Raw genomic sequence first — 57,671 nt, 5'->3', positions numbered from 1 at the left:
AAGCCATACCTGGACGCCCCGGGCAGCGGGATGCATGTGCATGTGAGTCTGTACGACGACGCTGGCAACAACATCCTCGCCGGTCGCGAACAGCGCAACTTGCGCCATGCGGTGGCCGGGTGCCTGGAGCTGCTTCCCCATTGCATGCCGATCTTCGCACCCAACCATAATGCCTACCGCCGCTACGGGGCCATGGTCAACGCTGCCAGCGTTGCGAGCTGGGGCTTCGAAGACCGCGACGCCTGCATTCGCATTCCCGAGTCCGACTCGCGCAACGTGCGTATCGAACACCGGCTCGCCGGCGCCGATGCCAATCCGTACCTGGTGCTGGCGGCCATCCTGACTGGGATGGAGCATGGCCTGGATCGCGGCATCGAACCCATTGCGCCACTGAACGACAACCGCAAGAGCGGTATCGACTTTCCCAAGGATGCCCTGAGCGCAATAGCCGCCATGCGCCACCATCCGGTGGTCAACGAGGGGCTAGGCAGTGAGTTCGTGATGGTCTACTGCGAAAACAAATACCAGGAGCAACTGGATTTTCTCAATGACATCAGTGCTCGCGAATATCGCTGGTTCTTGTAAGTGCCAATAGCCAAGTCATGACGCTGCACCCTCTATTCAACAAGTTTGAATATAACTCCCAACACTGATTTGCCGGAGGATGATATGCCACGTGTGCCCGTTATCGGCATCACAGCATGCACCCGCATGATTGAACAGCATGCGACCCAGATTATCAGCGAGAAGTATGCGCGCGCTGCGGCCAAGGCGGCGTGTGGTTTACCAATCGTGATTCCCAGTCTCGCTGACTTGATGGATACCGCCGACATAATCGACACGGTGGATGGGCTGATCTTTACCGGCTCGCCGTCCAATATCGAACCTTTCCATTACAACGGCCCAGCCAGTGCACCGGGAACTCATCACGACCCTGTGCGCGACGCCACGACTTTACCGCTCATGCGTGCAGCCATCGCGGCAGGCGTTCCGGTACTTGGCATTTGCCGTGGCTTCCAAGAGATGAATGTTGCGCTGGGTGGCACCTTACATCAGAAAGTTCATGAGACGGGTTCATTCATGGACCACCGCGAGGGCAAGGATGAACCCATGGAAAAGCAATATGGCCCGCGCCACACGATGCATATACAGCCAGGCGGCATGATGGACCGCATGGGGTTGCCGGCGATCATCGATGTCAATTCCATACATGGCCAGGGCATAGATGTGTTGGCGCCTGGGTTAAGGGTGGAAGCGCGTGCACCGGATGGCCTGGTGGAAGCGATCTCGGTGGAAGGCAGCAAGGGATTTGCCCTGGCCGTGCAATGGCACCCGGAGTTTCAGGTGCTGGAAAACCCACATTACCTGACGATCTTCCAGTCGTTTGGAAAAGCCTGCCGGCAACGTTCGGTGCTGCGCCAACTGATGTTGAAGTCCGCCTGAAAACTGCCCGATCCCGCATATAGAAAAGTATCCGCGCAGCCCGCCTGCGTATATTGATGGAGAGAAGTCGATGAGTGAAAAGAATTCGCAGACCCTTGCCTGGCAAGCGATGAGTCGTGACCATCACCTGGCACCTTTCAGCGATGTCAAACAACTTGCCGAGAAAGGCCCGCGTATCATTACCTCGGCCAAGGGCGTGTACCTGTGGGACAGCGAAGGCAACAAGATCCTCGATGGCATGGCCGGCCTGTGGTGCGTGGCGGTCGGCTACGGTCGTGACGAGCTGGCCGACGTGGCCTGCCGGCAGATGAAGGAACTGCCGTACTACAACTTGTTCTTCCAGACCGCGCACCCACCCGCGTTGGAACTGGCCAAGGCGATTGCCGACGTGGCCCCGCAAGGCATGAACCATGTGTTCTTCACCGGCTCCGGTTCCGAGGGCAACGACACCGTGTTGCGCATGGTTCGTCACTACTGGGCGATCAAGGGCAAGAAGAGCAAGAAGGTCATCATTGGCCGCATCAACGGTTACCACGGCTCCACCGTGGCCGGTGCGGGGCTGGGCGGCATGAGCGGCATGCACCAGCAGGGCGGCCTGATTCCGGATATCGTGCACATCCCGCAGCCGTACTGGTTTGGCGAAGGCGGCGACATGACCGAGGCCGAATTCGGTGTGTGGGCGGCCGAGCAGCTGGAACAGAAGATTCTTGAGGTTGGCGTGGACAATGTCGCCGCCTTCATCGCTGAGCCGATCCAGGGAGCCGGAGGTGTCATCATTCCGCCGCAGACCTACTGGCCGAAGGTCAAGGAAATTCTGGCCAAGTACGACATCCTGTTCGTCGCCGACGAGGTGATCTGCGGCTTCGGTCGAACCGGCCAGTGGTTCGGTACCGATTACTATGGCCTTGAGCCCGACCTGATGACAATCGCCAAGGGCCTCACCTCTGGCTACATCCCCATGGGCGGTGTGATCGTGCGTGACGAAGTGGCCAAGGTGCTCGGCGAAGGCGGTGACTTCAACCATGGCTTCACTTACTCCGGTCACCCGGTGGCGGCTGCGGTAGGCCTGGAAAACCTGCGTATCCTGCGCGACGAGAAGATCATCGAGCGGGTCCGCGAAGAAACCGCGCCCTACCTGCAAAAGCGCCTGCGCGAGTTGGCCGACCACCCGCTGGTGGGCCAAGTGCGCGGGTTGGGCATGCTCGGTGCGATCGAGCTGGTGAAGGACAAAGCCACTCGGGCGCGCTACGAAGGCCAAGGGGTCGGCATGATCTGCCGCCAGCACTGTTTCGACAATGGCCTGATCATGCGCGCCGTGGGCGATACCATGATCATCGCGCCGCCACTGGTCATCAGCATCGAAGAGATCGACGAACTGGTGGAAAAGGCGCGCAAGTGCCTGGACCTGACCTACCAGGCCATTCAGTGAGGGTAGGGCGTCTCGGTAGGGGCCAAGCGGTTCCCGCCGAGGGGCTCGCTTCACTGCCTTGAAGCAAGCGCGGTGGCGGGCTTGATTTGTGAAGGCATTCCTGTATTTTCCATGCCAATCATTTCTATGTTGCTTAGCCGCGCTTGATCTTGGGTCGTACGTTTACTTCGCACAAACTCGTGAACCCGCCTTCATGTTGTCGAGCCCATTGAAGATCACGGCATGCGATGTTCTTGCGTTCAAGGTTCAAGCATGAAAGTTCACGAAGAAATTGAAGAGCTGGCTGTACTCATTCGCGACTTGCGCAAGTTCAAAGGCCTGACACTGGGCGAGCTGGCTCAACGTATTGGCCGTTCGGTGGGTTTTCTCTCCCAGGTAGAACGGGGCGTGTCGCGTCCAACCGTGGCGGACTTGACGGCGATCAGTGAAACGCTCGGTGTGTCGACGGCGTACTTTTACAACCTGGACAAACCCCGTGGGCTCGATTGGGTAACCCGTCCTGAGGCCCGTCGTACGCTGCATCTGGGCGGTGGTATTACCGATGTGCTGGTCTCGCCCACGATCAACGGGGCTTTTTCCATGCTGGACAGCCACCTCGAACCAGGGGCTAGCAGCGGGGAGGAATACCTGGATGACAGTTCGGAGCAGGGCTGCTTCGTGCTCGAAGGCGAGTTGACGGTCTGGCTGGACGAAGGTGAGCCTGTGACGCTTCGCACCAATGACAGCTTTCAGTTGCAATCCCACGCACGTTTTCGTTACGCCAACCTAACGGACAAACCCACCCGCGTGCTTTGGGTCTTCAATTGAGGCACGCGCAGTGAGACTGTTTTTTCGCCAGCTCGCCGAGGCTCGTGACCTTCTGCAGGGTGCGCTGAAACCACACGCTCGGCGAGCAGAAGACGCGGTACGCCTCCTGATCCCCGAGTAGTTGGTTTTTCGCGGGCAACCTATCCGACCGCTTCCACTTCCAGGAACGCCGCCTCCAGCAGCTGCCGCGTATAGGCATGCTGCGGCGCATGGAAGATTGTCTGCGCATCCCCTTGTTCCACCACATGTCCATGCTTGATCACCATCAACTGGTGACTCAGCGCCTTGACCACCGCCAGGTCATGACTGATGAACAGGTAGGTAAGGTTGTACTTGCTCTGCAGATTGCGCAGCAATTCCACGACCTGCCGTTGTACGGTCCGGTCCAGCGCTGAAGTTGGCTCGTCCAGCAAGATCAGTGCAGGTTTCAACACCAAGGCCCGGGCAATCGCGATCCGCTGACGTTGGCCTCCGGAAAACTCATGGGGATAACGGTGACGGGTCCGCGGATCGAGCCCCACTTCCTCCAGTGCCGCGATAATCGCCGCTTCCTGTTCCTGCGCAGTGCCGATGCGGTGGATACGCAAACCCTCGCCGACGATGTCCGCCACGCACATGCGCGGGCTCAGGCTGCCGAAGGGGTCCTGGAACACCACCTGCATTTCCCGCCGCAGTGGCCTGACTTCCTTCTGGTTCAAGCGCTCCAGGTTCTGCCCGTGGAACCGGATTGCCCCCTGGCTTGAAATCAAGCGCAGGATGGCCAAGCCCAATGTCGATTTACCGGAGCCGGACTCACCCACGATCCCTAGCGTCTGCCCCTGGGGCAGGCTGAAGTTGACGCCATCCACCGCCTTCACATGGTCAACCGTGCGCCGCAGAAGCCCCTTTTTGATCGGGAACCAGACCTTGAGGTCCTTCACCTCCAGTAGCGGCGCGCCCTCCGGGTTATGTGCAGGCAAACCGCTCGGCTCGGCGTTGATCAGCATCTGCGTGTAAGGGTGTTGCGGTGCGCTGAACAGTTGGCTGCAGTCGGCTTGTTCGACGATCTGTCCGCGTTGCATCACGCACACGCGGTGGGCGATGCGCCGCACCAGGTTGAGGTCGTGGCTGATCAACAACAGGGCCATGCCCAGGCGCTTCTGCAGTTTCTTGAGCAGCTCAAGAATCTTCAGCTGAACTGTCACGTCCAGTGCCGTGGTTGGTTCGTCGGCGATCAGCAGTTCAGGCTCGTTGGCCAGGGCCATGGCGATCATCACCCGTTGGCGCTGGCCGCCGGACAGTTCATGGGGCAAGGCCTTCAGACGCTTCTTCGGCTCGGGAATACCGACCATTTCCAGCAGTTCGAGGGTGCGGGCGGTGGCTTGCTTGCCCGTCAGGCCTTTGTGTATCAGCAGGATCTCGTTGATCTGTTTCTCGATGCAGTGCAGCGGGTTCAAGGAGGTCATTGGCTCCTGGAAGATCATCGCGATGCGGTTGCCGCGAATGTGGCGCATGGCCTTTTCGCTTTGATGCAACAGGTCCTTCCCCTCGTAGCGGATGCTGCCGCCGGGGTGGCGTGCGAGGGGGTAGGGCAGCAAGCGCAGGATCGAGTGGGCGGTCACCGATTTGCCCGAACCGCTCTCGCCGACCAGGGCCAGGGTCTCGCCCTTGCGGATGTCGAAACTGATGCCATCGACCACGCGGTTGACCTGCTCGCCGGTGACGAACTCCACCGCAAGGTCACGGACTTCGATCAGGTTGTCTTCGCTCATGTCATTTCCTCGGGTCGAAGGCGTCACGGGCGGACTCGCCGATGAACACCAGCAGGCTCAACATCACCGCCAGTACGGCGAAGGCGCTGATGCCCAGCCAGGGCGCCTGCAGGTTGGATTTGCCCTGGGCCACCAGCTCACCCAGCGAAGGCGCGCCGGGCGGCAGGCCGAAGCCGAGGAAGTCCAGGGCGGTCAGGGTGCCGATGGCGCCAGTGAGGATGAAGGGCATGAAGGTCATGGTCGAAATCATCGCGTTGGGCAGGATGTGCCGGTACATGATCGCGCCATTGCGCATGCCCAGGGCACGGGCGGCGCGCACGTATTCGAGGTTACGCCCGCGCAGGAACTCGGCGCGGACCACGTCCACCAGGCTCATCCAGGAGAACAGCAGCATGATCCCCAGCAGCCACCAGAAATTGGGCTGAACGAAACTTGCCAGGATGATCAGCAAGTACAGCACCGGCAAGCCCGACCAGACCTCCAGGAAGCGCTGTCCGGCCAGGTCGACCCAGCCGCCGTAGTAGCCCTGCAAGGCGCCGGCAATGACGCCGACGATGGAGCTGAGCACGGTCAGCGTCAGGGCGAACAGCACCGAAACGCGGAAACCGTAGATCACTCGGGCCAGCACGTCGCGTCCCTGGTCATCGGTGCCCAGCCAGTTGTCGGCCGAAGGCGGCGCAGGGGCTGGGACCTTTAGGTCGTAGTTGATGCTCTGGTAGCTGAACGGAATCGGCGCCCACAGCACCAGGCTGTCTTTCTTGGCCAACAGCTCGCGGATATACGGGCTCTTGTAGTTGGCCTCCAGCGGGAATTCGCCGCCAAAGGTGGTCTCTGGGTAGCGCTTGAACGCCGGGAAATACCATTGGCCGTCGTAACGCACGGCGATGGGTTTGTCGTTGGCGATCAGTTCGGCACCCAGGCTCAGGCCGAACAGAATGATGAACAGCCACAATGACCACCAGCCCCGGCGGTTGGCCTTGAAGCGCTCGAAGCGCCGACGGTTGAGAGGGGACAGGGCCATGTCAGTGCTCCCGGCTGGCGAAGTCGATGCGTGGATCGACCAGGGTGTAGGTCAGGTCGCCGATCAGTTTCACCACCAGCCCCAGCAGGGTGAAGATGAACAGGGTGCCGAAGACCACCGGGTAATCGCGGTTGATCGCCGCTTCGAAACTCATCAGCCCCAGCCCATCGAGGGAGAAGATCACCTCGATCAGCAGCGAGCCGGTGAAGAAGATTCCGATGAAGGCCGACGGGAAGCCGGCGATCACCAGCAGCATGGCGTTGCGGAACACATGGCCGTACAGCACCCGCGACCGGCTAAGGCCCTTGGCCTTGGCGGTGATCACATACTGTTTGTTGATCTCGTCGAGGAAACTGTTCTTGGTCAGCAGGGTCATGGTGGCGAAGTTGCCGATCACCAGCGCGGTAATCGGCAGTACCAGGTGCCAGAAGTAGTCCAGTATCTTGCCGCTGGTGGACAGCGCGTCGAAGTTGTTCGAGGTCAGGCCCCTGAGCGGGAACCAGTCGAAGTAGCTGCCGCCGGCGAACAGCACGATCAGCAAAATGGCGAACAGGAACGCGGGAATGGCATAGCCGACGATGATCGCCGAGCTGGTCCAGACGTCGAAGTGGCTGCCGTGACGCACTGCCTTGGCGATCCCCAGGGGGATCGACACCAGGTACATGATCAGGGTGCTCCACAGCCCCAGCGAGATCGACACCGGCATCTTCTCTGCAATCAGGTCGATGACCTTGGCGTCGCGGAAGAAGCTTTCCCCAAAATCCAGTTGGGCGTAGTTCTTGATCATGATCCACAACCGTTCCGGCGCCGACTTGTCGAAGCCGTACATCCGCTCGATCTCGGCGACCAGCGCCGGGTCAAGGCCTTGCGCCCCTCGGTAGCTGGAACCGGCCACCGAGACCTCCGCGCCACCGCCGGCGATGCGGCTGGTGGCGCCTTCGAAGCCTTCGAGCTTGGCGATCATTTGTTCCACCGGGCCACCGGGGGCGGCCTGGACGATGATGAAGTTGATGATCAGGATGCCGAACAGCGTTGGAATGATCAGCAGCAGGCGTCGCAGGATGTAGGCCAGCATGTCAGTTGGCCTCATCGGCAGGGGCCGCTGTATCCGGCGTGGCCGGGGCGACTTCGGGCTTGATCCACCAGGTGTCGATGCCCACGTCGTATTTGGGCGACACGTTCGGGTGGCCGACGTTGTTCCAGTAGGCCACGCGCCAGGTCTTGATGTGCCAGTTGGGGATCACGTAGTAGCCCCAGAGCAATACACGGTCCAGTGCCTTGGTATGGTTGATCAGGCTCTGGCGCGAATCGGCGTTGATCAACTGCTCGACCAGTTGGTCGATGGCCGGGTCGCGCAGGCCGATGAAGTTGCGGCTGCCGGGGTTGTCGGCGGCGGCGCTGGTCCAGTACTCGCGTTGCTCGTTGCCGGGCGAGTTGGACTGCGGGAAACCACCGACGATCATGTCGAAGTCGCGCGAGCGCAGGCGGTTGATGTACTGGGAAACGTCGACCCGGCGGATGTTCAGGTCGATGCCCAGGTCGGCCAGGTTGCGCTTGAACGGCAGCAGGATACGCTCGAACTCGGTCTGTGCCAGCAGAAACTCGATGGACACCGGCTTGCCCTGGGCATCGACCATCTTGTCGTCGACGATCTTCCAGCCGGCGTCCTGCAGCAGCTGGTATGCCTTGCGCTGTTGCTCGCGGATCACGCCGCTGGCATCGCTGACCGGGTTGTGGAATGCCTCGGTGAAGACCTGCTCGGGGATCTTGCCGCGCAAAGGGTCGAGAATCTTCAGTTCATCGGCGCTGGGTAGGCCACGGGCGGCCATTTCGGAGTTTTCGAAGTAGCTGCCGGTGCGGGTGTAGGCACCGTTGAACAGCTGTTTGTTGGTCCATTCATAGTCCAGCAGCAGGCTCAGCGCTTCGCGTACGCGTACGTCCTGGAACAGCGGGCGGCGCAGGTTGAAGATAAAGCCTTGCATACCGGTTGGGTTGCCGTTGGGCAGCTCTTCGCGAACCAAGCGACCTTCACGTACCGCCGGTACGTTGTAGGCGGTGGCCCAGTTCTTCGCGCTCATTTCCAGCCAGTAGTCGAATTGCCCGGCCTTGAGCGCTTCCAGGGCCACGGTGTTGTCGCGGAAAGCATCGAAGGTCATGGCGTCGAAGTTGTAGAAACCTCGGTTGATCGGTAGGTCCTTGGCCCAGTAGTCCTTGACCCGCTCGTAGCGAATCGAACGGCCAGCCTTGACCTCGGCCACCTTGTACGGGCCGCTGCCCAGCGGAATTTCCAGGTTGCCGCGGGTGAAGTCGCGGCCCTCGTACCAGTGCTTGGGCAGCACTGGCAGTTGGCCGAGAATCAGCGGCAGCTCACGGTTGTTCCCGTGCTTGAACTTGAACAGCACCCGCAGCGGATCTTCGGCGACCACTTCGGCCACGTCGGCATAGTACTGCCGGTACAGCGGCGCCCCTTGCTTGGTCAGGGCATTGAAGGTGAACACCACATCGTCGGCCCGCATCGGGTGGCCGTCATGGAAGCGGGCTTCGGGGCGCAGGTAGAAGCGCACCCAGCTGTTGTCCGGGGCTTTTTCGATCTTGCCGGCCACCAGGCCATACTCGGTGAACGGCTCGTCCAGGCTCTGGCGCATCAACGTGTCGTAGATGATGCTGATGTTGTCGGCGGCGACCCCTTTGTTGATGAAGGGGTTGAGGCTGTCGAAGCCGCCGAAGCTGGACTGACGGAAGGTACCGCCCTTGGGGGCGTCCGGGTTGACGTAGTCGAAGTGCTTGAAGTCGGCCGGATACTTGGGCGCTTCGTCGTAAAGGGTAAGCGCATGTTGTGGCGCGGCCAATGCCGGTAGGCTCAGGCAGGCGAGCCACAGGCTGCCTGCCAGCCGGCGCAGTCGATGCGTTGGCATCATTGGGCTTTCTCCGAAGTCTTGAGCCACCAGCTGTTCAAGCCCAGTGTATAGGGCGGTGTGGCGACGAAAGCGAACCGGTTGCGGTACGCCAGGCGGTGATTGTCGAGATACCAGTTGGGAATCATGTAGTAATGCCACGAAAGCACACGGTCCAGGGCGCGGGCGGCGGCGACCTGGTCGTCGCGGGTACGGGCGGCGAGCAACGTGTCGAGCAGGTGGTCGACCACCGGGTCCTTGACCCCAGCATAGTTCTTGCTGCCCTTGGTGGTCGCCTGGCTGGAGTGGAAGTACAGCCATTGCTCGAGCCCAGGGCTGAGGGTCTGGTTCAGGGTCATCAGGATCATGTCGAAATCGAACTGGTCCAGGCGCTGTTTGTACTGGGCCCGGTCCACGGTGCGCAGGCGCGCGTCGATACCGATGCTCGCCAGGTTTTCGACATAAGGTTGCAGGATGCGTTCAAGGTTGGGGTTAACCAGCAACAGTTCCATGCGCAACTGCTGGCCTTTGTTGTTCACCAGGCGTTGGCCGTCAAGCTTCCAGCCGGCTTGGGCGAACAGGGCCAGGGCCTGGCGCAGGGTCTGGCGGTTGATACCGCGGCCATCGGTGTGGCTGACCTTGTAGGGCTCGGTGAACAGCTTATCTGGCAACTGGTCGCGGAACGGTGCGAGCAGCAGCCATTCCTTGCCGGTGGGCAGGCCGGTCGCCGCGAACTCGCTGTTGGGGTAGTAACTGGTCGAACGCCGGTAGGCGCTGCTGAACAGGGCGCGGTTGGTCCACTCGAAATCGAGCATCAGGCCCAGGGCCTGACGAACCTGCGCATCGCTGAAGGTGGCGCGGCGGCTGTTCATGAACAGCCCTTGGGTCTGGGTCGGAATGCGGTGGGGTATTTGCGCCTTGATCACATCACCCCGGCGCACCGCCGGAAAGTTGTAGCCGTTCGCCCAGTTCTTGGCCTGGTGCTCGATATAGATGTCGAATTCGCCGGCCTTGAAGGCTTCGAAGGCCACCGTGGCGTCGCGGTAGAACTCGTACTCGACACGGTCGAAGTTGTACTTGCCCCGGTTGACCGCCAGGTCCTTGCCCCAGTAATTCTTCACACGCTCGAACACCAGGCTGCGGCCTGGCTGCACCTGGGTGATGCGGTATGGACCGCTGCCCAGCGGCGGCTCGAAGGTTGTGGCCTTGAAGTCGCGGTTTTGCCAGTAATGCTTAGGCAGCACTGGCATTTCTCCCAAACGCAGGATCAGCAAGGGGTTGCCAGTGCGCTTGAACACGAAGCGGATACGCAGCGGCCCAAGAATATCCACCCGCCGCACTTCCTGCAGATTGGTGCGGTAGATCGGGTGGCCCTCCTTGAGCAGGGTTCGGTAGGAGAACGCAACGTCTGCCGAAGTGATCGGGTGACCGTCGTGGAATCGGGCTTCAGGACGCAGGTTGAATACCACCCAGCTGCGGTCCTCGCTGTATTCCACCGAGCGGGCGATCAGGCCATAGCTGGAGGTCGGTTCATCACCGGATGGGTCGTACTGGCCGGTACCGATCATCAGCGGTTCGTTTAGCTCGCTAATGCCGTATTGCAGGAAGTTCGGTGTGGTGACCGGGCTGGAGCCCTTGAAGGTGTAGGGGTTGAGCGTGTCGAACGTGCCAAATGCCATGGCCCGCAACGTGCCGCCTTTGGGCGCTTGCGGGTTGACCCAGTCGAAATGGGTGAATGTGGCCGGGTACTTGAGCGTGCCGAACTGCGCGTATCCGTGGCTTTCGCTCACCATCGCGACTGCGGGAAAGCTCAAGGCCAGGCTGAGTGACAGCAGGAGGGGACGTATCAATTCGGCATCCGATCCAGAGGCGTTGGGCTTTGGTCGGGCTACAGTAACAGCTTGGCGGGGTTGGAAAAAGGGTGTCTCGGAAGGCCTGTTCGGCTCCCGCCGATTGCCCGCCAATTCATCGAGTCAGCGTTTATCGGTAGGCGCCGACTTGCCGGCGATCACCGGCGAAGCCGGTGCCATGCACCGCGTCGCGTGCCGCACGGGTTAACCCGCGCCCACAAGCTGCCAAGCAACCCGATGCACATCAGTGCGACAGGTAAACCGTCAGGGTCTGCCCTGGCTTGAGGGCATGCCCGCTGCGCGGGTTCCACCGCTTGAGGTGTTTCATCTCGACGTTGAAACGTTTGGCCACCAGGTACAGCGAATCACCTTTGCGCACCTTGTATTGGGTGGAACGCTTCTGCGACGACGCTACACGGTTGCCCGCCGCGCTGGGCGCGTTGCCACCACGCAGGGCCAGTACCTGGCCTGCACGCAGGCGATTGCCCGGGAGTTTGTTCCAGCGCTGGATATCCTTCACTGAAACACGGTTGGCCTTGGCGATGCTGGCCAGGTTGTCGCCACGCTTGACCCGGTAGCTGCGCGCCGCAGGAGCCTTGGCCTCGGCGACCGCAGCCTCGAACACGGCCTTGCGCGGCTGCAGGCTGACCAGTTGTTCTGGCTTGAGGTTGTTCAGGCTGTCGGACAGCAGTTGCGCTTTGGCCGTTGGCACTAGCAGTTGCTTGGGGCCATCGACGGTCATGCGCTTCTTGAACGCCGGGTTTAGCTGGATCAGTTCGTCTTCGTCGATGTTGGCAAAGGCGGCCACCCGTGACAGGTCGAGGCGATCGTTGATCGCCACGGCTTCGAAATAGGGTTCGTTGGCGATGGGGTTCAGGTTCACGCCATAGGCCTCCGGCGTCATCACCACCTGCGACAGGGCCAGTAGCTTGGGCACGTAGTCGCGGGTTTCCTGTGGCAGCGGCAGGTTCCAGTAGTCGGTGGGCAGGCCAAGCCTCTCGTTCCGCTCGATAGCCCGGCTGACCGTGCCTTCACCCGCATTGTAGGCGGCAAGGGCCAGCAGCCAGTCACCGTTGAACATGTCGTGCAGGCGGGTCAGGTAGTCCAGTGCAGCGTTGGTGGACGCGGTGATGTCGCGGCGGCCATCGTAGAAGTTGGTCTGGCGCAGGTTGAAGTGGCGACCGGTGGACGGGATGAACTGCCACAGGCCGACGGCATGGGCGCGGGAGTAGGCCATCGGGTTGTAGGCACTTTCGATGGCAGGCAGCAGCGCCAGCTCCAGCGGCATGTCGCGTTCTTCGAGCCGCTCGACGATGTAGTGCAGGTACAGGCTGCCTCGCTCGCCAGCGCTTTCGAGGAAGGTCGGGTTGCTGGCGAACCACAGGCGCTGCTGCTCGATGCGCGGGTTGACGTCGATGTTGTCCTGCAGGGCGAAGCCCTGGCGCATGCGCTCCCACACATCCTGGGGTGCCTGGTCGGCAGGCTTGACCGCCAGTGGCGAAGGCTTGTGCTTGATCCGAGCCTGGTAGTTGTGCGCGCGAACGCTGTCGGATTCGTCGAGCTGACGGGTGCTCTGGCAACCCACCAAGGTGGCGGCCAGGGCCAGCGCACTGATTTTGGCCAGGCGCGTCAGGGCGACGGAATGAGAGGTTCTGCGGCTACGGGAAGACATCGGCTGGGACAGGTTTCCGGGCGAAAAATTTCGGCGATTCTAGAAACCGGTCCCTCCCGGGTCAACCGTTGACCACGGTTTGCGATATATCTTGAGGTTATCAGAAGGTGTCCTTCCAAGACCTCAAGGCAGCAAAAACAGTGACCTGCGTGGGGTTTGAATGTCCCTTCCATTCGTCTGCTTTTTGTTTAACTAATGTTTCAGCGGTACGCAGGAAGGGGTTGGTGAGCCGCTCCAGGCCGATAGTTGATGGCAAGGTGATGCGATTGTCGGCGCGCAGCCGGGTAACGTCCTCGAAACGCTGCAGAACGTGCGGGTTGGAGGGCTCCACGGCCCTGGCGAAACGCAGGTTGCTCAGGGTGTACTCGTGGGCGCAGTAGACCTCGGTACGCTCGGGCAAGGCCGCCAGGCGGGCGAGGGCCGGTTGCATCTGTTCTGGGGTCCCTTCGAACATGCGGCCGCAGCCGGCGGCGAACAGTGTGTCGCCACTGAACAGCAGCGGGGTTGACGGTTGGTCGCTGAAGTAGGCGATATGCCCGAGGGTATGGCCGGGCACGGCCAGCACCTGGAAGGTCACGCCCAGTACGGTCAGCTGGTCGCCCTCGTCCAGCGCCAGGTCGCGGCACGGAATACGCTCGTGGGCCGGGCCGCAGACACGGGCGTCGGTCAGGCGCTTGAGCCGCTCGACACCGCCAACGTGGTCGTTATGGTGATGGGTGACCAGGATGTCTTCCAGCACCCAGCCTGGGTGACTGGTCAGCCAGGCCTCCACTGGGCCGGCGTCACCAGGATCGACCACCGCGCAACGGCGTTTGGCAGTATCCTGTAACAACCAGATGTAGTTGTCGGAGAAAGCGGGGAGAGCATCGATCTGTATCATGGTGCGGATCCGAATCGCCAAGCGGCACATGAGGGCATCTTAGCCGCGATGGCGCGGTGCGAGAACCTTCGAGGGAGAGCGCAATGACCGACCAAGCCTTTGCCCAGGCCGACCCGGACTGGGTCGAGCTGATCAGCCTGGCCCGTGACTGGTTCAACGGGCCACTCGGGCGACTGATGCTCGAGGAAGAGGACAAACTGCTCGAAGAAGAACTGGGGCGCTTTTTTGGCGGCTTCCTGGTGCACTACGGCCCCTGCGCCGATGCGCCCCCCAGTGCGCCGCAGGTTCAGCGCAACGTTCGCCTCGGCGCGCCGCTGCCGGGTGTGGAGATCGTCTGCGAAGAACAGGCCTGGCCGCTCGGCGAGCACGCCGCCGACGTGGTGGTGCTGCAACATGGCCTGGATTTCTGCCTGTCGCCCCACGGGCTGCTGCGCGAGGCAGCCAGCGCCGTGCGCCCCGGCGGGCACCTGCTGATCGTCGGTATCAACCCCTGGAGCAGTTGGGGCGTGCGTCATCTCTTCAGTCATGGCGCCCTGCGCAAGGCCCGCTGCATCTCGCCGTCGCGAGTGGGCGACTGGCTCAACCTGCTGGGTTTCGCGCTGGAGAAACGCCGCTTCGGGTGCTATCGTCCGCCGCTTGCCTCGCCCGCCTGGCAGCAACGCCTGGCAGGCTGGGAACGGGTGGCCGGGGGCTGGCAGAGCGCCGGTGGCGGGGTGTACCTGCTGGTGGCGCGCAAGATGGTGGTTGGCCTGCGGCCGCTGCGTCAGCAACGCCGCGAACCCATGGGCAAGTTGCTGCCACTGCCGATGGCCAAGGTCAACCGCGAGCGCAACGAGCCCTGACAGGCCCCGCGTGGCCGACACACTGCATTTTAAACGAGTGGTACATGAGCGATAGCGTCGAAATCTACACCGATGGTGCCTGCAAGGGTAATCCTGGCCCTGGTGGCTGGGGCGTCCTGATGATCTACAAGGGCGTCGAGAAAGAGCTGTGGGGCGGCGAGCGCGAAACCACCAACAACCGTATGGAACTGATGGCCGCGATCCAGGGGCTGATGGCGCTCAAGCGCGAATGCGAGGTGGTGCTGACCACCGACTCGCAGTACGTCATGAAGGGCATCAACGAGTGGATGGTCAACTGGAAGAAACGGGGCTGGAAGACAGCTTCCAAGGAACCGGTGAAAAACGCCGACCTTTGGCAGCAGCTCGATGAGCAAGTCAATCGTCACAAGGTGACCTGGAAGTGGGTGCGCGGTCATATCGGCCACCCCGGCAACGAGCGTGCCGACCAATTGGCCAACCGCGGCGTCGACGAAGTGCGCACCCAGGGTTGAGCTGGGGTACAATCCGCCCCTTTGTCATAGATGCAAGTTGGAGCCCTCCGCGTGGAGCAGCAGCAAGATACCAGGCTGGTCATTCTCGATACCGAAACCACCGGCATGCCGGTGAGCGAAGGCCATCGAATCATCGAGATCGGCTGTGTCGAGGTCATCGGCCGGCGCCTGACCGGGCGCCACTTCCACGTCTATCTGCAACCTGATCGCGAGAGTGACGAGGGCGCCATTGGCGTTCACGGTATCACCGATGCCTTCCTCGTCGGCAAGCCGCGTTTTGCCGATGTGGCCGAGGAGTTCTTCGAGTTCATCCAGGGCGCCACGCTGGTCATCCACAACGCGGCGTTCGACGTAGGCTTCATCAACAACGAATTCGCCTTGCTCGGGCAGCACGACCGCGCTGATATCTCCCAGCACTGCACCATCCTTGACACCCTGTTGCTGGCCCGTGCCCGTCATCCAGGGCAGCGCAACAGCCTCGATGCGTTGTGCAAACGCTACGACATCGACAACTCAGGCCGTGAATTGCACGGCGCCTTGCTCGACTCGGAACTGCTGGCTGACGTCTACCTGGCGATGACGGGTGGCCAAACCAGCCTGTCACTGGCAGGCCATGGTGGCGATAACGATCAGCAGGGGCAGGGCGGTGCTGGCAGCGAGATTCGCCGCATTACCGGGCGCGCGCCGGGGCGGGTGATCATGGCCACTGCCGAGGAACTGGAAGCCCATGCCGAGCGGTTGGCGGCAATCGCCAAGTCGGCGGGCGGGCCGGCGATGTGGCAGGCATTGACGGAAACGCCTGCCGGGTAATTCGCTGACCGTACCGGGCTGATTGCCGGCAAGCCGGCGCCTGCAGGGGCTGCCCAGATCCTCAACTACCCTGAACAGCATGACCTGTTCGAAAGGGGGTAGTAGCTGATGTACAAGGACCTCAAGTTCCCCATTCTCATTGTCCACCGGGCAATCAAGGCCGACAGTGTTGCCGGGGAGCGTATACGCGGTATAGCCGAGGAGCTGAGCCAGGACGGTTTCGCCATCCTCGCCGCGGCCGACCATGCCGAGGCCCGTCTGGTTGCCGCCACTCACCACGGACTGGCGTGCATGCTGGTCGCCGCCGAAGGTGTCGGCGAGAATACCCACCTGCTGCAGAACATGGCCGAGTTGATTCGCCTGGCACGCCTGCGTGCCCCGGACCTGCCTATTTTCGCCCTGGGCGAGCAGGTCACGTTGGAGAATGCGCCCGCCGAGGCCATGGGCGAGCTCAACCAACTGCGCGGCATCCTCTACCTGTTCGAAGACACCGTGCCATTCCTGGCACGGCAAGTGGCCCGAGCCGCTCATAATTATCTCGATGGCTTGCTGCCGCCATTCTTCAAAGCCTTGGTCCAGCATACCGCGCAATCGAACTATTCCTGGCACACCCCCGGTCATGGCGGTGGCGTGGCCTACCGCAAAACCCCCGTAGGCTTGGCGTTTCATCAGTTCTTCGGGGAAAACACCCTGCGTTCCGACCTCTCGGTTTCAGTGCCCGAGCTCGGCTCGCTGCTCGATCACACCGGCCCACTGGCAGCTGCGGAGGCCCGCGCCGCCCGCAACTTCGGTGCCGACCACACGTTCTTCGTGATCAATGGTACCTCGACGGCCAACAAGATCGTCTGGCATGCCATGGTTGGCCGTGACGACCTGGTACTGGTAGACCGCAACTGCCACAAGTCGGTAGTGCATGCGATCATCATGACCGGGGCCATCCCCATCTACCTGTGCCCGGAGCGCAACGAGCTGGGCATCATCGGCCCGATCCCGCTCAGTGAGTTCAGTGCCGAGGCCATCCGGGCGAAAATCCAGGCCAACCCTCTTGCGCGCGACCGTGGAGCCCGGATCAAGCTGGCGGTGGTGACCAACTCTACCTACGACGGGCTGTGCTACCACGCCGGGTTGATCAAACAGGCGCTGGGTGCCAGCGTCGAGGTGTTGCATTTCGATGAAGCCTGGTTCGCTTATGCGGCATTTCATGAGTTCTTCGACAATCGCTACGCCATGGGCACTGTCTGTGAGGCGGACAGCCCGCTGGTGTTCAGCACTCACTCGACCCACAAACTGCTCGCCGCTTTCAGCCAGGCATCGATGATCCACGTGCAGGATGGCGCGCAGCGCCAGCTGGACCGCGACCGCTTCAACGAAGCGTTCATGATGCATATTTCCACGTCCCCGCAATACAGCATCCTGGCTTCGCTGGACGTGGCATCGACCATGATGGAGGGCCCCGCCGGACGTTCACTGTTGCAGGAAATGTTCGACGAGGCCCTGAGTTTTCGCCGGGCCCTGGCCAATTTGCGTGAACACATCGCAGCGGATGATTGGTGGTTCAGTATCTGGCAGCCGACGACCGCCGAGGGCATCCACCGCCTGGCGGTACAGGATTGGTTGCTGCAGCCGGGCGCCCAGTGGCATGGTTTTGGTGAAGTGGCGGACGACTATGTGCTGCTGGACCCGCTCAAGGTCACGCTGGTCATGCCAGGGCTCGATGCCGGCGGCGTGCTGGGCGAGCATGGTATTCCCGCAGCGGTGGTCAGCAAGTTCCTCTGGGAGCGGGGGCTGGTGGTGGAGAAGACGGGGTTGTACAGCTTCCTGGTGCTGTTCTCCATGGGGATCACCAAAGGCAAATGGAGCACCTTGCTCACCGAATTGCTCGAGTTCAAACGCCATTACGACGGCAACACGGCATTGAGCGCTTGCCTGCCCAGTGTCGTGGCGGTGGCACCTGTGCGGTACCAGGGCATGGGCCTGAGGGACCTGTGCAACCAACTGCACGATTGCTACCGCGCCAATGCTACCGCCAAGCAGTTCAAGCGTTTGTTCACACGCTTGCCCGAGGTGGTGATGAGCCCGGCCCAGGCCTATGACCGCATGGTGCGCGGCGAGGTGGAAGCGGTGCCGATCGAGGCGCTGCTGGGGCGGGTCGCGGCGGTGATGCTGGTGCCGTATCCGCCGGGTATCGCCCTGATCATGCCGGGCGAACGCTTTACCGAAACCACCCGCTCGATTCTCGATTACCTGGTGTTCGCCCGCGCTTTCGACAGCGGCTTTCCTGGCTTCGTCGCCGATGTGCATGGGCTGCAGCACGAGAACGGCATCTACACGGTGGACTGCATCAAGGAATGCGAATGATCTCGACGCCAGTGCGCGCCAGTTCGAAGCGGTCTTCGCCCAGGTGGTTGACCCGGTCGCCGATGGCCAGGCGATAAGTGGTGATCGGTGCGCCCAGGGTGGTGCCGTCGACCTGGAGCGTGGACTCCTGGAATTCATGCACGGGATAGATACGGCCTTCGGCGTCACGGGCGTGGAACTGACCGACCATTACTGCTGCCATTTGGGTGAAAACCTCTGAATTGCCTGGGAAATGTCTGCAGGCATAGACCGCTCGGGCCCGCAGTAAGTTTTAGCGGCCAAGAAAAAAAACCATGGAACCGAGGAACGGTCATCTATAACTACAACGTCCCATTCCCCAGCAAAGGTTGGAAATCGCCATGAGCCAGGTGTATTCGGTAGCGGTCGTCGTCGGCAGCTTGCGCAAGGATTCGTACAATCGCAAGGTGGCCAGGGCACTTTCGGAGCTGGCGCCGTCCAGCCTTGCCCTGAGGATCGTCGAGATCGCTGACTTGCCGCTGTACAACGAGGATGTCGAGGCCACGGCGCCTGACTCCTGGAAACACTTTCGTGACGAAATTCGTCGCAGCGATGCCGTGCTGTTCGTTACCCCGGAGTACAACCGGTCGGTGCCGGGCTGCCTGAAAAATGCCATCGACGTGGGATCCAGGCCTTACGGGCAAAGCGCATGGGCGGGCAAGCCAACGGCGGTGGTGAGTGTCTCGCCGGGGGCCATCGGTGGCTTCGGTGCCAACCACGCCGTGCGTCAGTCGCTGGTGTTTCTCGACATGCCGTGCATGCAGATGCCAGAAGCCTATATCGGTGGGGCGGCGAGCCTGTTCGATGAAGCTGGCAAGCTCAGTGACAAGACCCGGCCGTTCCTGCAGGGGTTCATCGACAAGTTCGCCTCGTGGGTGAAGTTGAATCGCGCTGTGTAAAGCGGGTCGGACCCCTGTCGTCACGCCGATAGGGGTCGCAACAGCCAGTCAGGAGGCCTGCGGCATTTCACCCTTGGCCAAGCGGCGGTTGATATCGGCAACTACCTCCGGCAGATCGTTGATGGTGTCGATCAGGTAGTGCGGGCGCGACCCTGCGAACATCGAGCGAATACGCTGGCGCTCGCGCTCCAGCTTTTCCACGCTCAATGACTGGTAGCCTTCCCAGGTCAGGCCCAGGGCATTGCCCGAGCACACCAGTGCCACGGTCCACATGCCGGCACGACGGCCTTCGAGAATGCCGGGTACGGTGTCGTCGACCTTGACGCAGGCCGCTACATCGTCGATGCCCAGGGCGATCACGTTGGCCAGTGCCTGGGCCGGCCAAGGACGCCCGTTGGGCGTTTCATCGGTGGCGACGACATGGTCGGCGACATAACCGTTCTGCGCAGCCAGCTCCACCACCTTGTCCATCACCACTTTCGGATAGCCCGAGCAGGAGCCGATCTTCAGGCCATCCTTGCGTAACCCGGTGAGGGTGTCCAGAGCGCCGGGGATCAATGCCGAGTGCACGGCAATCTTCTCGATCTGCAGTGGCATGAAGCGTTCATAGATGGCCGTGACGTCATCGTCGGTGGGCGTGCGGCCAAACACTTTGCGATAGCGCTCGGCGATTTCCGGGACATCGCACAGAGTGCGAATGTGGTCCCACTTGCCCATGCCCATCGGGCCTCGGGCTTCCTCGATGGACACTTGGACGTCGAATTCGGCGAAGGCTTCGACGAAGATCTGGGTCGGGGCGAAGGAGCCGAAGTCGACCACGGTGCCGGCCCAGTCGAGGATGGCGGCTTGCAGCTGGGTGGGGTTGCTGTAGTTCATGTGCGCGAGTTCCTGGGAGTTCGAGGTGATTGGGCGGGTCAGATGTCCAGCACTTCCATTTCCCGCAGCACGTGGGCCACGGCATTGACAGCGGCCTGCATACCGTCTGCTCCGACCACGCCGATGCAGCCGACGCGGAAGGTTTCGACCTGGGTCAGCTTGCCTGGGTAGAGGATGAAACCCTTGGCCTTGACCCGTTCATAGAAGTCCTTGAACTGGTAGCGGGCGTCGTTCGGTGCATGGAAGGTGACGATGATTGGCGCCTGGATCTCGGCCGGAAGGAAACTGCGCAGGCCGATGGCTGCCATGCCATCGAGCAGGGTCTTGCAGTTGTCAGCGTAACGTTGGTGGCGTGCTGGCAGGCCGCCTTCTTCGTTGTACTGCAACAGGGCCTCGTGCAAGGCAGCGACCACATGGGTCGGCGGGGTGAAGCGCCATTGGCCGGTCTTGGCCATGTACTGGTGTTGATCGTGCAAGTCCATGGCCAGGGAATGGGCATTGCCTTCGGCGGCGGCCAGGGCGTTTTTCTCGGCGAACACGAAGCCCATGCCCGGTACCCCTTCAAGGCACTTGCCCGAGGCGGCGATCAGGGCTTCGAACGGGATCTTGCGGGCATCGATCGGCAGTGCGCCGAACGAGCTCATGGCATCGATGATCAGGCGTTTGCCGTGGCGCTTGATGACCTGGGCAATCTCCGGCAGCGGGTTGAGGATACCGGTGCTGGTTTCACAGTGGATCAACGCGACGTGTGTCACGGTGGGGTCGGCGGCCAGCAGGCGGTCGACGTCGGCGGCGGTGGTCGGCTGGTCCTCGGCGGTCTCGAAAGTGCTGTAGGTGCGGCCCAGTACCTTGCAGATCTTGGCCAGGCGCTGGCCGTAGGCGCCATTGATCAGCACCAGCACCTTGCCGTCGCGGGGCACCAGGGTGCCGATGGCGGCTTCGACAGCGAAGGTGCCGCTGCCTTGCAGGGGAACGCAGTGGTGGCTGGCGCTGCCATCGATGATCGCCAGCAATTGCTCGCAGACGCTGGCGGTGAGTTGGTTGAAGTCGCGGTCCCAGGAGCCCCAATCCACCAGCATGGCTTGGCGGGTGCGGAGCGATGTGGTCAGTGGGCCGGGGGTCAGCAGAATCGGGGCATTGCTCATTCCGTGGTTCCTCACAAGCTGCGGGTGGTCCGCCAACAGAGGTGGCGCTGAAACTACGGGTGCTAGGTTGCAATTCGCCCTTTTATCAATCAAATTGTTTGTTGTTATGCCAGTCATAAGTCAGGCCGATAGATATGAACCTGTTCCAGTTACGTGCATTCGACGCGGTTGCCCGTGAAGGCAGTTTCACCCGTGCCGCGGCGCGTCTGTTCATCAGCCAGCCAGCGGTGACCGGGCACATCAAGGCGTTGGAGGAGCACTACCAGATCACGCTGTTGCGGCGCACGGCGCGGCGGGTCGAACTGACCGAGGAGGGTACGCGCCTGGCAGCCATCACCCGGGCCATGTTCAGCCTGGCAGAAGAAGCACAGGTGATGCTGGAGGCCAATCGGCAACTGCTGACCGGGCGCCTGGAAGTCGCTGCCGACGGTCCGCACCGGGTGATGCCCATGCTGGCGCAGTTGCGCGCGCGTTACCCTGGTATCACGGTCAACCTGCGCCTGGGCAATGCCCAGGAAACCCTGGCGGCGCTGTTGTCCGAGCATGCCGATGTGGCCGTGCTGACCGAAGTCGAGGCGCGCAATGGCCTGTACTTGCAGGGCCTGGGTGATTCACGGATTTGTGCGCTGTTGCCAGTGGGCCACCCTTGGGCGCATGCCTCGGGTGAGCTGGCGCTGGCCGATCTGGACAAGCAGATCATGGTGCTGCGTGAACCCAGCTCGATCACCCGGCGCACGTTTGACCAGGCGTGTGCGGCAGCCAAGGTGCAACCCCGGGTGCTGCTGGAACTGGACAGTCGTGAGGCGGTGACAGAGGCCGTCGCGGCCGAGCTGGGTATCGGTATTGTCTCATCGGTGGAGGTGGCCCACGATCCTCGGGTGGTGGCTCGGCCCATAGCTGGCGACGGTCTGGTCAACCGGCACATGGTCGGCTGCCTGGAGCGCCGCCGCGAGTTACGTTTGATCAAGGCATTCCTGGGGTTGGATGGGCAATGAGCGAAAAAGACACGATCTCCATGCAACTGGTACGTGAGGCTTTGTTGCAGACATGCCCCGCTGGGTCACCTGACGTGGGCCTGCTGCTTCGCGCCGGCATCGAGCCGGAACAACTGGAGCTGGCGCAGGCGAGGGTGTCTGCCGACGCCTATGCCAAGCTGTGGCGGCTGCTTGCCCGACGTTGCAACGATGAGTTCTTCGCCATGGACCCCCGTGGTTTGCCGATGGGCAGCCTTGCCTTTCTGACCCGCGCAGCCATGGCTCAGCAGAGCCTCGGTGCCGGGCTTGAAATTGCCTTGGGCTTTCTGTCGTTGATGCTGCAGGATCTGCAACCGAGCCTGGTACGCCAGCAGAGCCTGGCCGAAATCGTCGTCAACGAGCCCCGTGACCTGCCACGGCGCGCGTTCACCTATTTCACCTTCTGGATGATCGTGCACGGTGTGGCCTGCTGGCTGGCGGGGCGGCGGATTCCGATCCTGGCTATCGACCTGCGCTGTGCCGAGCCACCGTTCTGCGACGACTACCGGGTGATGTTTTCCGAGAACCTGCAATTCGACCGTCCGCGTACCCGCATGATCATCGCCGCCGACTGCCTGGACCTGCCGCTTAGGCGCACGCCCCAGGAGCTGCAGCGCTTTCTTGCCGAAGCGCCGGGCAACATTCTGGTCAAGTACCGCGATCCGGCCAGCCTGGCCAGGCGCATCCGCAGCGATTTGCTGAAGATCGACCCGGCACATTGGCCGGATGCCGACAGCCTGGCGCGTGGCTTGTGCTTGTCCAGCGCAACCCTGCGCCGGCGCCTGGCGGAGGAGGGGCAGACCTACCAACGCCTCAAGGACAGCGCACGACGCGAGCTGGCGATTGCCTGGTTGGCCCAGGTCGAGCCGGGCCTGGGCGATATCGCCGAACGGCTGGGGTTTGCCGACAGCAGCTCGTTCTACAAGGCCTTCCGTAAATGGTTCGGCTGCAACCCAGGTCACTATCGGGCGCTGATCCAAGCCCGAGACGGGAGCGAATGAATCAACCTCTGCCGTGCGTGTCGAAGCGTTTCCAGCTGCAGCCGAGAGTGGGTTAGGTACAAGCATATGGCCCCTTTCTGCCCAGATCGGAGCCACCATGACGCTTATCCCTCCTTCCCAGCAAGCCTCTTCCGTACAAGCAAGGCTTTCGACCGCTACCGATGACTTCATCCAGGCCCAGTTACCGGACTGGCTGAGGCGAGCCTCGCGCGGGCAGATCAGGAAACTGCGCGATAGCTTCAAAAGGCACCAGGCCAGCCATGATCGGTTGCGAGCAGCGACCCATGAACTGCTTCCGTTGCAGCAGTTTGCCGAGCGACAGTTCCAGGCCCTGCTAGGCGATGCACTGCCTCCAGGCACACAGGTGTCCGATCTGCACTGGGTCACGGTTTCTCCCGATTTTGCGGGGCAGCTGGCGTGGCCCGACTTTGTCTACAAACCCAAGTACACCCATTCGCCCGCACTATCGAAGCTGATGCAGGGATTTGCCGCGGACAGTCGCTTCTACGTGGGCAGTGGCTTGGTCCTGGAAGGTGCCAATGATGTGCTGGTGGCCGCCGACGACGCGTTCATCGAGCGATGCCGGACGTTGGACGCGGGCAAGCTATACCAGGACCAGGTCGAACAGGTGTATGGCGGGCAGAATCTGAATCTGCTGGCCGAAGACAAGCGCAGTGGATTCATCCTCGCCATCGAAATCGCCGCGCTGCGGGGGGAAATATCCGCGTTGGAGCAAATCGCCCTACGTGACATCGCAACGCACATTCCGCACACGGTCGGGCAACCGGTTCCACACAGTGTCAATCATGTCGAGCTGCTGGGGCAGACGCTTTCCAATGCACTGTTAGTCGTGCTGCGCGAGTTCGATGGTGTGATAAAAAGCGTGCTGCTTTATCTGCCTAGCGCCCCCGACCAGGCCTTGCGACGCTTCACTTCGCTGGCGCAGTTGCACGAGCAGCTGGTCAGCGAACTGCAGCGCCCGGGCTTGCGCCAGTGCCTGTCGGAGCAAGTCCACCTGGAGCATCGCGCAACCTTCCTGCAGACCCTTGATCTGCGCCTGAAGGATGCCCGACCGGACCTGCAATTGGTCAGAGGCTCGATCGTGGAGGATGCGTTCCTCACGTTGGCCAGGGCTCAGGTGCAGCAGGTCAAGGATGATGCGCGGCTATTGTTGGTGCCAACGGCTGAGGTCGATGCCGCCGCCGCTGGGCGACGGATTCAGCGTTGGGAGTCGGTGGGCATGGGGCTTGTCAACCTGGTAGGCCTGTTCAACCCGGTCGTGGGGGCGCTGCTGCTTGGACAGTTGGTGGTGCAGACCTTGTCCGACGTGTTCGAAGGCGCCGTTGATTGGTCCAAAGGCCATCAGCACGAGGCCCTGGAGCATGTGCTGAGTGTCGCAGAGGCCCTGGCCTACACGGTTGCCACGGTCGCGGGCGTGGCCGTGGTGCGCAGTGCCTTCGTGGATGCGCTTGAGCCGATTGCCCTTGATACCCATCGCAAGCGTCTCTGGTCTGGTGATTTGACGCCCTACGAAACCATGCCCGAAGACAGGCGTCTGCAGCCGGACGGCCTGTACGGCCAGGGCAAGCGCCGCTGGATGCGGGTGCAGACCCGTTACTACGAAGTGCATCGCCCCGATCCCCTGGGCCCATGGCGACTTCGCCACCCTTTGCGTGACAGCGCCTATGGTCCGGTCGTGCAACACAATGGTCAGCGCGGTTGGCGGTTGCAACAGGATCAACCGCTCGAGTGGGACGATGGCGCGCGCATGCTGGACTGCCTGTGGCCGCAAGCGTCCCCTGTGGATGCTGAAAGGGCCAGGCAGATACTGCAGGTGGCCGGCATGGACGTGGATGAACTGCGGGGTTTGCTGGTGGAGAGCCGACCTGCACCCATCAACCTCGCCGACACGCTGCGCCGGTTCGAAGTTGACGCTCGGATCGAGGCCTTCATCGGCCACCTGAACAGTGGTGCGCTGGGGCAGGATGAAGAAGATCTGCTGGCATGGTGCACTGCTCAACATGAAGTCGCCGGTCCCGAGCAGGGGATGCGCGAGAGGTTGATCGAGCAGATGCCGCTGATGCGGTGGCGGCTGTTCGAGAGCTTTGCCTACGCGCCACGGTCGAGCTCCTCGCTGGCGCTCGTGGTATCGCGTGATTTTCCCGGGCTTCCCAAAGGCTACATTCCGCAGGTGCTCAGCGGCATTGACAGAAGCGAGTTGGAGATAGCGCTTGTGCAGCAGCGCTTGTCGCTGGCGATGGCAAGCAAGGCGCGGTCTTTGCTGCGGGTGGCTCGGCTGACCCGTGCGCTGGAAGGTTTTTACCTTGGCAGCGCCAGCTGCGCGGAAACCGACGAGCTGGCGATTGCTTTGCTCCGCCAGCTGCCGGGAAGGCCGGCCGATCTGAACCTGGAAGTGCGCGAGGCAACGCCCACGGGGCGTCTGTTGGCCGAACTCGATCCGGCGGGTCCCAAAACGGGGCGCATCAGCCTGGTGCGCGTTGGCAGGCACTTTCAATTGTTCGATGGCCAGGGGCAGTCATGGAGACCTTCGAGAACGGCGCCGACTACCATTTTCGAAGCGATCGCGGCAGTGCTGTCGTCGGCCCAATTGCAGGCGCTGGGCCTAGGCGACGATCCAGCCGATGAGTTACGTCAGTTGCTGATCACGCGGCTTCCGAACGCCCACGACCGGTGCATCGAACTGCTCGGTTGGCCTGCCCAGCCTCGCTGGTTCAACCCAGGTCAACGGCTGCCCGATGGTCGCGTCGGCTACGTGCTGAGCGGGCGTGGCCAAGGCGCGGCGCAGGGTTCATCGAAGCAAACGTTGCTCAATGGTTTGCGCCAGCTGTTTCCCGGTCTGGACGATGACCAGCTTGAACAGGAACTGCAGCGCCTGCTGCACGGTGAAGACATGCCGTTTGCAGGCCTGGCAGCGCTGCAGGATGATCATGTGCAGTTGCAGCAGGCACTGAACAGGTGGGTCTCGGCTGAGCTGAACACGACAAGGCAGGCCAGTCGGCAACTGCTCTCGGACCGCGTGCTACGCGCCTGGCGCGGGCAAGGCGAGCAAGTGCCGGCCGCTGACGGGCAGCCGGGTGGGTTGCGTCTGGCGTTGAGTCTTGGCGAGTTGGCGAGTCTGCCTGCGTTGCCTGGGCAGGTGCAGTTCAATCATGTGACGTCCTTGGCCATCAATGACAGCTCGATCACCGCGGTGCCCGCTGACTTCCTGCACAGTTTCGTCAACGTGAACAACCTGAATCTCAGCGGCAATCGGTTATTGGCCATTCCGACCGGACTGGCCCACATGACCCAGCTGCGTACCCTGCGCCTGGCGCGTAACTTCATTCGCATGACCCTGTCGGCTTTCCAGGCGCTCGCCAGCCTGCCCCAGTTGATGCGGTTGGACCTCAGCTACAATCCCCTGGGCGTGCTCTACGTGCCTTTCGGTCAGCTTCAGCACCTGGTTCAGCTGAACGTACGGCATTGCCGGCTGAGCCTCTGGCCGGGGTACATCGAGTTGTGCCAACACTTGCAATTAGCGGACTTGCGAGACAACCAGCTGGCCGAAGTCGCTCCCGAGACGTTACAGATGCCGCAATCTTTCCGTCAGGCATTCGTGGTGGAGCGCAACCTGTTGAGCAACCGGCAGGTGATACGCCTGTACGCACTCGATACGATACCGGAAGCCCCACAGGCTGGATTGTCCCAGGACGACATCCGCGCTTTGTGGATCGGAATTTTGCCTGAATCCGCGAGGTCGGAACGAGGTTCGACATGGGACGCCGTGATGGGGGCCAGCGGCAGCGGACCATTCGCTCAGCTGATGGGTCAGTTGCAGTATGTCTCTGACTACGCTCAGGCACGCCGGTACCTGGCGACCCAGGTGTGGTCATTGCTCGAAGAACTGCAACAGCATGCTTCGCTGCGCGAGCGGATGTTCGAGTGGGTGGATGAGGTGCCTACCGTGCGCAATCGTGTCGCTGATGTGTTCACCCGCTTGCAGGTGCGCATGTTCGAAGCGCGCGCGGAACGGGCCGCGGTGCAGGGCGTGCAGGGGCGTGCGCTGATCGCACTGGGCCGTGGCCTCTATCGTTTGGACGTTATCGCCTTGCTTTCGCGCGAGGCGACGGTGCGAGTGAACGAGCAACGGGCCATCGCTCGGCGGGCAGATCCGAGTGCCACGCACCTGGCGGATGTCGATGGTCGGGATATCGACTTGCTCTATCGTGTGCGGCTCAGAGAGGCGCTGAGTTTGCCTGGGCAGCCCCAGACGATGCATGGCGATAGCCTTCCGGGAATCACCGAGGAATCGATATTCAGCGACCGGCAACGAATCGAACGGGTTGGAGGAATCGAGGAGCTGGCAGAAGACCTGAGTCAACGCCGCTTCTGGCAGTCCTACCTGGAAAATCGTCACGCCAATGACTTCCAGGTGCTGGAGTCGGCGCACCGGGCTCGCATCGGCAGGTACCACGCAGAAAATCCACAGGCAACAGCGGCCGAACGCGCGCGCGCCCTGGACGACCTTCAGATCGCGCACGATGCTGCAGTGCATCGCCATCGGGTGGCACTGACCCGTCATGAACTGAGGTCCGAAACGGCGCGACTGGGATGACACCGCAATGGCCCGGCGTTGCCTGGGCCAGGCAGTGGATGCCACCCATCGGGTGCAGCGGCGAGCGCCGCCTCGGTGGGTAGCCTTCCCGGTTCAGCCGCGCCTCGGGTGGCGGCAGTGTGAGCGGTCCATCAATCGCTGCAGTACCCACCATGATCGAAACCACCCAAGATATGCCGCGAGAACGCGCGACCGACGCTTTCATTGCACAACTCCTGCCGCAATGGCTCCGAAGCTCCACGTATGCCCAGGTGCAAATCCTGCGGACCTGCTTCGAGCACCATGTGCAGAGCCAGCACAAGGTGCAGGTCGCACTGGCAGGACTCGAACCGCTGGATACATTCGTCACCCAACGCCTGCAAGAGAAACTGCAATCGTCGTTTTCTCTGACCGTAGAGCTGGGCAAGGCGCAATGGCGTGAAGAGCGTCGAAAGCTGGTCGCCGATGCCTCAGGCCCGATACTGCACGAAGCGTATTTCGTGCGTTCGCCGGCAGTGCTGAAACTGATGCAGAACTTCAAGCAAGGCGAGTCGTTCTTCGAGCACACCGCTCTGGTGTACCCCGCCGATCCAGCGACGGGGCAGGCTGAGCGGGTGTTGACCACCGACAGCGAGCAACTGGTGGACATCTGCCGGACGCTGGATGTCGGTCGACAGTACCAGCAGCATCTCGACAGCGTGTTGGACACCGACTACCGGGCTGCACTGGCCGAGGACAAGCGCACGCAATTGAGGCTGGCCGTAGAGTTGGCGTCGCTGAAACGGCAGCTGCCCACCGATGAAGTGAACATGCTGCGGCGCTTCGCGGCTGGTCAGCCGTTAACTCACCCTCATAGCCATAGGGTGCGTGCAGGGGCGTTGGAGGTTCTTGGCTGTCGTGTGGACGGTGCATTGGCTTTCGAGTTGCAACGCCTCAACCCCGCGTTCAGGGATGTTCCGCCGTTCATCATCGAAGGTGTGATTCTGTACTTGCCTGGCGATCCTGAGTGCCCCCTGCGCGCATTCGGCAGTTGGCAGCAAGCCAGTTGGGCGCTGGGAGCCCTGTTGCGCGATGCAGCCTATCGGCAAGCTTTCGTTCAGCGGATTGCAATGGCGGACCGCGCTGCCTACCTCTCGACGCTGAACAAGCGCCTGGCAGACGATCAGACCGATGCAAGCTGTGCGTGTGGGGCAATCGATGAGCAGATATTCAAGGTGCTGGCCGAGCAGCAGTTGCAGCGAATTCGCGACAATGCGCGTTTTCTGGCAGTACCCACCGCACAGGTCGACGCCCGCGTCAGTGCCGAGCACCTGCGAACACTGGAGTCCGTCGGCATAGGCCTGGTCAGCCTGGCCGGGTTGTTCGTGCCGGTGATCGGCGCCGTGTTGGTGACCCACTGGGTGGGGCAGATTCTGTCCGAGGTTTTCGAAGGGGTCGAGGACTGGAAACAGGGCCATCAGCACGAAGCCCTGGAACACCTGCTGGGTGTGGTCGAGTCAGTGGCGATCGGCACCGCGCTGGCGGCCGGGACCACGTTGGTCGCCCGCGGCTTCCTACGCAGCGCCAACGTCGACCAGATGGTGCCCGTGCTGGATGGCGAGGGGCGGGCGCGATTATGGTCCGCAGAGATCGGCCATTACGAAGATCCGTCACCGCCGGATGACTTGCTGGAGCAGGATAATGGCCTGTTGTCCAACGCGCTGGGACAGTGGTGGTACAACGATAACAAGTATTTTCAGGTGGTTCCCGTGCCGGGGCGCAGTTCGTGGCGGTTGCGCCATCCACGGCGCGAATCGGGTTTCGGACCGGAGCTGGCGTTCAATGGAGAGCGCGGTTGGCGGCTGTCATCCGAGCGGCCGCTCGAATGGGAGGGAGCGCCCCTCTTGCTGGGGCGCCTGTGGCCACCGGCAACCCGTTTGGACCCCGAGCGTATCGGGCAGATACTGAAGGTCGCGGATGTCGACCAAGACCACCTGCGCGGCCTGTTGGTCGAGGGGCGGGCGCTCCCGGTTGCACTGCGAGACACCCTGGAACGCTTTGCCGTGGACGCCCGTGTCGACGGATTCCTCGAGCAACTGGATCGAGGGCTGAATGTTGACCCCGAGTTGTTCCAGTGGTGCGTCGAGCACTTCGGGCTCGAGGGGCTGACATCGCAGGAGCAACGCGTGGCATTGATCGAAGAGGGCGCAGCGGTACGCGAACAGCTGTTCGATCACTTCTCGCGCAAATACCTTGCCATGGACCCTCTGCTGGACCTGGTTTCGAGGGATTTCAAAGGGTTGCCCGATGCTTATGCGCTCGACGTACTCAGGCAGGCAACCGATACGCAGCGCCGCTGGATGCGCAGCGAACAGCGGATTCCTTTGCCCGTTGCCGAGCGTGCCCGAGCGCATTTGCAGCTGGCGCGGCTGACGCGTGCCCGCGAAGGGCTGTACCTCAAGGGCAGCTATCATCCGGACACGGTTGCGCTGGCCTTTGCGTTGTTGCGCAAGCATGCGCGCCTGTCGACGACAGTGGACATCGAACTGCGCGAAGGTTCGGATGTCGGACGCCCGCTGGCGCGGCTTCATCCGCAGAATGATCCACTGCGCATCTCCACCGTTCTGGTAAGGCAGGCCGGTGGCTTCAAATGCTACGACCTGCAAGGACGCGAACTGAGTGTCGACCAGGTCGACCCTGTCGAGATTGGCGAGGTGTTGGCCAGGTACCTCTCCCGAGACGATCTGGCGCGCCTGGGCTGGGATGGTTCCCAAGCCAGCGAACAGATCAACAATGCGCTACGAGCCTGGTTGCCGGCCGACAACAAGGCGCTTGTCGAGTTGTTGGGCGCACGGGAGATAAAACCTACGAGGAATTCACTACGGCGTCTGCCAGACGGGCGTATGGGTTATCCGCTCAACGGGCATGACGAGGCGCGGCACCCTTCGCGACGCTTGTTGCTAGAGTCCTTGGGCGCACTGTATCCGACACACAGTGCCCAAGCACTGGAGGACTATGTGGCGACCCTGCTGGAGTCGCCGCAGACTGCATATGCCGTGATGATCAGGCAGTACCAGCAGTACCTTGCCCTCGATCGGGCAATGCAGACATGGGTGATGCAGGTGCCAGCGGGGCGTCAGCGGGGGGCACGTCGTTTCGCCTCCGAGGAGCTGCGCCGCAGTTGGCGTCTCGGAGGGCCACAGGACAGCGTTTCGAGCACCACTGCACCGGCCAGTCGCCTGACCCTGGTTGGCCTGGATATCGGAGGTCTGCCCGCGCTGCCAGCCAACACCGACTTTGCGCACATCACCGACCTGGTACTGGTCGGTTTGCAACTGGAACACGTGCCGCCAAGTTTCCTGGGGTCTTTCAGCCGATTGCGTGGGTTGAACCTAAGCAACAACGCCCTGACCAGCCTGCCCGCGGGTATCGGGGGGGTGAGCCAGCTGCGCATACTGCACTTGGCGCGTAACCGGATTCGCATGACCGAAGAGGGCGCCCAGGCTTTAAGTGGCCTTACCCAATTGGACACCCTGGATTTGGGCTTCAACCGACTAGGCTCGATCAGCTTGCGCCTGGGGCAGTTGACGCGTCTGCGTGAATTGAACCTGCGCCGGAACAATCTGCACAGCGTGCCCACAGCGCTGGAGCAATGCCTGCACCTTGAGGCGGCGGACCTGCGTGACAACCAGATCGCGCAGCTCCCTGATACTTTGCTGCTTGCACCGTTGCATGTACGCCTTGCCATCAGGTTGGAAAACAACGCGCTGCCAGTCGCCGAGCGCGAGCGCTTGTACGCTGCCAACCCGGTGCAGGTAGAGCCCCCGGGACCAACGGAAGCGCCAGGCTTGGCCCGCTCGGCCTGGCTGCAGCTCGCGGACTCTGCGACGAGAACCGCAAGAAGCCTGCAATGGGATGATTTGTTGGACGAGCCCGATAGCGATGCGTTCTTCCGAGTGCTGGCAGAACTGACGCAGACCAGTGACTTCCAGCACGTACCGCAGGATCTGTCGCGCCGGGTTTGGGCGATGATCGCCGCAGCCAGCGAGAACGCCGCCCTGCGGGCTGAATTGTTCGAGCTGGCTGCCGTGCGAACTTGCGTCGACCAGGTCATCTCGTGCTTCAGCACGCTCGAAGTCCGCGTATTGCTGGCTGAGGCGATGCAATCTGCGGCGGCAGGCGGGCAGGAGCAGGCCTTGCTCGAGCTGGCTTGTGGACTGTTCAGGCTGGATCGGGTTGCGATGATCGCCGGCAAAGAGGTGGAACGGCGGGTGACCTTGGAGGTAGACCGGCTGCGTACCTCTGGGTGGCCCGAGGAGCAGTCCAGGGAGTTCGCGTTAGCGCAGGTGGACGCGATCGAGATCAGTCTAGCCTATCGCGTAGGCCTGGCTCGCACATTGAATCTTCCAGGACAACCGAAAACCATGCAGTTCGAGCAGCTGGCCGGGGTCAGCCCGATGCAGCTCAGCAATGCCGCAGCCGAAGTGCGCTGGGCATCGGCGACCGATGCGCTGTTGAACGATATTAGCCAGCGGGATTTCTGGATCGCGCACCTGGAACGTCAATACGCCACCGAGTTCCAGCAGGTCAAACAGCCGTTCTGGGAGCAACTGGAGGAGGAGGGCACCGAGGACGCCGAGCGTGTCGCGCACATCCAGCGAGCGTTCGACGACGCCGTTCATCGATTGGTCCTGCGCTTGAGCGCCGAGGCGTTGAGCGTGCCGGATCCAGCCAACTGAAATCCTGCTGGAAACGGCCAAACCGCTCATCCCGATTGAGCGGTTTGGCCATTGCCGAGTGACGTCGGCAGCGACAACATCGTTAGACCCATGGTGCGCTCCAACAATAAGAATCCAGGAGTCTGACGATGCGCGATTACGCCGAGGCCGTCCGTTCGTTCAACTACGAACAGGTTGCTCATACCGCCCTGCACGGCAACCTCAAAGCCCTCAATGCCTGTGTCGAGTGCTGCGACCGACATGCAGGCGGGGGCAGGCTCGCCCTGATCTGGGAAGGCCGTGACGGCCAAAGCGAACGCTACAGCTTCGACCAGCTTCAGCAGCAGGCCGCACGCTTTGCCAATGTCCTCAAGGCACAAGGTGTCCAGGCTGGCGACCGGGTCGCCGGTCTGATGCCGCGCACCCCGGAACTGCTGATCACCATTCTCGCCACGTGGCGATTGGGGGCTGTGTACCAGCCGCTGTTCACGGCTTTCGGCCCCAAGGCCATCGAGCATCGCCTGGAGCAGTCCCATGCTCGTGTAGTGGTCACCGACAGCCTGAACCGCAGCAAGCTGGATGAGGTGAACGACTGCCCGACCCTCATTACCGTGAAAGCGCCGGTAGGCGAACTGGATTTCCATCAGGTTCTGGCTGCTGCCGATCAGCACTGCGAACCTGTCATGCGCAGCGGCGATGATCCGTTCCTGCTGATGTTCACCTCGGGCACCACCGGTCCGGCCAAGCCTCTTGAAGTACCGCTGCGCGCGATCGTCGCCTTCCAGGGCTACATGCGTGATGCCATCGACCTGCGGCCGGACGACAACTTCTGGAACCTGGCCGACCCAGGCTGGGCCTACGGTCTTTACTACGCCGTCACCGGCCCGTTGTCGCTGGGCCATGCCACGACGTTCTACGATGGCCCCTTCAGCGTCGAAAGCTGCGCGCGGGTCATTAACAAGCTAGGTATCACCAACCTGGCAGGCTCGCCCACGGCCTACCGTCTGCTGATCGCCGCGGGCAGCGAGTTTTCCACGCCGATCAAAGGCCGGCTGCGCGTGGTCAGCAGCGCCGGTGAACCCCTTAACCCTGAGGTGATCCGCTGGTTCGCCGATGAGCTGGGCGTGACCATCCACGATCACTACGGCCAGACCGAACTGGGCATGGTGTTGTGCAATCACCATGGATTGCAGCACCCGGTGCACTTGGGTTCGGCTGGTTTCTCCATTCCTGGCCACCGGATCGTCGTGGTGGACGAGCAAGGTCTGGAACTGCCGGCCGGTCAACCGGGCATTCTGGCGGTGGACCGCGAACAGTCGCCGCTGTGCTGGTTCGGCGGCTATCACGGCCTGCCCACCAAGGCCTTCGTCGGCAAGTACTACCTGAGCGGCGATACCGTCGAGTTGAACGCGGACGGCAGCATCAGTTTCGTCGGCCGCAGTGACGACGTGATCACCACCTCCGGCTACCGCGTCGGCCCGTTCGATGTCGAGAGCGCGCTGATCGAACACCCGGCGGTGATCGAAGCGGCCGTGGTCGGTAAGCCGGACCCCGAGCGTACCGAGCTGATCAAGGCCTTCGTGGTGCTGGCCGCGGGCTTCAGCGGCAGCCCGGAGCTGGAGGAAACCTTGCGCCAGCATGTGCGCCAACGTCTGTACGCCCATGCCTACCCTCGCGAAATTGAATTCGTCAGCGAGCTGCCCAAGACCCCGAGCGGCAAGCTGCAACGCTTCATCCTGCGCAACCAGGAAATCGCCAAACAACACGCGCACCTGGCAACCCGCGCCAGCGCCTGAAAGGAAAGACAACATGCAAATCAGCCATAAGCACTTCATTGTCAGCGGCGGCGCCTCCGGGCTTGGCGCTGCAACCGCGCAGATGCTGGTCGAAGCTGGCGCCAAGGTGATGCTGGTCGACCTCAATGCCGCCGCCGTCGAAGCCAAGGCCCGCGAGCTGGGTGACAATGCCTGTTTCGCGGTTGCCGATATCAGTGACGAACAGGCCGCCAAGGCAGCGGTGGAGGCGGCGGTCGCCGCCTTCGGCAGCCTTCACGGGCTGGTCAACTGCGCCGGTATCGTCGGTGCCGAGAAAGTGCTGGGCAAGCAGGGGCCGCACGGCCTGGCCAGCTTCGCCAAGGTGATCAACGTCAACCTGATCGGTAGCTTCAACCTGCTGCGCCTGGCAGCCGCGGCCATGGCCGAAGGTCAGCCGGACGAGGGCGGCGAGCGCGGAGTGATCATCAACACCGCCTCCATCGCCGCCTATGACGGGCAGATTGGCCAAGCCGCCTACGCCGCGTCCAAGGGCGCCATCGCCAGCCTGACCTTGCCGGCCGCCCGCGAACTGGCGCGTTTCGGGATTCGGGTGATGACCATCGCCCCAGGTATCTTCGAAACGCCGATGATGGCCGGCATGACCCAGGAAGTGCGCGACTCGCTGTCCGCTGGCGTGCCGTTCCCGCCGCGCCTGGGACGGCCGCAGGAATATGCCGCGCTGGCCCGACACATCATTGAAAACAGCATGCTCAACGGCGAGGTGATTCGCCTCGACGGCGCGCTGCGCATGGCTGCCAAGTAAGGAGAACCGAACATGACCATTGCCAACGATCCGATCGTCATCGTCAGCGCTGTGCGCACGCCCATGGGTGGGTTGCAGGGCGAACTCAAGAGCCTGACCGCGCCGCAACTGGGCAGCGCCGCCATCCGCGCCGCCGTCGAGCGCGCTGGGGTCGATGCCGCCAGTGTCGAGCAGGTGCTGTTCGGCTGTGTGCTGCCGGCAGGTCAGGGCCAGGCACCGGCCCGCCAGGCTGCGTTGGGCGCCGGGCTCGACAAGCACACCACGTGCACCACCCTGAACAAGATGTGTGGCTCGGGCATGCAGGCGGCCATCATGGCCCATGACCTGCTGCTGGCCGGCAGCGCCGATGTGGTGGTGGCGGGGGGCATGGAGAGCATGACCAACGCACCGTATTTGCTGGACAAGGCCCGTGGCGGCTACCGCATGGGCCACGGCAGGATCATCGACCACATGTTCATGGATGGCCTGGAGGATGCGTATGACAAAGGGCGCCTGATGGGAACCTTCGCCGAGGACTGCGCCCAGGCCAACGGATTCAGCCGCGAAGCGCAGGATAACTTTGCAATCGCGTCGTTGACCCGTGCCCAGGAAGCCATCAGGAACGGGCGCTTCGCCGCCGAGATTGTCCCGGTCGAGGTCACCGAGGGTAAGGAAAAGCGCCTGGTCAAGGATGACGAGCAGCCGCCCAAGGCGAAGCTGGACAAGATCCCGCAGCTCAAGCCGGCCTTCCGCGAAGGCGGTACCGTGACAGCCGCCAACTCCAGTTCGATTTCCGACGGTGCTGCCGCACTGGTGCTGATGCGTCGCTCCGAAGCCGACAAACGCGGCCTCAAGCCACTGGCGGTCATCCATGGACACTCCGCATTCGCCGATACGCCGGCACTGTTCCCAACCGCACCGATCGGTGCGATCGACAAATTGATGAAGCGCACCGGCTGGAACCTGGCCGAGGTCGACCTGTTCGAAATCAACGAGGCATTCGCCGTGGTCACCTTGGCGGCCATGAAACACCTCGACCTACCCTCTGAAAAGGTCAACATCCATGGCGGCGCCTGCGCCCTGGGCCACCCCATCGGTGCCTCGGGCGCGCGCATCCTGGTGACCCTGCTGTCGGCCCTGCGCCAGAACAACTTGCGCCGTGGCGTGGCAGCGATCTGCATCGGCGGCGGCGAAGCCACTGCCATGGCCGTCGAATGCCTGTATTGAGGTGAGCCATGTTGGTAACTGATGAGCAACAACAGATCGCCGACGCAGTGCGAGACTTCGCCCAGGAGCGGTTGAAACCGTTTGCCGAGGCGTGGGACAAGGCCCACCGCTATCCACGTGAGGCCATTGCGGAAATGGCCGGTCTGGGCCTGTTCGGCATGCTGGTGCCGGAACAGTACGGTGGCAGTGACACCGGCTATGTGGCCTATGCCATGGCCTTGGAGGAGATCGCGGCCGGCGACGGTGCCTGCTCGACCATCATGAGTGTGCACAATTCGGTCGGTTGCGTGCCGATCCTGAAATTCGGCACCGAGCACCAGAAGCAGCAATTCCTCGCCCCCCTGGCCAGTGGTTCGATGATTGGGGCCTTTGCCCTGACCGAACCCCAGGCCGGTTCCGATGCCAGTAGCCTGAAAACCCGTGCACGGCTCGAAGGCGACCACTATGTGCTTAATGGCAGCAAGCAGTTCATCACCTCCGGGCAGAACGCAGGGGTGGTCATCGTGTTCGCCGTCACCGACCCGGAGGCGGGCAAGCGTGGCATCACCGCGTTCATCGTGCCCACCGACTCACCTGGCTACCAGGTCGCGCGAGTCGAGGACAAGCTCGGCCAGCATGCGTCCGACACCTGCCAGATCGTATTCGACAACGTGCGGGTGCCAGTCGCCAATCGTCTCGGTGAGGAAGGGCAGGGCTACAAGATCGCCCTGGCCAACCTCGAAGGTGGCCGCATCGGTATTGCCTCCCAAGCGGTCGGTATGGCGCGGGCTGCGTTCGAAGTGGCGCGCGACTACGCCAACGAGCGGCAGAGCTTCGGCAAGCCGTTGATCGAGCACCAGGCAGTGGCCTTCCGCCTGGCCGACATGGCCACTCGCATTGCGGTCGCCCGGCAGATGGTGCTGCACGCGGCAGCCTTGCGTGATGCCGGGCGCCCGGCATTGGTGGAAGCCTCGATGGCGAAGCTTTTCGCCTCGGAAATGGCCGAAAAGGTATGCTCGGATGCCTTGCAGACCCTGGGTGGATATGGCTATCTGAGCGACTTCCCGCTGGAACGAATCTACCGCGACGTTCGGGTGTGCCAGATCTACGAGGGCACCAGCGACATTCAGCGCATGGTCATTGCGCGTAATCTTTGAAGGAGCATCCTGCATGGCATTCGAAACCATCCTGTTGGACATCCACGGCAAGGTCGGCCTGATCACCCTCAACCGCCCCCAGGCGCTCAATGCACTGAACGCGCAGATCGTGGCTGAGATCAACCAGGCGCTGGACCAGCTCGAACGTGACCCCAACATTGGCTGTGTGGTCCTGACCGGCTCCGCCAAGGCCTTCGCCGCCGGCGCTGATATCAAGGAAATGGCCGAGCTCCAGTACCCGCAGATCTATGTCGACGACCTGTTCAGCGATGCCGACCGCATTGCCAATCGACGCAAGCCGATCATCGCGGCTGTTTCTGGCTTTGCCTTGGGCGGGGGCTGCGAGTTGGCGATGATGTGCGACTTCATCCTGGCCGCCGACAACGCCAAGTTCGGTCAACCGGAAATCAACCTGGGCGTACTGCCGGGCATGGGCGGCACCCAGCGTCTGACCCGTGCAGTGGGCAAGGCCAAGGCCATGGAGCTGTGCCTGACCGGCCGCCTGATGGGCGCCGAGGAGGCCGAGCGCGCAGGTTTGGTGGCCCGCGTGGTGCCACAGGCCGAGCTGCTGGAAGAGGCACTGAAGGTGGCTGCGACCATCGCCAGCAAATCGATCCCGGTGAGCATGATGGTCAAGGAAAGCGTCAACCGGGCCTTCGAAGTCACCCTCAGCGAAGGTGTTCGCTTCGAACGTCGCGTGTTCCACGCTGCGTTCGCCACCGAAGACCAGAAGGAAGGCATGGCGGCCTTCATCGGCAAGCGCGAAGCACAGTTCAAGGACCGTTGAGTACAACCCTGTCGTGGCCTGGGCGCCACGGGAGGTTTTCGCGCCTCTTCCCCTGGCCGCCCACGACCGGCAAAGGTCGTGGGTCGGCCCTGCCTGGATCTGCCGATGGGCGGAATCCAGGCCATTTCGGTCAAATTCCCTTGTGATTGCAGTTGCTCCGGGCGACGTGGCGCCTTAGACTGCCGCCCCCTGTAAAAGAGTGCCGGTTGGCGCTTGAAGAATTCCGCTGCCCGCGCCAAGGCGCTGGCGGCACCCGAATCGCCCAATGCACATTTTTCATAGAGAAATCGATGACCAAGGAACAGTTGCTGGCCATGTCGGCCGATGACTACATGAACGCTGAACAGCTGGCATTCTTCACTGCCTTGCTGCAGGCGATGAAAGTCGAAACCCATGAACGCATCGAGCTGAGCCGCGCCACCATCGAAAGCCTGGATACCCCTTCGGATCCAGCCGATGTGGCCTCGGTCGAAGAAGAGCGCCACTGGCTGGTCAATGCCATCGAGCGTGACCAGCGCCTGCTGCCGCAGCTGGAAATGGCCCTGGGCCGTATCGCTGACGAAAGCTTCGGCTGGTGCGACGACAGCGGTGAGCCTATCGGCTTGCAGCGCCTGCTGATCAGTCCGACCACCAAATACTGCATCGAAGCTCAAGAGCGTCACGAGCAGCTCGACCGTCACCAGCGCCAGATCTGAGTCGACGCGTCTGACCAAGCCCCACGGAGCGATCCCTGGGGCTTTTTGCGTGACTGTCGTTTGCGACAGATTTGTTGCCATCGGCGCAATACAGCTGTGCTGAAGCGCGCTTTTTCCGGCACCTTGGCAGGCGTATCATGGGCTCATCGTTAGGTTGCTAATTAAATTCCGGAGGGAATGATGAATAGCCGAGTCGATGTAGCCGTGATGATTGGCTCTGGCGTACCTGCAATGTTGCAGGCGCAGGGGCGGCGGGTGTGCTGGGTGGTACTGGTCAACGGCGAACGCCGGGGCACTGCCTTCGCCAGCCGTGCCGAAGCGGTCGAGTGCCAGGTGGCATGGTTACAGCAATTGGATAAGGGGCGAGCCGCCTAAGTAGGATATTGCGCCCAGCGGCGTAAGAAAAAACCTCTTTTTCTCTCGACGGATTTTGGTGTTTTCGTGCATATTTCCGCCTACGTAATGCACCGATAGATTCCAGCGCCCATTCTGCCGAGGGGCCTGTCGCAATCTGTCGCATCTTTTCTGGCATTTTTGCTGTCAGACTTTACGCTTCCCCGAGGGGAATATGCCGAAAGCCTGCACTTAGGCCAGATCTGGCAAGTCAGAGTAACGATTCCTGCATGCAGCAGCGTCTGCAGGCACAGACATCTCGTGTATTGCGTTATTAATCTTTGTCTATCGACATGAATTGGCCGCGCCTCTTGCACGAAGAGTGAGTGCGGATGTAAACGGTTTGAGGATCACTTCATTGGCAGTCAGTACTCTTGATACCCACGCTCTGTTTGCCTTGGGCGACTTGCGCGCAAGGCTCGTCAAACTGTTTCAGGGGCGTTTTGTCTATGTCACCGAGCAAAGCCCCGAAGGTTTGTACATGGCTGAAATCGACACCGACAGTGCGTTGGTCGTCGACGACAAGCAACGTTTGGAGTTGAAGGTGGGTGACCACTTCCGGGCTGCGGTATTGCCCAGTCGCGAAGGCGGCAAGCTGGAGATGCGCTTTCGTGACATCAAGCTCAATGTCTATGGCGTAGGTGACTATGCGTTCGTTTCCGTCCCTGAAGGTGAAGGCATCGTGTTTCGCGAAGGCCACGGCGTGATGCTGGTGTTCGCCGCCCAGCAACAAGTTCAGGAAGGGCTGGGCAAATTGCTCAAGGCCGTGACCGGCAAGGTTGCGAAATGGCGTAAGGGTGAGTTGACCACCTTCAAGGCCAGTGAATGAGTGAAAGCGCCGTTACGCCCCAGAGCCGGGCCGAGTTTCATCTGCGGTATCAGGCGCAAGCCACCGCGCAGGCCGAGCATCTGTTGGCACAGCGGGAGCGGATGCAGGGTGCCTGGTTGGCCTGGGTAGCGGGCCAGCTCTATCAGCTGAGCCCAGCACCCTATGCCGCGATGGTGCGGCGTGAATTGCAGCGTCTGAGCGAGGGGTAGAAAGGCGGCTGCTCAGTGGTCGTGATTTTTGTGGCTGCTGATTTCCTCAGGCACCGCTTCCTTCGACATCCGTTTGCGAAACAGCGCGGCCCTGGCCAGCAGCAGTGTGGTTACCGGTACCGTGATCGACAGCAGGATCGGAATCAGCCAGGCGTGCAGTACCGGGCCCTCCTTGAGCCACGAGAAATAAAGGATCGAGGCCAGAGAGACGCACCAGGCGCCGATAGTGGAAGCCAGTGCCGGTGGGTGCATACGCTGAAAATAGTCCTTCAGGCGCAACAAGCCCAAGGCTCCCACCAGGGCGAACAGGCTGCTGGTCAGCAGCAGTGCGGCGGTGACAAGCTCAAGCCACAGAGGCAAGTCCAGGGTGTCCGTCATTCGATCACCTCGCCGCGCAGCAGGAACTTGGCCAGGGCAAACGAGCCGACGAAGCCGAACAACGCGATCAGCAAGGCGCCCTCGAAGTAAGTATCGCTGGCATAGCGAATGCCGAGCACCAGCATCATCAGCATCGCCAGGATGTACAGGTAGTCCAGCGCCAGGACCCGGTCCTGGGCGGACGGGCCACGAAACAGCCGGATCAGCGCCAGGGCCATGGCCAACGCAAAGATGAACAGGCTGGCGAGGACTGCATTGGCAAGCAGGCCTGTCATTCGAATATCTCCATCAACGGGCGTTCGTAGGTGTGCTTGAAGTGTTCGATGAAGGCGTGTTCGTCTTCAAGGTCGAACACATGCAGCAGTAACACACTGCGGTCCAGGGCCAGTTCTGACCAGACGGTGCCAGGCACGACCGTGGTGATCATCGACAACGCCGCCAGGCCATGGGCATCGCGCAGATCCAGTGGAATGTGCACGAATGCCGAGCGGGGTGGTCGCTTGCCTGCGCGCAACACGCCGCGTGCGACCAACAGGTTGGACACGATCACATCGATACCTACCCGGAAGATCAGCCTGGCGATGACCAGCGGCCGTCGCACATGGGCATGCTGAGGCCGCAGAGGGGCCATGAGCAAAGGCGCCAGCATGCCGAGGGCTGCGCCAAGCAGCAGGTTGCCGGCGCTCACCGATAAGTTGAGCAGCAGCCACAGCACGAACAGCGACAGGGACAGCAGCGGGGCAGGGAATAGTCGGCTCATGGTTGCACCTGCCCGTCGAGCGTGGTGGGGCCCGGTATCGGGCGTGCGGCCATCACGGCTTCTATGTACGCATCGGGTGCTTGCAAGCTGGCAGCGGTGTCCTGGGTATAGCGCAGCACAGGCTCGGCCCTGAAGCTCAGGATGATGCACAGGCCAAGCAGGATGACGATCGGCAGGTATTCGAAGCGGCGCAGTACCGGTGAAGGACGTTCCTCGGGCTTCCAGAAGCGCTGGATACCGACGCGGCAGAAGGCGATCAGAGAAGCCATGCCAGACAGCACCAGCAGTGCCACCAGCCCCCAGCCCGCCGCGCTCAGCGGTTGTTCGCTCGGAGTGCCAAGCCCTTGTGGATTGAACAGGGCGCTGATCAGGTTGAGTTTGCCAATGAAGCCCGATAGCGGCGGCATGCCGATGATCAGCAGTGCGCAAGCGATGAAGCTAAGGCCCAGGAAGGCCATGGTCCATGGGATGATCTGGCCGATCACGGCCTTTTGTTCATCGTCGAGGTTGATGCCTTTTGGAGGGTGCAGCGACTCCAGCGGCGGCGGAATGGCATCTTCCTCTTCATCCAGGGGCAGTTCGTTGGCCGAGCGCGAACGCTCGACCAGTTCTGCAAGCAGGAACAGTGCGCATAGGGCCAAGGTCGAGCTGACCAAGTAAAACAGCGCAGCGCCGATCAGGGCCGGCTGGGCGAAACCGATCGCGCCCAGCAGCGTACCAGCGGAGACCAGGATGCTCAGGGCAGCCAGCCGTTCCAGGCGTTGCGCAGCAAGAATCGACACTGCCGCCACCGCTAGCGTCACCAGGCCACCATAGACCAGCCACTGGCCACCGAAGTGCGCCGAGGCCCCGGCCTGGCCGGAGAACAGCAAGGTCCAAAGGCGCAACACCGCGTACAGCCCGACCTTGGTCATGATGGCGAACAGCGCCGCCACCGGAGCACTGGCTGAGGCATAGGCGGGTACCAGCCAGAAATTCAGTGGCCAGATGCCGGCCTTGACCAGAAACGCCATGGCCAGAATCGCGGCGCCAGCATGCAGCAGGCCACGGTCGGCTTCGGGCACCAGCGGTATCTTCAGGGCCAGATCGGCCATGTTCAGTGTGCCGGTTACGCCATAGAGCATCGCCGCGCCCACCAGGAACAACGACGAAGCGAACAGGTTGATGGCGATGTAGTGCAGGCCAGCCCTGACCCGTGCCCGGCCCGAGCCGTGCAACAACAGACCGTAGGAAGCTGCCAGCAGCACCTCGAAGAATACGAACAGGTTGAACAGGTCGGCGGTCAGGAACGCCCCGTACAGGCCCATCAGTTGGATCTGGAACAGCGCATGGAAGCTGGCGCCGGCACTGTCCCAACGGGCACGGGCGAACATCAGGGCGCTCACAGCAATGACCCCGGTCAGGGTCAGCAACAGGGCAGACAGGTGGTCGACAACCAGCACGATGCCGAACGGTGCCGACCAGTTTCCAGGCAGGTAGACACCAATGGACTCCGCCTGACCTTGGGTGCGCACCCACAGCAACAGGTAGATGGCGATGGCCAGGCCGCTGATGCTGGACAGCAGGTTCAGGCGGGCCTTGAGCTGGCGATGTTTCTCGCCCAGCAACAGCATCACTGCTGCCGTGAGCAATGGCAGCAGGATGGGCGCGACGATCAGTTGGCTCGCTCCAGTCATTCTTCACGCTCCCGGCCATCGACATGGTCGGTGCCGGTCAGGCCACGGGAGGCCAGCAGCACCACCAGGAACAGCGCGGTCATGGCGAAACTGATGACGATGGCAGTGAGTACCAAGGCCTGGGGGAGTGGGTCGGTGTAGTGCAGCAGGTCCTGGGTGACGCCGTCCTTGATGATTGGCTCCTTGCCGATGAACAGGCTACCCATGCTGAAAATGAACAGGTTTACGCCGTAGGACAGCAGGCACAGGCCCATGATCACCTGATAGGTGCGAGGACGCAGGATCAGCCACACTCCAGAGGCGGCCAACACACCGATGGCGATTGCAATGACTTCTTCCATCAGGCGGCTCCTGCTTGGCTGGATTTCGACGGGTTGGCCGGGCGGTAGGCGCGGACCGATTGGTGCGCCAGGGCGGTGAGGATCAACAAGGTCGAACCAACCACGACGGTGTACACGCCGACATCGAAGAACAAGGCGCTGGCCACGTGCACGTCACCCAGCACGGGCAGGTGCAGGTGAGCGGTATGGGTGGTCAGGAAAGGGTAACCCAGCAACATTGCGCCGACCCCGGTCAGGGTGGCGCAGAGCAGGCCGGTACCCATCCAGCGCAGCGGCCGCAGGCTCATCTGGGCTTCGACCCACTGGGTCCCGGCAACCATGTACTGGAGGATGAACGCCACAGACATCACCAGACCGGCGACAAAACCGCCGCCTGGCTGGTTGTGGCCGCGCATGAACAGGTACATCGACACCAGCAGGGCGATCGGCAGCAACAAGCGCACCAATACGGCTGGCACCATCATGAAGCCCAGTGCGGTATCGGCGGCATGACGCGGGTTGATCAGGTCGGTGACCACGTCTGGTGCCAGCAACCGTTGTTGTGCAGGCAGCTGCATGCTTTCCTTGGGCGGGCGGAAGCGGCGCAGCAGGGCGAACACGGTCAGGGCCACGGCGACCAGTACGGTGATTTCCCCCAGGGTATCGAAGCCGCGGAAGTCGACCAGCATCACGTTGACCACATTGGTCCCGCCGCCCTGGGGCAGGGCGCGGCTGAGGTAGAACGATGAAATGTCGTTGGGGGTCGGCCGGGTCAGCATGGCATATGACAACGCCGCCATGCCCGCGCCGACCAGCACCGCCAGCAGCAGGTCGCGCAGACGCCGCAGACGCGCACGCTCCTGGCTGCCGGGCAGCGGCGAGACGCCCTCGATACGGCGCGGCAGCCAGCGCAGGCCGAGCAGTATCAGCACGGTGGTGACCACTTCGACCACCAGCTGGGTCAGTGCCAGGTCCGGTGCCGAGAACCAGACGAATGTTATGCAGGTCATCAGACCGCAGACGCTGACCATGATCAACGCCGCCAACCGGTGGTATTTGGCCTGGTAGGCGGCCCCGATGGCGCAGGCGATGGCGATCAGCCACAGGGCGACGAACACGCCAGAACCCGGGATCTTCGGACGGTCACCCCAGCTCAGGCCGCTGTAAAGCATCGGCGTGAGCCCGGCCAGGAAGGCTGCCAGCACCAGCATGAACAGTTGCGCCTGCAGGCGGCGGGACGTCAACAGCCGTTCGATGCGCCGCGCCAGCAGCATCAGTCGGACCTGGCCGTGTTCGAACAAGCGCTTGCCGTTGAACCGTTCGATCAGTGGTGGGTAAGGGAAACGACCGCGACGCAATTGGTTGCGCAGCAGCAGGTACAACACGATGCCCCCGCTCATGGCGATCAGGCTCATGATCAACGGGGCATTCCAGCCGTGCCAGATGGCCAGGCTGTACTCGGGCAAGGTTCCACCTACCACCGGCAGTGCAGCCGCCGCCAGCAATGGGCCGACCGACTGGGCTGGGAAAATGCCCACCACCAGGCAGGTGAGCACCAGCAGTTCCACGGGGGCACGCATCCAGCGCGGCGGTTCATGCGGGGTGTGCGGCAAGTCCTGCGCAGTTGGGCCGAAGAACACATCGACGGTGAAACGCAGGGCGTAGGCCACGCTGAAGGTGCCCGCCAGCGTGGCAATCACCGGTAATGCGGCTTCGACCCAGGCGGTAGAGGAGATGAACACCGTCTCGGCGAAGAACATCTCTTTGGACAGGAAACCGTTCATCAGCGGTACGCCGGCCATCGAGGCGCTGGCGACCATGGCCAGCGTGGCGGTGTAGGGGACCAGGCGGATCAGGCCGCTGAGGCGGCGAATGTCGCGGGTGCCGCTTTCATGGTCGATGATGCCGGCGGCCATGAACAATGACGCCTTGAAGGTGGCGTGGTTGAGAATGTGGAACACCGCCGCTACGGCAGCCAACGGGCTGTTAAGGCCCAGCAGCAGGGTAATGAGCCCGAGGTGGCTGATGGTCGAGTACGCCAGCAGGCCCTTGAGGTCGTTCTGGAACATCGCGGCGAAGGCGCCAAGCAGCAGGGTCAGCGCGCCGGCACCGCCGACGATCCAGAACCACTCTTCGCTGCCTGAGAGTACCGGCCACAGACGGGCCAGCAGGAACACCCCGGCCTTGACCATGGTTGCCGAGTGCAGGTATGCCGACACGGGCGTGGGCGCAGCCATGGCGTGGGGTAGCCAGAACTGGAAGGGGAACTGCGCACTCTTGCTCAGGGCGCCGATCAGGATCAGTGGCAGCAACACCGGGTAGAGCGCGTGCTGGCGAATGGTCTCGCCAGCGGCCAGCACCTTGTCCAGGTCATAGCTGCCGACCACATGGCCGAGCAGCAGCGCGCCGACCAACAGGCACAGCCCGCCGGCGCCGGTGACCATCAGCGCCATGTAGGCCCCCCGGCGAGCATCGGCGCGGTGGTGCCAGTAGCCGATCAGCAGGAACGAAAACAGGCTGGTCAGCTCCCAGAAGAACACCAGCTGGATGAGGTTGCCGGAAATCACCAAACCGAGCATGGCGCCCATGAATGCCAGGAAGAAGGCGAAGAAGCGCGGTACCGGGTCTTGTGGCGACATGTAGTACCGGGCGTACAGCGACACCAGGGTGCCGATGCCCAGCACCAGCAGCGAGAACAGCCAGGCAAAGCCATCCATGCGCAGCACCAGGTTCATGCCCAGGCTTGGCAGCCATAGCAGTTCTTCGCGAATTACCCCGCCATGGGCGACTTGCGGGTACAACAGTGCTACCTGGACGGTACCGACCAAGGCTACGAGCCCGGCAAGGATGGACTCGGCGTTACGTGCATTGTGCGGCAGCACGGCTGCCAGGCAACTGCCCACGAACGGCAGAAGCAATAGCACTATCAATGACATAGCGTTCTATTCTGGAGAGGTTTGCCAAGGATCATACGTGCCGAGCAGTTGATCACCAACACGCAAGCTGTCGCAGAATCGTACAAAACCGGTGTGACAAGCTGTTTTTTTATAACAGTTTTTTACAAAGCATAGCTGCTGTTACGCGCTTTACCGGCTGCCTTCACGTTCGTGCTGAAGGGTTTCATCCGAGGCGTGGTCGGCCGCGTCACCGCGGCGGACCTTCAACTCGCTGACGATCACGGCCAATACGATCAGAGCGCCGCCGATCAGCGCCACGCCCGGCAGACGTTCGCCAGCGATGCGCCCGACGATCCCGGCCCAGACCGGCTCGCCCGCGTAGATCAAGGTGGCGCGGGTCGGCGATACCGATTGCTGGGCCCAGTTCATGGCCACTTGAATGACCGCGCTCATCGCGCCCAGTCCCAAGGCGCTGGCCAGCAGCAACCCGGAAAAGTCGGGAATGCGCTCCTGGGTCGGAACGATCATCAGAAACGACAGCAACGAAGCGGTGGCCAACTGCACCACGGTCACCCGGCGCACATCGACCTGGCCGGCATAGCGGCTGATCAGGATGATCTCGCCAGCGATGGCCACGGCGCTGACCAAGGTGACCAGTTCCCCTTCACTGAAATGCAGGGCGCCGCCTTCCGGGCCGGCCAGCAGCATCAGGCCGACGAAGGCCAGGCAGATGCCGATGCTCGGCATCAGGCCAGGTCGACGCCCGAGCACCAGCCATTGCAGCAACGGGACGAAGGGTACGTAAAGTGCGGTGATGAATGCCGACTGGCTGCTGCTGATGGTTTGCAGACCCATGGTCTGCAGGCCGTAGCCGAGCATGATGGATACACCGATCAGCATGCCGGCCTTCAGCTCGGTGAAAGTCAGGCCCGACAGTGCGCGCGCCGATACCAGGCCGACGAACAGGGCGGCGGCGGCAAAACGCAGGCCGACGAAGAACATCGGGCCACTGACGGTCATCACGTTATGGACCAGCAGGAAGGTGCCACCCCAGAGCATGGTGATGAACACCAGGACCAGTTCGGCCTTGCTCAGGCGTAAAGATAACGACGTCTTTGGGGCGGTGTCTGGCTGGTTCATGGTCTTGCGCACTCGGAGGGGGCGGCGCACAATCGCCGCAAAGTGGGCAGTATACTGCGCAACCTCTTCCAGTGAGCAATATAGTGCACAAAGATTCCGCGCACCGTTCATCGGTGCTTCAACACGTGAGCCAAAACGTCCGTCGCTTGCGTAACGGCCTGGGGCTCAGCCAAAGTGCCCTGGCGGAGCGCTCCGGGGTTAGCAGGCGCATGCTCGTGGCGATAGAGGCCGGGGAAAAGAACGTCAGCCTGACCACCCTCGACTTGATCGCCGAGGCGCTGGGCGTGGCGTTCAGCACGTTGATCCAGGCGCCTGACCACCGCGACCCAAGCCGCATCGAAGAGCTGGCCTGGGCCGGTGAGCACCCGCAGAGCAAGGCCGTGCTGCTGGCCAGCAGTGCGGCCCGACGAGAGGTCGAGATCTGGGAGTGGACCCTCGCGCCGGGGGAGTGCTACGTCAGCGAAGCTGACGCAGAAGGGTGGAGCGAGCAGATCTACGTGGCTGAAGGGCAACTGACCCTGATCATCGAAGGGGCCGAGCACTGCTTGCAGGTCGGCCAGTTCCATGTGTTTCCCAGCAACTGTCGGTACGCCTACCGCAATGATGGAAACGTGCCCACGCGGTTCGTGCGTAATGTAGTGATCTGACCGTAGGTATGGTCCGGTTTCACTGCCCCAGCAAGTCGTCGGTCTTCAACACCTTGGCATAGGCGAATGCCAGTGCGGCCATGGCCGAGGCATGCACATCGACCGCTGGAACCTGCTTGCCATCGAACTCCAGTGGCAGCGTCGCGCAGGCATCGTGCGCCACCGTGACTGCGTAGCCATAGTCGGCGGCGGCACGGGTAGCGGCGTCGATGCACATGTGACTCATGCTGCCGACGATGGTCAGACTTTTTACACCGTGTTGATCCAGGGTGCGCTTGAGCGAGGTGTCGAGGAACGCGTTGACCTTGTGCTTGAGCACCTCTGGCTCACCGTCCAGGGGGGCGACTTTCTTGTGAAAGTGCGCACCGGTCGAGCCAGGGGTGAAGAACGGTGCATCAGCGCTTTCGAACTCGTGGCGAACATGCACCACCAGATCGCGTCGCGCACGGGCGGCGGCGAGCAGTCGTGCAGCGTTGTCGGCAGCGGCTTCGACACCGTCGAGGGGCCACTTGCCGCCGGGGAAGTAGTCGTTCTGGATATCGATGATGATCAGGGCGTGCTTGCTCATGTTGCCTCCTGTGGCAGTAGTCGTTGTCAGGCCATAGTTATAGGCTGTACGCACTGACCTGAGGATTGGCGCGAACGACACTATGGCGGCAAAAACTGACAACCCTGGCAGCCTGGAGATCGGCCTGCTGATCTATCCTGGCGCACAGCGTGCGGCGGTGCATGGCCTCGATGACCTGTTCACCGTTGCCAACCGTGTGGCGGCCGAGTTGGGGGCTGACGACCTGCCACGCGTGCGTGTCAGCCATTGGCAGTTGGACGAGACCGGGCAATTGCGCTGTATTGCCGATGAGCCGGGGCGCGAGGGGCATGGGCTGCGGGTGCTGATCATTCCGCCGAGTCTGGAGTCGATGCCAGTGCCTGAGGTACTGGAGCGTCACCGCTTGCCACTGTGTCACTGGCATGACCGGGGTACGGTATTGGCGTCGGTGTGCATCGGGGTGTTCTTCATTGCCGCCAGCGGGCTGCTCGACGGGCGTGCGGCCAGTACCCACTGGAACTACGCGCATACCTTGGCCCAGCGTTTCCCCAAGGTGCGTGTGGAGGCCAATCAGCCGCTGCTGGACGACGGCGACATCATGACGTCAGCCGGCTTGATGGCCTGGACTGAGCTGGGGCTGCGTCTGCTTGAGCGTTATCTTGGCGCCTCGGTGGCGTGCGAGACGGCACGCTACCTGTCGGTCGAGCCGGTTTCCACGCCAATGCCGGGGGCGCTGTTCAGCCCGAGCCTGGATCATGGTGACGAAGCTGTGCTCAGGGTTCAGCACTGGCTCCAGGCCGGAGCAGCCCACGACGCCGACCTGGCAAGCATGGCCGCCTGCGCCGGGCTTGAGGCGCGCACGTTTCTGCGGCGGTTTCGTGCCGCCACGGGGCTCAGGCCGACCGAATATTGCCAGCAAGTGAGAGTTGGGCAGGCCTGCCGGATGTTGGAATTCACCCGGCGTACGGTTGAGCAGATTGCCTGGGGCGTGGGCTACCAGGATCCGGGCGCCTTTCGTAAGGTGTTTCAGCGAGTCACTGGCCTGACGCCCAGCGAGTACCGGCGAAGATTCGTGTTGCCTTGATCAGGGCAGATGCGGCCCTGGGCCTTCTTCTGCCAGATGATCCTGACGGTTGCGCAAGGGGCAATCCTTCAACGACATGCAGCCGCAGCCGATGCAGCCATCGAGCTGGTCGCGCAACCTGATCATTTCGTCGATCCGCCGATTCAAGTCCTGGCGCCAGCGTGCGGAGAGGTGCCGCCAGTCCTCGGCGGTGGGGGTGTGGTCGTTGGGCAGCTCGGCAAGGGCCTCGGCAATTTCGGCTAAAGGTATGCCCAGGCGCTGGGCCATCTTGATCACCGCGACTCGACGCAACATCGCCCTCAAGTAGCGGCGCTGGTTCCCGGCGTTGCGGGTGCTCTGGATCAGCCCTTTGGTCTCGTAGAAGTGCAGGGCCGTCACCGCGACACCGCTGCGTGCCGCCAGTTGGCCAACACTGAGCAGCTTGTCAGCGGCGATAGGGGGCTTGCTTGGCATGCTAAAAAAGCTCTTGACCTTGAGTTAACTGGAGGTTTTACCCTGCCGAACATCTTGTAGCAAGTGCCCTCGACAAGGAGACTGCTGATGACAGCCACACCGCAAACCCTGTGGTTCACTCAGATGATCGAATACCAAGTGCCCGCCTCGCATCAGGCAGCGTTGGCCCAGGCGCTGGTCGTGCGCAGCGAAGAGTTGGCTGTGCGTTGCAAAGACTTGCAAGGGGTCAGCATCCAGACCAGCGACGATGGCAGTCGGGTGCTGCAGTGTCTGCAATGGCAGTCCCGCCAAGCCTGGGCAGCGGCTGCAGAGTGCTTTGCCGAGGAGCCGTTCTTCGACCTGTTGAGCCTACACCGGGCCCGGGGGGTCAACTTTGCCGCCTACCAGGCATTGTGCAGCCTGGTACGCGACGCCGATGGAGACCTGCACTGCCAGATCGGTGAGGGTCAGGCATACCACGGGGCATAATGCGGGTAGCGGTCGAGGCGTGCACCGATCACCATTTCGCTGATCCACGCCGTCAGGATCGAGCTGTAGGCTTTTTGGTTCTCCTCGCTGGAAAGCGCGTGATCGGCTCCATCGACAATGCGGTGGGTGAGCGAGTGAGCGCTGACGAACGCTGAGCGATAACTCATCATCGTCGTATGAGGGACATAGTCATCCTGCTCTGATTCGACCAGTAACACGTCGCCGCGAAACGCTGCACAGGCCGCCAGGGCGCGGTTGTCGTCCGGGCCAAGCGGGCGCTGGCGGTAGGCGTTGAGGCGCTGGCGGTCGAGGGTTTGCTTGGGGCTATGCCAATCCTCGTCCCAGTACATTGCCGGTACGCGCAAGGCCAACCATTTTACGGGCCGCTGCAAGGTCAGCAGGGTTGCCAGGTAGCCTCCGTAGCTGCTTCCGATGATGGCGATAGCGTTACTATCGACGGCCGGGTGGCCGGCCAGGCGGTCGTAGGCCACCAGTAGGTCTTGGAGGTTCTGCTCGCGCGTGACGGTCAGGCGTTGGCTAGCGGTCTTTTCGTGGCCACGCAGGTCGAAGGTCATGCACACGCAGCCAAGTCCCGTAATCTGCCTGGCGCGGGCCAGGTCTCGTTGCTGGCTACCGCCCCAGCCGTGGACGAACAGAATGCCTGGCATCTTGTTGCCGGGGCTGACAAGAGTGCCGGCTATGCTGTCGCCCTCGACCTGCAGATCAACGGATTCACTCTGAATACTCATAGTGGCGAATCCGTGCGAATTTGCTGAGTTGTCCGAGTTCACTGTCGTTTCCTTGGTAGAAGAGGGTGGCGTCAGTGGGTAGTTCAAGTTGCCCGAAAACTTCGTGGGTCGAGGCGCAGACCTGCTGCAGTGCCGGGTCGTCGGCGAAAGCCTGCAGTGCCAGGAGTTCTGCACTGCTGGCGCCGCCGACGCGCCACGATTGCTCGAGCACGCCGCTGCGCAGGCGGCCTTGGCCATTGCTCCCGCGTGCGATGTCATAGTTGCGCCGCGATGCGATGAAACCGGGAAAGTGCTGCTCTGCGGCTTCCTCGTAAATCATGGCCTGGCGGATCGCCAGGCGCACATGGTCTTCCAGGGGCAGTTGCAGCAAGGCGTGGTAATCACCACGTACCACGACCAGTTCTGAGCCGCCGTAGACCTCTTCCCCTTGGTGATCACGGGTCAACTGCTGGGTACCGTGATAGCTGCAGGTGTGGCCTGCGACCTGTACCTGGCCGACACTGAAGGTCTGTATGTCGCTCAGGTCTTCCTCAAGCACCAGACCCCAAAGTGCCAGATCCTTGTCGTCCATGCTGGCCAATAGCGGTTCCAGTCCATCCCGTTCGCTGATGGCTTTCTGGCCACGCCCGGCGCGCGACAGGACGGGTTTGATCCGCACTGGCCCGTCGCGCAGCAACAACTGGGCTGCGCGGCGGGCATCGGACTTGCTGAATACGGTGTAGCCGCACAGCAGCGCATCGCTGGCTTGTCGGGCAAAGTCGTCGGTCCAGCCGGGCGGGAAGCTGGCATTTGCCGGCAGTGGATGGGAGATTGCCTTCGTCGCCATGTAGGGATGGCTGACCAAACCGCCAAACAGGTCACGCGCGCTGTGAATGCCCAGCGCCGTGTACCGTTGTGGGTCGATCAGCGTTTCGGTAGGCAGGTAGTAGCACTGCTCGTGTTGCGACGGTGGCAGGTCGGACAGGACCGTCTCGCACCCCAGCAGTTGGGCCAGGCCCTGGGCCAGTTTCAGATGCACGCTGTGTTCGTGTTCCGGGGTGTGCTCGCGGGTGTCGAGCAGTACCACGGCGGTTTTCTCGGTGACACGTGCCATGTGCTTCCGCCTGAGCGCGATGAATATAGAGTTTGTGAAGCTGTGGCTTGCGGTAAGTTCAGCCGGAACTGATCGGTGGTCCCGCTCGATCGTAGGAAGTGTCTCGTTCCTACAGGGCGTCATGGGCATTGCATGCCGTGAGTCGACGCCACGATTGCGACACCGTGGCTGCTGTTCCATTATCCTCATCCTGGAATAACCAAGATGTGTCCGCAGGAGTGCGCATGAACGTTCAGACCACGATTGAGCAAAGTGTGCCGGAGCGCCTGGCGCGCGTGCGCGAAGTCATGGCGCGGGAGGGTGTCGATGCCCTGCTGGTGCCTTCGGCCGACCCCCATTTGTCCGAGTACTTGCCCGGTTATTGGCAGGGGCGCCGTTGGCTGTCGGGTTTTGACGGCTCGGTGGGCACCTTGGTGGTGACTGCAGGCTTTGCAGGGGTATGGGTCGACAGCCGTTATTGGGAGCAGGCCGAGAAAGAGCTGGCCGGAAGCGGCATCGAACTGATGAAGCTGATGCCGGGCAAGCCTGGGGCGCTGGAATGGTTGGGAGAACATGTTCCGTTCGATGGCACGGTGGCCGTGGATGGGGCGGTCATGGCTCTGGCTTCGTCGCGACAGCTTCAAGATCGGCTAAAAGCCCGCGAAGCGCGGCTTGTCACTGACAAGGATCTGCTGGAAGAGGTCTGGGAGGGGCGCCCGCAACTGCCCTTCAACCCGGTCTATCAGCACCTGCCTCCTTATGCCACGGTCAGCCGGGCCGAGAAACTTGCCCAGTTGCGTGGTGCCTTGCAGGAGAAGGGAGCAGACTGGCATTTCATCGCGACCTTGGATGACATTGCCTGGCTGTTCAACTTGCGCGGAAGCGATGTTTCATACAACCCGGTCTTCGTTGCCTTTGCACTTATCGGCAAGGACCAGGCAATTCTGTTCGTGGAGGTCAGCAAGCTCGATGAGCATTTGCGTCATGTGCTTGAAGTGGATGGCATCGAAGTACGTGATTACAGCGCGGCCCACGAGGCATTGAAGCGACTGCCACACGGCAGCCGGCTGCTGGTCGATCCGGCGCGCGTGACCTGCGGCCTGTTGAATAACCTGGACGCAGGGGTGCAACTGATCGAAGGTTTGAACCCGACGACGCTGAGCAAATCGCGCAAGAGCGATGAGGAACTGCGGCATATTCGGCAGGTCATGGAGCAGGATGGAGCGGCCTTGTGCGAATTCTTCGCCTGGTTCGAGGCGCAGCAGGGCCAAGAGGTGATAACCGAGCTGACTGTCGATGAGAAATTGAGCGCTGCGCGTCGACGTCGTCCAGGCTTCGTTTCGCTGAGTTTCTCGACCATTGCCGCCTTCAATGGTAACGGTGCCATGCCGCATTACCGCGCGACCGAAGCGTCCCATGCGGTCATCGAGGGCAATGGCCTGCTGTTGATAGACTCCGGAGGGCAGTACCTTGGCGGCACCACCGACATCACCCGGATGGTTCCTGTGGGTACCCCGAGTCTTGAACAGAAAAAGGACTGCACGCGTGTGCTCAAGGGGATGATCGCGCTGTCCCGCGCCACCTTTCCACGGGGCATCCTGTCGCCGCTGCTTGATGCCATTGCGCGTGCACCGATCTGGGCTGACCAGGTCGACTATGGCCATGGTACCGGGCATGGCGTGGGCTACTTCATGAACGTGCATGAAGGTCCGCAGGTGATTGCCTACCAAGCGGCGGCGGCTCCGCAGACTGCGATGCAGGCAGGGATGATCAGTTCGATCGAGCCAGGCACCTACCGGCCGGGTGCTTGGGGGGTGCGAATCGAGAATTTGGTGGCAACCCGTGAGGCGGGCAAGAGTGTGTTCGGCGACTTCCTGTCTTTCGAGACCTTGACGTTGTGCCCGATCGACACACGTTGCCTTGTCCCGGAGTCGCTAACCGAGGAGGAACGCAAATGGTTGAATGGCTATCACCTAATCGTTCGTGAGCGCCTCGCGCCGCTGTTGCAGGGTGACGCACTGACTTGGCTGGAGGCGCGAACAACTCCGTTGTGACGTGAGCCTCTGCACGACCGAAAAAGGGCAGCACTTGGGCTGCCCTTCCTTATTTACAGATGACGATCATGCTGCGGCTGGTATAGCCGGCGGGATTGATGCCGAACAGGTAATCTCCGGGTTCTTCATCGGTATCCCCGGACCGCGCGATGACTTTGTAGCCTCGCTTGCTGCACGAGTTTGCGGCCTTGCTGTAGCAGTTGTCCCATGAAGAGGAGAGCCCCGAGCAGTTGATATGCAGGCCCTTCTTCCCTCTCTTGACCTCAGTCTTGGCTGTGGCGGCACATCCAGCAATAGCGAAGATGGCCAGGATGACCAAAATACGTTTCATTCCTGTCCTTACTGTGCAGGGCTTGTCAGGTGTCGCCCTGTCGTAATTGCGTCAATTCTTCCTGAAATGTCCCCAGCGTCCGTGTTCGGCTCAGTAGATAGCGTAAACATGATGATTCTGTGACAGCTTAATCAGCACGGCGGGCGCCCACAATGGTTAATCCTGTCTCAAATGAAAATATTTCTCATATCAGTCGGCGGCGACAGGAGGATTCGCTTCCCTGCGCATCGACAGTGTGGCACCCACCGAAGCGGTAATGATCGCCGCGATGGCCAGCCACTGAGTGAATGTCAGGACCTCGCCCAGGAACACCAGCCCTGACATCGCGGCGACCGCAGGCTCGATGCTCATCAAGGTGCCAAAGGTGCGCGCTGGCATTTTCGTGAGTGCGATCATTTCCAGGCTATAGGGCAGGGCGGTCGACAGGATGGCGACACCCAGGGCTAGCGGGATCACGGCAGGTGTCAGCAGGGCGCTGCCGGCGTGGACGATACCGATAGGCGCCACGAAGATGGCGGCGACCACTACACCCAGCGCAGCCCCTTGGATACCGTGCTCGGCGCCGGCACGTTGGCCGAACAGAATATAGAGCGCCCAGCACACGCCAGCTCCCAGAGCGTAGGTGGCACCCACAAGGTCCAGCGACTGGCCGCCATGGCCGGCAGGGATCAGTAGCACTAACCCTAGAGTGGCCAGGCCAACCCACAGGAAGTCGATGGCTCGACGTGAGCCGAACAGCGCCACGGCCAGGGGGCCGGTGAATTCCAGTGCTACGGCGATGCCCAGAGGGACGGTTTGCAGGGACATATAGAAGAGGAAGTTCATGCCACCCAGCGCCATGCCATAGATGATCACATTGCGTAGCGTGGTGGCGGTAATGCGTGCTCGCCAGGGGCGCAGGATGAGCAGCATGATCACGGACGCAAAAACCAGCCGCAGTGTGGTAGTGCCTTGTGCGCCGATGATCGGAAACATGCTCTTGGCAAGCGAGGCGCCAGATTGAATCGATGCCATGGCAATAAGCAGCAGGCCTATCGGGAAAAGGGTGGCGGCCAGACTGCGGGATTGGGTGTTCATTGCTGTGTTGCGATCCTGGGAGAGGGGTGATGTGCACTATAGTGCGCAATTGATCGGTCGGGCCGCAAGCATTGCTTCTATATGAGGGGGGGTGTGGGTTTCTGCGACAGAGGGGGTTGACGGGCCTTCGAATCCCCTTATAATGCGCACCTCTTCCGACGTGGTCGAAAAAGAAACGCTTTGTTAATCAAAGAGTTAAATTTTCAGGTAGTATCGGAAGGGCTTCGATCTCGAAGTCGGTGGCGGTTGGCAAGAAGGTTGACAGCGTTTTAAAACGCTGTATTATTCGCCTCCCGCTACGAGAGATCGCAGCGAGTCAAGTGTTTGAAGCTAAACGAGTTTCTCGCAAAAAACTTCAAATAAACGCTTGACAGCAAATGAGGAAAGCGTAGAATGCGCGCCTCGGTTGAGACGAAACGCTCTTAGCCAAACGCTCTTTAACAAATCGAATCAAGCAATTCGTGTGGGTGCTTGTGAGTACGGACTGATAGTCACAAAGATTATCAGCATCACAAGTGGCCATGCGAGAAATCACATAGTCATTTGAGATTGCTGAGCCAAGTTTAGGGTTTCTTAAAAACCCAAGCAGTATTGAACTGAAGAGTTTGATCATGGCTCAGATTGAACGCTGGCGGCAGGCCTAACACATGCAAGTCGAGCGGATGACGGGAGCTTGCTCCTTGATTCAGCGGCGGACGGGTGAGTAATGCCTAGGAATCTGCCTGGTAGTGGGGGGCAACGTTTCGAAAGGAACGCTAATACCGCATACGTCCTACGGGAGAAAGCAGGGGACCTTCGGGCCTTGCGCTATCAGATGAGCCTAGGTCGGATTAGCTAGTTGGTGAGGTAATGGCTCACCAAGGCGACGATCCGTAACTGGTCTGAGAGGATGATCAGTCACACTGGAACTGAGACACGGTCCAGACTCCTACGGGAGGCAGCAGTGGGGAATATTGGACAATGGGCGAAAGCCTGATCCAGCCATGCCGCGTGTGTGAAGAAGGTCTTCGGATTGTAAAGCACTTTAAGTTGGGAGGAAGGGCAGTAAGCTAATACCTTGCTGTTTTGACGTTACCGACAGAATAAGCACCGGCTAACTCTGTGCCAGCAGCCGCGGTAATACAGAGGGTGCAAGCGTTAATCGGAATTACTGGGCGTAAAGCGCGCGTAGGTGGTTCGTTAAGTTGGATGTGAAAGCCCCGGGCTCAACCTGGGAACTGCATCCAAAACTGGCGAGCTAGAGTACGGTAGAGGGTGGTGGAATTTCCTGTGTAGCGGTGAAATGCGTAGATATAGGAAGGAACACCAGTGGCGAAGGCGACCACCTGGACTGATACTGACACTGAGGTGCGAAAGCGTGGGGAGCAAACAGGATTAGATACCCTGGTAGTCCACGCCGTAAACGATGTCAACTAGCCGTTGGAATCCTTGAGATTTTAGTGGCGCAGCTAACGCATTAAGTTGACCGCCTGGGGAGTACGGCCGCAAGGTTAAAACTCAAATGAATTGACGGGGGCCCGCACAAGCGGTGGAGCATGTGGTTTAATTCGAAGCAACGCGAAGAACCTTACCAGGCCTTGACATGCAGAGAACTTTCCAGAGATGGATTGGTGCCTTCGGGAACTCTGACACAGGTGCTGCATGGCTGTCGTCAGCTCGTGTCGTGAGATGTTGGGTTAAGTCCCGTAACGAGCG

Annotated in this window: 49 protein-coding genes and 1 rRNA gene (2 of these 50 only partly in view); 27 read left to right on the top strand and 23 right to left on the bottom strand. The window is 61.8% G+C overall.

What is annotated here, in order from left to right:
- The 4 genes from C4Q26_RS02490 to C4Q26_RS02475 all read left to right on the top strand — a co-directional run.
- Positions 1–585, top strand: the 3' portion of a protein-coding gene (locus tag C4Q26_RS02490) for a glutamine synthetase family protein (RefSeq protein ID WP_027907633.1). The gene continues 762 nt to the left of window position 1, outside the view; the window shows 585 of its 1,347 coding nt (coding positions 763–1,347); the start codon falls outside the window, past its left edge; it ends in the stop codon at positions 583–585.
- An 84-nt stretch (positions 586–669) separates the two neighbouring features.
- Positions 670–1,443, top strand: coding sequence for a gamma-glutamyl-gamma-aminobutyrate hydrolase family protein (locus tag C4Q26_RS02485; protein ID WP_023379724.1), 774 nt, complete (start codon positions 670–672; stop codon positions 1,441–1,443).
- Positions 1,444–1,513: 70 nt separating this feature from the next.
- On the top strand, positions 1,514–2,872 hold the full coding sequence (locus tag C4Q26_RS02480; protein ID WP_104881965.1) for an aspartate aminotransferase family protein: 1,359 nt from the start codon (positions 1,514–1,516) through the stop codon (positions 2,870–2,872).
- Positions 2,873–3,124: 252 nt separating this feature from the next.
- Positions 3,125–3,679 (top strand): helix-turn-helix domain-containing protein, encoded by a 555-nt coding sequence (locus tag C4Q26_RS02475; RefSeq protein WP_023379726.1) that lies wholly within the window; start codon positions 3,125–3,127, stop codon positions 3,677–3,679.
- A 140-nt stretch (positions 3,680–3,819) separates the two neighbouring features.
- On the opposite strand, the gene C4Q26_RS02470 is transcribed toward C4Q26_RS02475, so the two are convergent.
- The 7 genes from C4Q26_RS02470 to gloB all read right to left on the bottom strand — a co-directional run bounded on the left by C4Q26_RS02470 (position 3,820) and on the right by gloB (position 13,747).
- Entirely contained in the window at positions 3,820–5,430 is a 1,611-nt protein-coding gene (locus C4Q26_RS02470) for an ABC transporter ATP-binding protein (RefSeq protein WP_023379728.1), read from the bottom strand.
- A gap of 1 nt (position 5,431) precedes the next feature.
- A complete protein-coding gene (locus tag C4Q26_RS02465; RefSeq protein WP_023379729.1) occupies positions 5,432–6,451 on the bottom strand; it encodes an ABC transporter permease in 1,020 nt (339 codons plus the stop codon).
- A 1-nt stretch (position 6,452) separates the two neighbouring features.
- The gene (locus C4Q26_RS02460) at positions 6,453–7,526 is read right to left on the bottom strand and encodes a microcin C ABC transporter permease YejB (protein WP_023379731.1); all 1,074 of its coding nucleotides are present in this window, start codon (positions 7,524–7,526) and stop codon (positions 6,453–6,455) included.
- Position 7,527: 1 nt separating this feature from the next.
- A complete protein-coding gene (locus C4Q26_RS02455) occupies positions 7,528–9,369 on the bottom strand; it encodes an extracellular solute-binding protein (protein ID WP_104882682.1) in 1,842 nt (613 codons plus the stop codon).
- On the bottom strand, positions 9,366–11,195 hold the full coding sequence (locus C4Q26_RS02450; protein WP_027907631.1) for an extracellular solute-binding protein: 1,830 nt from the start codon (positions 11,193–11,195) through the stop codon (positions 9,366–9,368). Before C4Q26_RS02450 ends, C4Q26_RS02455 begins: the two co-directional genes overlap by 4 nt.
- Positions 11,196–11,439: 244 nt before the next feature.
- Positions 11,440–12,867 (bottom strand): transglycosylase SLT domain-containing protein, encoded by a 1,428-nt coding sequence (locus C4Q26_RS02445; RefSeq protein WP_023379736.1) that lies wholly within the window; start codon positions 12,865–12,867, stop codon positions 11,440–11,442.
- A gap of 100 nt (positions 12,868–12,967) precedes the next feature.
- Complete coding sequence (gene gloB / locus C4Q26_RS02440) at positions 12,968–13,747, bottom strand: hydroxyacylglutathione hydrolase (RefSeq protein WP_023379738.1); 780 nt, start codon at positions 13,745–13,747, stop codon at positions 12,968–12,970.
- An 83-nt stretch (positions 13,748–13,830) separates the two neighbouring features.
- Between gloB and C4Q26_RS02435 the strand changes: the two genes are divergently transcribed.
- The 4 genes from C4Q26_RS02435 (at position 13,831) to C4Q26_RS02420 (ending at position 18,248) form a co-directional block, all read left to right on the top strand.
- Entirely contained in the window at positions 13,831–14,589 is a 759-nt protein-coding gene (locus C4Q26_RS02435) for a class I SAM-dependent methyltransferase (RefSeq protein ID WP_023379740.1), read from the top strand.
- A gap of 44 nt (positions 14,590–14,633) precedes the next feature.
- Complete coding sequence (rnhA, locus tag C4Q26_RS02430; protein ID WP_023379742.1) at positions 14,634–15,080, top strand: ribonuclease HI; 447 nt, start codon at positions 14,634–14,636, stop codon at positions 15,078–15,080.
- 51 nt (positions 15,081–15,131) lie between these two features.
- Positions 15,132–15,890: a DNA polymerase III subunit epsilon gene (gene dnaQ / locus C4Q26_RS02425; RefSeq protein WP_104882681.1), complete on the top strand. Its 759-nt coding sequence runs from the start codon at positions 15,132–15,134 to the stop codon at positions 15,888–15,890.
- Positions 15,891–15,998: 108 nt separating this feature from the next.
- Positions 15,999–18,248, top strand: coding sequence for an Orn/Lys/Arg decarboxylase N-terminal domain-containing protein (locus C4Q26_RS02420; RefSeq protein ID WP_023379745.1), 2,250 nt, complete (start codon positions 15,999–16,001; stop codon positions 18,246–18,248).
- Here the strand turns inward: C4Q26_RS02420 and C4Q26_RS02415 are convergent.
- Positions 18,232–18,450, bottom strand: coding sequence for a hypothetical protein (locus C4Q26_RS02415; RefSeq protein WP_023379747.1), 219 nt, complete (start codon positions 18,448–18,450; stop codon positions 18,232–18,234). The genes C4Q26_RS02420 and C4Q26_RS02415 overlap by 17 nt on opposite strands.
- 157 nt (positions 18,451–18,607) lie before the next feature.
- Here C4Q26_RS02415 and C4Q26_RS02410 point away from each other — a divergent pair, with 157 nt between their 5' ends.
- The gene (locus C4Q26_RS02410) at positions 18,608–19,165 is read left to right on the top strand and encodes an NADPH-dependent FMN reductase (protein ID WP_023379749.1); all 558 of its coding nucleotides are present in this window, start codon (positions 18,608–18,610) and stop codon (positions 19,163–19,165) included.
- Between the two features lie 48 nt (positions 19,166–19,213).
- On the opposite strand, the gene phnX is transcribed toward C4Q26_RS02410, so the two are convergent.
- Together phnX and C4Q26_RS02400 are read right to left on the bottom strand one after the other, a co-directional pair.
- On the bottom strand, positions 19,214–20,041 hold the full coding sequence (gene phnX, locus C4Q26_RS02405) for a phosphonoacetaldehyde hydrolase (RefSeq protein WP_023379750.1): 828 nt from the start codon (positions 20,039–20,041) through the stop codon (positions 19,214–19,216).
- Between the two features lie 38 nt (positions 20,042–20,079).
- Positions 20,080–21,186 carry a 2-aminoethylphosphonate--pyruvate transaminase gene (locus C4Q26_RS02400; RefSeq protein ID WP_023379751.1) on the bottom strand — a complete coding sequence of 369 codons (1,107 nt, stop codon included), beginning with the start codon at positions 21,184–21,186 and terminating at the stop codon, positions 20,080–20,082.
- Between the two features lie 134 nt (positions 21,187–21,320).
- Here C4Q26_RS02400 and C4Q26_RS02395 point away from each other — a divergent pair, with 134 nt between their 5' ends.
- The 13 genes from C4Q26_RS02395 (at position 21,321) to C4Q26_RS02335 (ending at position 40,323) form a co-directional block, all read left to right on the top strand.
- Positions 21,321–22,181, top strand: a complete 861-nt coding sequence (locus tag C4Q26_RS02395; RefSeq protein ID WP_027907629.1) for a LysR substrate-binding domain-containing protein — start codon at positions 21,321–21,323, stop codon at positions 22,179–22,181.
- Positions 22,178–23,200: an AraC family transcriptional regulator gene (locus tag C4Q26_RS02390; protein WP_023379753.1), complete on the top strand. Its 1,023-nt coding sequence runs from the start codon at positions 22,178–22,180 to the stop codon at positions 23,198–23,200. The genes C4Q26_RS02395 and C4Q26_RS02390 overlap by 4 nt, the downstream gene beginning before the upstream one ends.
- A 97-nt stretch (positions 23,201–23,297) precedes the next feature.
- Complete coding sequence (locus C4Q26_RS02385; protein WP_104882680.1) at positions 23,298–27,815, top strand: NEL-type E3 ubiquitin ligase domain-containing protein; 4,518 nt, start codon at positions 23,298–23,300, stop codon at positions 27,813–27,815.
- Positions 27,816–27,967: 152 nt separating this feature from the next.
- Complete coding sequence (locus C4Q26_RS02380; RefSeq protein WP_104882679.1) at positions 27,968–32,512, top strand: NEL-type E3 ubiquitin ligase domain-containing protein; 4,545 nt, start codon at positions 27,968–27,970, stop codon at positions 32,510–32,512.
- Positions 32,513–32,640: 128 nt separating this feature from the next.
- Complete coding sequence (locus C4Q26_RS02375; protein WP_104881960.1) at positions 32,641–34,287, top strand: acyl-CoA synthetase; 1,647 nt, start codon at positions 32,641–32,643, stop codon at positions 34,285–34,287.
- Between the two features lie 13 nt (positions 34,288–34,300).
- Entirely contained in the window at positions 34,301–35,068 is a 768-nt protein-coding gene (locus C4Q26_RS02370; RefSeq protein WP_023379756.1) for an SDR family NAD(P)-dependent oxidoreductase, read from the top strand.
- Positions 35,069–35,080: 12 nt separating this feature from the next.
- Entirely contained in the window at positions 35,081–36,274 is a 1,194-nt protein-coding gene (locus tag C4Q26_RS02365) for an acetyl-CoA C-acyltransferase (RefSeq protein ID WP_023379757.1), read from the top strand.
- 8 nt (positions 36,275–36,282) lie between these two features.
- A complete protein-coding gene (locus tag C4Q26_RS02360; protein WP_023379758.1) occupies positions 36,283–37,410 on the top strand; it encodes an acyl-CoA dehydrogenase in 1,128 nt (375 codons plus the stop codon).
- A 13-nt stretch (positions 37,411–37,423) separates the two neighbouring features.
- Complete coding sequence (locus C4Q26_RS02355) at positions 37,424–38,197, top strand: enoyl-CoA hydratase (protein ID WP_023379759.1); 774 nt, start codon at positions 37,424–37,426, stop codon at positions 38,195–38,197.
- Between the two features lie 290 nt (positions 38,198–38,487).
- Positions 38,488–38,892, top strand: a complete 405-nt coding sequence (locus C4Q26_RS02350) for a TraR/DksA C4-type zinc finger protein (RefSeq protein WP_023379760.1) — start codon at positions 38,488–38,490, stop codon at positions 38,890–38,892.
- Between the two features lie 180 nt (positions 38,893–39,072).
- A complete protein-coding gene (locus tag C4Q26_RS02345) occupies positions 39,073–39,267 on the top strand; it encodes a hypothetical protein (protein WP_023379761.1) in 195 nt (64 codons plus the stop codon).
- A 376-nt stretch (positions 39,268–39,643) separates the two neighbouring features.
- Positions 39,644–40,114: a hypothetical protein gene (locus C4Q26_RS02340; protein ID WP_023379762.1), complete on the top strand. Its 471-nt coding sequence runs from the start codon at positions 39,644–39,646 to the stop codon at positions 40,112–40,114.
- Positions 40,111–40,323 (top strand): hypothetical protein, encoded by a 213-nt coding sequence (locus C4Q26_RS02335; RefSeq protein ID WP_023379763.1) that lies wholly within the window; start codon positions 40,111–40,113, stop codon positions 40,321–40,323. Before C4Q26_RS02340 ends, C4Q26_RS02335 begins: the two co-directional genes overlap by 4 nt.
- A 12-nt stretch (positions 40,324–40,335) precedes the next feature.
- Here the strand turns inward: C4Q26_RS02335 and C4Q26_RS02330 are convergent, their stop codons facing one another.
- From C4Q26_RS02330 to C4Q26_RS02300, 7 genes are all read right to left on the bottom strand, one after another.
- Positions 40,336–40,701: a Na+/H+ antiporter subunit G gene (locus C4Q26_RS02330; protein ID WP_023379764.1), complete on the bottom strand. Its 366-nt coding sequence runs from the start codon at positions 40,699–40,701 to the stop codon at positions 40,336–40,338.
- Positions 40,698–40,976, bottom strand: coding sequence for a K+/H+ antiporter subunit F (locus C4Q26_RS02325; RefSeq protein WP_023379765.1), 279 nt, complete (start codon positions 40,974–40,976; stop codon positions 40,698–40,700). The genes C4Q26_RS02330 and C4Q26_RS02325 overlap by 4 nt, the downstream gene beginning before the upstream one ends.
- Positions 40,973–41,461, bottom strand: a complete 489-nt coding sequence (locus C4Q26_RS02320) for a Na+/H+ antiporter subunit E (RefSeq protein ID WP_023379766.1) — start codon at positions 41,459–41,461, stop codon at positions 40,973–40,975. The genes C4Q26_RS02325 and C4Q26_RS02320 overlap by 4 nt, the downstream gene beginning before the upstream one ends.
- Positions 41,458–43,137: a monovalent cation/H+ antiporter subunit D gene (locus C4Q26_RS02315; RefSeq protein ID WP_023379767.1), complete on the bottom strand. Its 1,680-nt coding sequence runs from the start codon at positions 43,135–43,137 to the stop codon at positions 41,458–41,460. Before C4Q26_RS02315 ends, C4Q26_RS02320 begins: the two co-directional genes overlap by 4 nt.
- On the bottom strand, positions 43,134–43,478 hold the full coding sequence (locus C4Q26_RS02310; RefSeq protein WP_023379768.1) for a Na+/H+ antiporter subunit C: 345 nt from the start codon (positions 43,476–43,478) through the stop codon (positions 43,134–43,136). The genes C4Q26_RS02315 and C4Q26_RS02310 overlap by 4 nt, the downstream gene beginning before the upstream one ends.
- Positions 43,478–46,393 carry a monovalent cation/H+ antiporter subunit A gene (locus C4Q26_RS02305; RefSeq protein WP_027907624.1) on the bottom strand — a complete coding sequence of 972 codons (2,916 nt, stop codon included), beginning with the start codon at positions 46,391–46,393 and terminating at the stop codon, positions 43,478–43,480. Before C4Q26_RS02305 ends, C4Q26_RS02310 begins: the two co-directional genes overlap by 1 nt.
- A gap of 150 nt (positions 46,394–46,543) precedes the next feature.
- Complete coding sequence (locus tag C4Q26_RS02300; protein ID WP_023379770.1) at positions 46,544–47,494, bottom strand: DMT family transporter; 951 nt, start codon at positions 47,492–47,494, stop codon at positions 46,544–46,546.
- 83 nt (positions 47,495–47,577) lie between these two features.
- On the opposite strand from C4Q26_RS02300, the gene C4Q26_RS02295 reads away from it, so the two are divergent.
- Positions 47,578–48,141 (top strand): helix-turn-helix domain-containing protein, encoded by a 564-nt coding sequence (locus tag C4Q26_RS02295; RefSeq protein WP_023379771.1) that lies wholly within the window; start codon positions 47,578–47,580, stop codon positions 48,139–48,141.
- Positions 48,142–48,160: 19 nt separating this feature from the next.
- Here C4Q26_RS02295 and C4Q26_RS02290 read toward each other — a convergent pair whose 3' ends face one another.
- Positions 48,161–48,709: a cysteine hydrolase family protein gene (locus C4Q26_RS02290; RefSeq protein WP_104882678.1), complete on the bottom strand. Its 549-nt coding sequence runs from the start codon at positions 48,707–48,709 to the stop codon at positions 48,161–48,163.
- An 82-nt stretch (positions 48,710–48,791) separates the two neighbouring features.
- Between C4Q26_RS02290 and C4Q26_RS02285 the strand changes: the two genes are divergently transcribed.
- Positions 48,792–49,772 (top strand): GlxA family transcriptional regulator, encoded by a 981-nt coding sequence (locus tag C4Q26_RS02285; RefSeq protein WP_023379773.1) that lies wholly within the window; start codon positions 48,792–48,794, stop codon positions 49,770–49,772.
- On the opposite strand, the gene soxR is transcribed toward C4Q26_RS02285, so the two are convergent.
- Positions 49,773–50,225 (bottom strand): redox-sensitive transcriptional activator SoxR, encoded by a 453-nt coding sequence (gene soxR / locus C4Q26_RS02280; RefSeq protein ID WP_023379774.1) that lies wholly within the window; start codon positions 50,223–50,225, stop codon positions 49,773–49,775.
- Positions 50,226–50,312: 87 nt separating this feature from the next.
- On the opposite strand from soxR, the gene C4Q26_RS02275 reads away from it, so the two are divergent.
- Entirely contained in the window at positions 50,313–50,693 is a 381-nt protein-coding gene (locus C4Q26_RS02275; protein ID WP_027907621.1) for a hypothetical protein, read from the top strand.
- Here the strand turns inward: C4Q26_RS02275 and C4Q26_RS02270 are convergent.
- Entirely contained in the window at positions 50,672–51,442 is a 771-nt protein-coding gene (locus C4Q26_RS02270; protein ID WP_104881958.1) for a S9 family peptidase, read from the bottom strand. The two genes, C4Q26_RS02275 and C4Q26_RS02270, sit on opposite strands and share 22 nt — an antisense overlap.
- Positions 51,426–52,535, bottom strand: a complete 1,110-nt coding sequence (locus tag C4Q26_RS02265) for a DUF3182 family protein (protein WP_104882677.1) — start codon at positions 52,533–52,535, stop codon at positions 51,426–51,428. Before C4Q26_RS02265 ends, C4Q26_RS02270 begins: the two co-directional genes overlap by 17 nt.
- Before the next feature lie 224 nt (positions 52,536–52,759).
- Between C4Q26_RS02265 and C4Q26_RS02260 the strand changes: the two genes are divergently transcribed.
- Positions 52,760–54,568: an aminopeptidase P family protein gene (locus C4Q26_RS02260; RefSeq protein WP_104882676.1), complete on the top strand. Its 1,809-nt coding sequence runs from the start codon at positions 52,760–52,762 to the stop codon at positions 54,566–54,568.
- A gap of 49 nt (positions 54,569–54,617) precedes the next feature.
- On the opposite strand, the gene C4Q26_RS02255 is transcribed toward C4Q26_RS02260, so the two are convergent.
- Entirely contained in the window at positions 54,618–54,899 is a 282-nt protein-coding gene (locus C4Q26_RS02255) for a hypothetical protein (protein ID WP_023379779.1), read from the bottom strand.
- Positions 54,900–55,088: 189 nt separating this feature from the next.
- Positions 55,089–55,976 carry a threonine/homoserine exporter RhtA gene (rhtA, locus tag C4Q26_RS02250; protein WP_027907618.1) on the bottom strand — a complete coding sequence of 296 codons (888 nt, stop codon included), beginning with the start codon at positions 55,974–55,976 and terminating at the stop codon, positions 55,089–55,091.
- 593 nt (positions 55,977–56,569) lie between these two features.
- Between rhtA and C4Q26_RS02245 the strand changes: the two genes are divergently transcribed.
- Positions 56,570–57,671 (top strand): 16S ribosomal RNA (locus C4Q26_RS02245) (it continues 435 nt past the right edge of the window).

Source organism: Pseudomonas sp. SWI44, from assembly GCF_002947915.1.
In the GTDB taxonomy this organism is placed as follows: Bacteria; Pseudomonadota; Gammaproteobacteria; order Pseudomonadales; family Pseudomonadaceae; genus Aquipseudomonas; species Aquipseudomonas taiwanensis.
The sequence above is the reverse complement of the archived record's forward strand: the minus strand, read 5'-3'. Positions and strand labels throughout refer to the sequence as shown.

Bases quoted from the DNA above. Each gene is read 5' to 3' on its own strand.
- C4Q26_RS02475 (WP_023379726.1), top strand. From the start codon at position 3,125: ATGAAAGTTCACGAAGAAATTGAAGAGCTGGCTGTACTCATTCGCGAC.
- C4Q26_RS02385 (WP_104882680.1), top strand. From the start codon at position 23,298: ATGACGCTTATCCCTCCTTCCCAGCAAGCCTCTTCCGTACAAGCAAGG.
- C4Q26_RS02265 (WP_104882677.1), bottom strand. From the start codon at position 52,535: ATGGCACGTGTCACCGAGAAAACCGCCGTGGTACTGCTCGACACCCGC.
- C4Q26_RS02365 (WP_023379757.1), top strand. From the start codon at position 35,081: ATGACCATTGCCAACGATCCGATCGTCATCGTCAGCGCTGTGCGCACG.
- C4Q26_RS02325 (WP_023379765.1), bottom strand. From the start codon at position 40,976: ATGACAGGCCTGCTTGCCAATGCAGTCCTCGCCAGCCTGTTCATCTTT.
- C4Q26_RS02420 (WP_023379745.1), top strand. From the start codon at position 15,999: ATGTACAAGGACCTCAAGTTCCCCATTCTCATTGTCCACCGGGCAATC.
- C4Q26_RS02330 (WP_023379764.1), bottom strand. From the start codon at position 40,701: ATGACGGACACCCTGGACTTGCCTCTGTGGCTTGAGCTTGTCACCGCC.
- C4Q26_RS02435 (WP_023379740.1), top strand. From the start codon at position 13,831: ATGACCGACCAAGCCTTTGCCCAGGCCGACCCGGACTGGGTCGAGCTG.
- C4Q26_RS02480 (WP_104881965.1), top strand. From the start codon at position 1,514: ATGAGTGAAAAGAATTCGCAGACCCTTGCCTGGCAAGCGATGAGTCGT.
- C4Q26_RS02375 (WP_104881960.1), top strand. From the start codon at position 32,641: ATGCGCGATTACGCCGAGGCCGTCCGTTCGTTCAACTACGAACAGGTT.
- gloB (WP_023379738.1), bottom strand. From the start codon at position 13,747: ATGATACAGATCGATGCTCTCCCCGCTTTCTCCGACAACTACATCTGG.
- C4Q26_RS02460 (WP_023379731.1), bottom strand. From the start codon at position 7,526: ATGCTGGCCTACATCCTGCGACGCCTGCTGCTGATCATTCCAACGCTG.
- C4Q26_RS02410 (WP_023379749.1), top strand. From the start codon at position 18,608: ATGAGCCAGGTGTATTCGGTAGCGGTCGTCGTCGGCAGCTTGCGCAAG.
- C4Q26_RS02360 (WP_023379758.1), top strand. From the start codon at position 36,283: ATGTTGGTAACTGATGAGCAACAACAGATCGCCGACGCAGTGCGAGAC.
- C4Q26_RS02465 (WP_023379729.1), bottom strand. From the start codon at position 6,451: ATGGCCCTGTCCCCTCTCAACCGTCGGCGCTTCGAGCGCTTCAAGGCC.
- C4Q26_RS02390 (WP_023379753.1), top strand. From the start codon at position 22,178: ATGAGCGAAAAAGACACGATCTCCATGCAACTGGTACGTGAGGCTTTG.
- phnX (WP_023379750.1), bottom strand. From the start codon at position 20,041: ATGAACTACAGCAACCCCACCCAGCTGCAAGCCGCCATCCTCGACTGG.
- C4Q26_RS02455 (WP_104882682.1), bottom strand. From the start codon at position 9,369: ATGATGCCAACGCATCGACTGCGCCGGCTGGCAGGCAGCCTGTGGCTC.
- soxR (WP_023379774.1), bottom strand. From the start codon at position 50,225: ATGCCAAGCAAGCCCCCTATCGCCGCTGACAAGCTGCTCAGTGTTGGC.
- C4Q26_RS02275 (WP_027907621.1), top strand. From the start codon at position 50,313: ATGACAGCCACACCGCAAACCCTGTGGTTCACTCAGATGATCGAATAC.
- C4Q26_RS02395 (WP_027907629.1), top strand. From the start codon at position 21,321: ATGAACCTGTTCCAGTTACGTGCATTCGACGCGGTTGCCCGTGAAGGC.
- C4Q26_RS02300 (WP_023379770.1), bottom strand. From the start codon at position 47,494: ATGAACCAGCCAGACACCGCCCCAAAGACGTCGTTATCTTTACGCCTG.
- C4Q26_RS02400 (WP_023379751.1), bottom strand. From the start codon at position 21,186: ATGAGCAATGCCCCGATTCTGCTGACCCCCGGCCCACTGACCACATCG.
- C4Q26_RS02350 (WP_023379760.1), top strand. From the start codon at position 38,488: ATGACCAAGGAACAGTTGCTGGCCATGTCGGCCGATGACTACATGAAC.
- C4Q26_RS02335 (WP_023379763.1), top strand. From the start codon at position 40,111: ATGAGTGAAAGCGCCGTTACGCCCCAGAGCCGGGCCGAGTTTCATCTG.
- C4Q26_RS02355 (WP_023379759.1), top strand. From the start codon at position 37,424: ATGGCATTCGAAACCATCCTGTTGGACATCCACGGCAAGGTCGGCCTG.
- C4Q26_RS02445 (WP_023379736.1), bottom strand. From the start codon at position 12,867: ATGTCTTCCCGTAGCCGCAGAACCTCTCATTCCGTCGCCCTGACGCGC.
- C4Q26_RS02370 (WP_023379756.1), top strand. From the start codon at position 34,301: ATGCAAATCAGCCATAAGCACTTCATTGTCAGCGGCGGCGCCTCCGGG.
- C4Q26_RS02255 (WP_023379779.1), bottom strand. From the start codon at position 54,899: ATGAAACGTATTTTGGTCATCCTGGCCATCTTCGCTATTGCTGGATGT.
- C4Q26_RS02315 (WP_023379767.1), bottom strand. From the start codon at position 43,137: ATGACTGGAGCGAGCCAACTGATCGTCGCGCCCATCCTGCTGCCATTG.
- C4Q26_RS02345 (WP_023379761.1), top strand. From the start codon at position 39,073: ATGAATAGCCGAGTCGATGTAGCCGTGATGATTGGCTCTGGCGTACCT.
- rhtA (WP_027907618.1), bottom strand. From the start codon at position 55,976: ATGAACACCCAATCCCGCAGTCTGGCCGCCACCCTTTTCCCGATAGGC.
- C4Q26_RS02415 (WP_023379747.1), bottom strand. From the start codon at position 18,450: ATGGCAGCAGTAATGGTCGGTCAGTTCCACGCCCGTGACGCCGAAGGC.
- C4Q26_RS02260 (WP_104882676.1), top strand. From the start codon at position 52,760: ATGAACGTTCAGACCACGATTGAGCAAAGTGTGCCGGAGCGCCTGGCG.
- C4Q26_RS02285 (WP_023379773.1), top strand. From the start codon at position 48,792: ATGGCGGCAAAAACTGACAACCCTGGCAGCCTGGAGATCGGCCTGCTG.
- C4Q26_RS02470 (WP_023379728.1), bottom strand. From the start codon at position 5,430: ATGAGCGAAGACAACCTGATCGAAGTCCGTGACCTTGCGGTGGAGTTC.
- C4Q26_RS02270 (WP_104881958.1), bottom strand. From the start codon at position 51,442: ATGAGTATTCAGAGTGAATCCGTTGATCTGCAGGTCGAGGGCGACAGC.
- C4Q26_RS02310 (WP_023379768.1), bottom strand. From the start codon at position 43,478: ATGGAAGAAGTCATTGCAATCGCCATCGGTGTGTTGGCCGCCTCTGGA.
- C4Q26_RS02485 (WP_023379724.1), top strand. From the start codon at position 670: ATGCCACGTGTGCCCGTTATCGGCATCACAGCATGCACCCGCATGATT.
- C4Q26_RS02320 (WP_023379766.1), bottom strand. From the start codon at position 41,461: ATGAGCCGACTATTCCCTGCCCCGCTGCTGTCCCTGTCGCTGTTCGTG.
- C4Q26_RS02380 (WP_104882679.1), top strand. From the start codon at position 27,968: ATGATCGAAACCACCCAAGATATGCCGCGAGAACGCGCGACCGACGCT.
- rnhA (WP_023379742.1), top strand. From the start codon at position 14,634: ATGAGCGATAGCGTCGAAATCTACACCGATGGTGCCTGCAAGGGTAAT.
- C4Q26_RS02290 (WP_104882678.1), bottom strand. From the start codon at position 48,709: ATGAGCAAGCACGCCCTGATCATCATCGATATCCAGAACGACTACTTC.
- C4Q26_RS02305 (WP_027907624.1), bottom strand. From the start codon at position 46,393: ATGTCATTGATAGTGCTATTGCTTCTGCCGTTCGTGGGCAGTTGCCTG.